This window comes from Aliivibrio fischeri ATCC 7744 = JCM 18803 = DSM 507, assembly GCF_023983475.1.
In the GTDB taxonomy this organism is placed as follows: domain Bacteria; phylum Pseudomonadota; class Gammaproteobacteria; order Enterobacterales; family Vibrionaceae; genus Aliivibrio; species Aliivibrio fischeri.
This window is the reverse complement of sequence record NZ_CP092713.1, coordinates 230685-288355: the sequence shown is the minus strand read 5'-3', so window position 1 is coordinate 288355 and position 57671 is coordinate 230685. Positions and strand designations below refer to the sequence as shown.

Here is a 57671-nt window from a genome sequence, read left to right as displayed (position 1 = left end):
CATCATCACTGCTTTCTGCTACAGGGAATAACCCATTTAATACCAGATGTTGTCCTTTTAGGCCCAAATCCGAAAGTTCAATATGCGTTTTAGCCGCTTCTTTGATAGTTGCTGATTGTGCTCGAGCAACAAGAATTAAGCGTGTTTTGCTCTCATCAGATAATACTGCAATCGCATTGGCATATTTCACTCGTTGCTTTTCAAGACCCGCTAAAGGACCTAAACAGGAAGCATCGCCCTGACCATGTTCTAGGAATTCATTCCATGCTCCTGGTAATTGCAACAGCCGAATCGTATGACCTGTTGGTGCCGTATCAAACACAATATGATCAAAATCACTTTGCAGAGACTCGTCAGTTAATAGACTTGTGAACTCATCAAACGCGGCAACTTCCGTGGTACACGCTCCAGACAGTTGTTCTTCGATGTTTTTTACGATTAGATCTGGAAGCTTACCTCGAATAGGTCCAACAATACGTTCACGGTAATTTTGGGCAGCAGCTTGCGGGTCAATCTCCATACCAAATAAATTCTCGACGTGATTGATTGCTGTAATATATTCACCTATTTCAGTATCAAATACTTGACCGACGTTTGATGCTGGATCTGTACTTACAATCAGTACTTTTTTCCCTGATTCAGCTAACGCAAGTGCCGAAGCACATGCGTGAGATGTTTTACCAACACCTCCTTTACCTGTAAAAAACAAGTAAGGTGGAACATTCTCAAGATAATTCATCATAATTTATCCTTAGCAGCATCCAGTAGATGCGCAGCAGCTTGTGGTTTTAGTAGCTTTAGGCTCTTGAATTGATATATCAGCCCACTTAACAAGCTCTTCACGGGTTGGATAGCGATGCGTTAACGCTACGTGACCGCCAATAAGAGTAATTGGCAACCCCTCTTCACCTACAACTTCAAGAAAGGCTGCTACAGCTTCACTTTCTACAAATGCCATTGGCTCTTGTGCTAAATTGAAGCGTTGGATCTCAGCTTTATTATCTCTAAGGTAGCTAAAGTCAGCCGAAAAGGTCACGAGGTTTTGGTTTAGATCCGTACCGCAAACACCGCTAGAACAACACATAGAAGGGTCGTATATTTTGATCGTTTTCATTTTTACTTCCTTAGCAATCGTTAATCGTCGAATTACGATACACATTGTTAGAATAATCTGCAAGAGCTTTTATTAGTTATTGGCCTCATCATTATGAACAGAAAACTATTGCTTGAACGAAATGCTCCACTGAATCGATAACGGAGTGATTTCTAGTAAATGTTGATTTTGTAACCATCCCTCCCCAAAATACAACAACGTAAGAAAGCTCAATAGTAAACAACCCGCAGATTGGCGGGTTGTTTATTTTTTAGTTGCTCGGTATCTGAGCTGAATCATTTTCAGTCCATTCGAGTAATAAAAGTTTGCTCGTCATCCACAAAAGCCACAAAGCCGCCATGATAGATAAATACTCGACCACGCCCCTCAACTAAGCAAGCAAGCTGTGGGAGCAAATCTTCTTCGTTATCCTGACTTTGAAATGTACCAGTATCAGTAATTACGCCACTGAGTACAGGCAGATACCCATAAGTACGCTTGGCTTGATCAATCAGGCTCAATTCGCTGGCGATAGAGAAGCAAGATGGAATCGCACCGGCTTCTTCGATAAACATAGTTTTCAGTTCTTCAAAAGCTGTAATCACCAGCCAGTCGATGTCGTTAACATGATGGATAAACATAGGATTTCTCGGTTATTCTGGTACGAAGATTTTATCACTATTAAGGGATAATCGAGTAGAGATTTAGTGGCTAAATTATTTCCGGACATTCATCAGGCCAACTTGAAACACGTTTTGTTCATTTCCTAAACCAATCACTTATTTTCAGCATCACTCCTTATATTCTCTACTCCCTCGCGCAAGCACTCTACTTTCAAAAAACATATTTACATGATTTATTTAGCTCACTCGCAATCCAATGCCTTTTCACACATTTCTTAAAATAAACCACTAATCTAATACCATCAAAGACAATGAGCACTCATTCATTGTTTAAATCTACATCAAAACTTGTGCACATCATAATTGTGCGATACTCTTTCACTTATTAGGTGCACAATAGTATTGTGCAATGAAAATGTCATTAAAATTTAAAGAACAATGGTTAGAACAATTTTATGAACAGGACAAACGACATCGTTTAATTCCTAAAAGTATTGAAAATGCTCTATATAGAAAGTTAGAAATCTTAGATGCCGCCCACTCTGAATCTGATTTACGTGTACCTCCGGGAAATCGTTTCGAGCACTTAACTGGTAACTTAAACGAATGGTGCTCTATCAGAGTAAATAAACAATATCGATTAATTTTTCGATGGGATAATGGTGTCGCTAAAGATACCTATTTAGATCCTCATAAATACTAAGGTAAGCAATATGCGTAAAACTAAACGTCGCCCAATAAGCGTTGGGGAGATGCTGAAAGTCGAGTTTCTTGAACCACTAAAAATTACATCTAAAACATTGGCTGAAGCTATGGGTGTTCACAGAAATACGGTAAGCAACCTAATTAACGGTGGGATCTTAACGGCACCTATTGCGATAAAACTGGCTGCAGCACTGGGTAACACGCCTGAGTTTTGGCTTAATATCCAGCATGCTGTTGATTTGTGGGACACTCGAAATCGCTATCAAGACGAAGCTAAATTCGTAAAACCACTAAATATTAATTTTGAACAACAAACACAAGATTAACGCCATAAGTTAACATTCTCCATATTCAACTTATGGCACTTACTTAAGTTCGGCTACACCTTACTCGTGACTAAAACGCTGTCTTGTCACTATGCCCCATTGCGGGTCATCTAATGTGTCTTCTTGGTAGCCTTGTTTAATATTATTCTCAGTAGTGTAAGTACCCACGACATCGCGCCAAAATTTAACCGCGTGATCAGCCCCTTCAACTTGCTTCATCTCCCACGAGCCACCTAATTGTTTAAATAACGTTGAGATAAAAGATTTACCTACTTGGTTCTTTCTAAAGAATGGTACGACATAAAAATCGCACACTTCAAAATGCTTATTCGCTTCATTTGCAATTGCTGTGTGCCCTGCAGGTACACCATCAACATAAAGTAAGTAGCCACTTACTTTTCCGCCAAGCTCGGTATCTAAAGGGAATACACCATTATCACCTGGCTTTTTCTGCATAATTTTTGAAAACTCAGCCTCATAAGCTTGAGCTAAGTTCATATAAACATGCTGATTGCTGCTGTCTACTTTAACTATCTTCATAGCACCTTCTCTTTAATGCAAAAACAAATTAGAAACGCGAAAATAATATCATAAAGATAGTACTCTACTTTTACTCTTCACTATTAAAAGCCCAATATCAGCAAAAATTCATTTACGGTAAAAACAACAAAGAAAAAGAACATTTATCTACATATTCACTCACTGCAGTTCAATATACCAGTAAGCCATCACATACAACTCATCAACCTAAGAAACAACTGGTTACATATATTTCTCATTTACGAGATAAATACGGTGCGTTGCTGATATTTCCAGTATAGAATCCCCGCTCAATGTCCAGTCTCTGTATTCGTAGAACCTTTTCTGACTAAGTAAGGGAATGCTGAACACAATAGATTTGTGATAAATGGACGCTGGCCAAATAGAGATAAAAATAAATCTCTATTTAGCGATAACAGCACTAATGTGGCATTGAGAAAATTAAAAATGAGTCGTACAACAATGAAACCAACAATTGTTATTGCCCTAGGTGGCAATGCACTATTGCGTCGTGGTCAGGTTCTTTCTTATGAAAATCAACTTGAAAACGTAAAGGTAGCGGCAGAATCTATTGCGAAATTAAGCAAAGAATACCGTATTGCTATTGTTCATGGAAATGGCCCACAAGTTGGTTTATTAAGTCAACAAAATGATGCCTTTGATGCTGTTCCTTCTTATCCTCTTAGTTGTTTAGTTGCCGAATCTCAAGGGATGATAGCAACCATGCTTGCGCAAGAATTACGTAACCGTGTTGATTGTAACGTAACGACAATTCTTACCCATGTCGATGTTGACAGAACCGACCCCGCTTTTAATGACCCTAGCAAATTCATTGGCCAAGTGTATTCTGAAAAAGAAGCGTACGATCTTGCTGAAGAGTTTGGCTGGTCTATTCGCCAAGATGGTGACTACTTTAGACGCGTCGTTGCTTCTCCTGCTCCTAAAAATATCCGTGAGAGTGAATTAATTTCATTGGCTTTGCAGCACGATAATATTGTTATATGCTGCGGTGGAGGCGGTATTCCTGTTTGTACTAACAACCACGGCATCACTTCAAATATCGATTGTGTTATTGATAAAGACTCAACGGCATCACTGCTTTCTCAGCAGATTTCAGCTGACTACTTCTTAATTTTGACCGATGGTGATGGGGTATTTTTCCATTACGGCAAGCCAAACCAAATCAAACTAGACATTGCGACTACCGAAGAATTAAAAGGCTACTCTTTTGATAAAGGCTCTATGCAGCCCAAAATTGATTCGATGATCAACTACGTTGAAAATGTCGATATCTCTATCGGTATCATTGCGGATTTGCACTTAGCTTTAGATGCGCTAAATGGCACGGCTGGTACAAAAATCGTAAAAAATAAGTTCTATGATGACTCTATTTCTCATCAACAAAATGATGGCGAATTAACACCAGCATAGCAGTTTTACCGCTTATAAAACAAAAAGCCCTAACGTGTTGTTAGGGCTTTTGTATCAAATCGTAAATAAGGAAAAACTTACAACACTTGCTCTTTAATCACAGTAAAGACCCCAGCATCTTTATTACTTGGAGCCATAAAGCGTGCTGTCTCTTTTACTTTTTGATGCGCATTTTCCATCGCATAAGAGTAATAACTCTCTTGCAGCATTTCTAAATCATTTAAGTAATCACCAAAGCTCATTGTCTCTTCAAAACTAAAGCCCAGTGTGTTTTGTAGGTGTTTGATCGCCGCTCCTTTAGAAGCAACTGCATTCATTACATCAAGCCAGATCTTAGCACTCACCACCACTTGATGACTCTCACCAAAGTTGGCATCAAAAGATGAGAAAACGAACTCTTCTGTTCCATCAAAATGACAAATAGCCACTTTAATAAACTCGTCATCTACCGCAAGTAAATCTTCGACATATTCACAACGCTGGTAGTATTTTGAAAATTCTGCCAATGCTTTTGGATCTTGTGTTTCAATGTATGCAGAACGCTTTCCACAAAGCACAATGTGTGTACCTTCAATCGCACGAGCAGTTTTGATGATATTGATTACCGATGGTGTATCCATTGAACAGCTATAAAGTTCTTCACCTTGATACATCACTAGCGTGCCATTTTCAGCAATAAACATCATACGATCTTTTACTGGCTCAAACGTTTCTAACAAGCTGTAGTATTGACGCCCAGAGGCAGCGGCAAAAATGATGTTTTTATCTTCTAATTGCTGATAAAGATCGAAAAAACTTGGATCTAATTGGCTGTGTTCATTAAGCAGTGTTCCATCCATATCAGCAGCAATAAATTTTACGTTATGTTTTTGCATTAATTGGTACTCAGAGATAATTTAAATTCAATAAACACCCAGAAGTATATACTGTTCAGGACGTTACACCGAACAACTCCACCGTAAAATGAGAGGCTACTGCCCCTTTTTTACTGGATATAAAGAGGCAAAATTTGGGATATGTTGCTCCCAAAGAGGAGGATAACCAATGTGCTTTTGCACGGCACTAATGAACTCTCTAACCAATGCAGTCTGTTTTCGATGCGGATAAAGTGCGTATATTGCTAAGCCTTGATTACATAATGGGTAATCCGTAAGTAACGTTGTTAATCCCATGCTTTCGATAGAACACTCAAGGTTTGATGAGGCAACCACAGCATAACCTAAACCGTCTTGAACGGCTGACAATAAGGTTCGAACATCATTTACCTTATAATTACCTTTCATTTTATAGCTTTTAAATTGAGATGAATCTGGGCTTTCACCTAATCGAACGGTATCTACCGTTAATGTGCCATTGCTGTAAATAACAGAGGGTAAATTTACCAATTCTTCTGGTGTACTTGGCTCTCCAAAGCGTTCGATAAATGAATGTGAAGCAAGGATCACCCCTCGAATGTCTGCCACTTTTTTCGCTATCAAACTTGAATCATCCAATCGGCCTAATCGAAAAGCGACATCAAAATGCTCTGAAATAATATCGGAGCGCTTATCATCCATCATCAGAACCACCTCAACATCTGGATAAGTGGCCATAAACTGACTGATAACAGGTTGTAAATACCCTTGCCCAATATGCAATGGAGCCGTAATTCTAATTCGCCCTTTTGGTACTGCTTGATATGAATCTGCAATGGATTTCACATTATCTAATGAGCCAACTAACTGATGCGCTTGCTCTAAAATCTCTTCGCCTGCTGGTGTTAATGAGAAAGTACGAGTCGAGCGGTTAAGTAACTGAACACCTAGCTCTGCTTCTAATTTTTTGATCTGTTTTGAAAGCGCAGAATTATCCATATCATGCAATGCAGCCGCTTTAGTGAAAGAGCCTTGCTGCACCACATCGATAAATAGAGAGAGTTGATTAACCAGAGACATACCTTTACCTAAAACATCCGTCGATTAGATTTAAAATGAAACCAATCCAAATACATTGTGATATTAAACCTTAATTTTAGTGCGAATACGAAAATTATTCAGGCTATTCGATTATGGTACGCATAAAAAAGGAGCCACATAGGCCCCTTCTAACAGTGGTGAACTAAAAATTAAATTAGCTTTTTACTTGTTCAACAACTTCTCTTGTTAATCGCGCAATGGTATCCCAATCTTTATTTTCGATTAGTTTTTTATCTACCATCCATGTGCCACCACAAGCTAAAACCTGAGGTACTGCTAAATAGTCTTTAATGTTTGATGCAGTAATTCCACCTGTTGGCATTAATCGAATATCACCATAAGGACCGACTAAAGATTTAACCATATTAAGGCCACCAGACGCTTCTGCTGGGAAAAACTTCAGCGTAGTTAACCCCATTTCTAATGCCGTTTCTACTGTACTTGGGTTATTTACACCAGGAACAATATCAATTCCAATTTCTTGGCATGCTTTAACTGTATTTGGATTGAAACCAGGAGACACAACGAAGCTTGCTCCTGCCTCTTTTGCGGCAAGTGCTTGTTCACCATTTAAAATCGTACCCGCCCCAATCAACATATGAGGCTGTGATTGCTTTAAAAGACGAATGGCTTCTACTGCTGCATCTGAGCGAAAAGTAATTTCAGCCGCAGGCAGTCCATTATCAGATAACACCTTACCTAATGGAATGATATCTTGAGCATTATCCAATGCGATAACTGGAATGACTTTTAGCGATTGAAGTTGTTCATTAATTGTCGACATTTTATATTCCTACTCTGGTATTAAAGTGTGTCTGTAATGTGTTTAGGGATAATTGCCCCATGATGTTGAATAACAAGGCCAGCTAATGCATTACCTCGACGACACGCTTCAACCACTGAGTCGCCAGCAAGGTAACAAGATAAGAATCCACCATTAAATGAATCACCTGCAGAAGTGGTATCTACAACCGTTTCGACTTGTTTCGTTGCGATTAATGTTGGCTGATGATCTGGGCTTTCGCTCATCAGGCAACCTTTAGCACCCAATTTTACAACAACGGTTTTCACTCCTAATTGATGAAGCCTTAGAATGGTTTGTGTTGGATCTTGGTCTGCCCATAAAAGCTGTTCATCTTCATATGTCACCAATGCGACATCTGTCGTTTGATACGCTTGCTGATAGGCCTCTTTTGTTTTTATTTCTGAATCCCATAATTTTGGTCGATAATTACTATCAAAAATAATCGTAATCCCTTGTTGATGTAAGTCATTTAACAAGGCTAATAACGTGCATCGATCTTCATCAGGCAAAATAGCCAAACTTATACCACTAATAAAAATGGCATCAACTCTCTCAAGGTTCTTACGAATTTTTCCAAAATCAGGGTGCTGAATCATATAACGTGCAGCGGAGTCATTACGCCAATACAAAAATGTTCGCTCACCTTGCTCATCCACTTGTATCAAATAAAGCCCCGGAAAACGATGAGAGTCTTGAAGAGTAAAATCTGTTGATATTCCTTCCTCTTGCCAGCGTTTCATTATCTCTTGACTAATAGCATCAGTTCCTAAAGAAGTAACATAACTGGTTTGAACTGCATGAGTTTTTTTCGATGATCTTGATAGGCTTCGATTCAAATATATCGCAGCATTTAAGGTATCCCCACCGTAACTCTGCTGCATTTGTCCAAAGGGGTCGCCATTTAATTCAATCATACATTCACCAATAATAGCGATGTGACTCATATATATTTCCTTTAATGTTACGACTTAAAAAATGAAAGTAAGCCATTATTTGCTAGCAATTAACGGCTCACTTATATGACTAACTAAAAGAGGTTATTTATCATCAAGTTTAACGAATAATAACGTTAGAATATAAGAGAGAACAAACACACCACACACGCCAAAAATCGCTTGAATAAAGTTTTGTGTTCCGCCTGATAGATACGCAGGTAAACTGAATACAGACGATAATATGTAGCTGTTTAAATGAGTATCAATGGTAACTGATATAGCACCAAATACGCCAGCAGCTAAACTTGCTGTCATTAACGCTTTCGTATACTTAGTCAGAACACCAAATAACGCTGGTTCTGTAATACCTAGAATTGCAGTAACCCCCGAACCTAATGTGATTGATGACTCTTCTTTAGATACATATTTGCGCTGTTTATGCCACACTGCCATGGTTGCACCAGCAATCGCTAAATTACCTAAACACATAATAGGCATTAATAAATCTTTTCCGTATAGCGCAAAGTTATTTAAACTGATTGGCGTCATACTGTGGTGAATACCAAATACAATAGTAATTGGGCGAGTTAGACCAAAGACAAAACCTGTTAACGTTGGAGATATCTCAAGTAACGAACCCACTACCCATCCCGCGCCATTACTCAACCAAATACCTGCCGGGCCTACAAACGATAGCGTAATAGTCGAGGTTACTGTAAAGGCTAAAAGTGGCGTAAATACAGGCTTTGCTGATGAAGGAACCAACTTATCAACCAAGGGCGTTACTTTCGACAGCACCCAAATAGCCAATATTGCAGGGACAATGGCACCGCCGTAATTTAATAGCTCAATAGGAACAACACCAAGTACCGTTAACTCAGGCACTGCACCAACATCTTTTAGCAGCGCTGCTTTCTCAATTAATTTAGGCGCAAGCATTGCTGATGAAACAGCCAGTGCAATATATTCATTAACTTTAAACACCTTCGCCGCTGAGAATGAAACCAACATAGGTAAAAAGAAAAATACAGCAACAGAGATAGAACGGAAAAAATACACCGTATCTGAGGACTCAGAAATCACATTGGTTGCAATAAGACCAGAAAGCAGCCCCATCAACATACCAGCACCAGCAATCGCAGGAACTACTGGGCCGAAGATGCCCGCAACAATTCGCATGACACCTTGAAATAACTTACCTTTTTCAAGGCTATCTGGTTCTGATGATTCCGTTATGTTAGTGGATGAATTTGAGATCGCGTTATACCATTTTTCAACCTCAACCCCGATAATGACTTGAGTTTGCCCTTGTTGTAAAACAACCCCTTTTACACCTGTAATTTTTTTTATTTCATCTTGATTAACAAGAGATTCATCTACTAATTTGAATCGCAACCGAGTCATACAATGAGTAATACTATTTATATTTTCTTTACTACCAAGAGCCTTAATTAATAGCTGTAATTTCTCATCAAAACTCAGTTCTTTAGATGTCGAGTCTATACCTTTTGGGATTTCGTTATTTGTGTCAATGCTTTGCATAACATACCTGTTTTGGAAATGACTAAGTTGGAGATATCATAACGACAACCCATATTAATCCAACTCTAGAAAAAGAGAGTTATCTCACATTTAAACTCAGTAAAATTATTTTTTAGGTCTTTTTTAAAGATTGGTCTGTTTTATTAATCAATTAAAAAACCTTTTCAGACCAATTATTTTCACCCCAAAATTAGGGCTTGAAATGTTACTTTTAACACGGTTATATAATAGAAGTTATTATTAATTTAGGTTGTTTAATTGTGAAAAAAACCATCATCACCAATATCGATTGTATAATTACAAAGCCAGACCGACATAACTTAATTACTGTTGTCGTTGAAACTGATCATGGAGTAACTGGTTTTGGTTGTGCGACTTTTCAGCAGCGACCATTAGCGGTAAAAACTATGGTTGACGAATATCTCAAACCACTTATTCTCGGTAAAGATGCGAATAATATTGAAGATATTTGGCAAATGATGATGGTTAACGCCTATTGGCGTAATGGACCTGTTATTAATAATGCCATTTCTGGTGTAGACATGGCGCTGTGGGATATTAAAGCAAAATTAGCAGGCATGCCTTTGCATCAATTATTTGGTGGAAAATCAAGAGATGCAATCCCTGTATACACCCACGCAACTAGCGATACAATGGAAGGTATTTATGACTTGGTCGACTCATTTCTAAATAAAGGTTACAAGCATATACGTTGTCAATTAGGCTTTTATGGTGGTGTTCCAAGCCAGTTAAACACAGCGCAAAACCCAACAGAAGGCTCATACTACGATCAAGATCAGTACATGGATAATACTTTAACCATGTTCCGACTTTTGAGAGAAAAATACGGTAATACATTCCACATTTTGCATGATGTTCATGAGCGCTTATTCCCTAATCAAGCCATTCAATTTGCAAAAGAGGTAGAGCAGTTTAAGCCATATTTCATTGAAGATATTTTGCCGCCCAATCAAACTGAATGGTTAGATAATATCAGAAGCCAATCCTCGGTTTCATTGGGATTAGGAGAGCTATTTAATAACCCTGAAGAGTGGAAAGCATTAATCATTAATCGACGAATTGATTTTATCCGTTGTCATGTTTCGCAAATTGGTGGGATCACTCCAGCTCTAAAACTTGCTCACTTATGCCAAACCTTTGGGGTTCGTCTGGCTTGGCATTGCCCACCAGATATGACTCCAATTGGTGCTGCTGTAAATACGCACTTAAACGTACATTTACATAATGCGGCGATTCAAGAGCATGTTGAATATAACGAAAATACCAAGCGTGTTTTCCCTAATGCTGCAGAGCCAGTTAATGGTTATCTTTACGCATCAGAAACTAATGGAATTGGCGTCGAAATCAATAGAGAAGCTGCGGCTGAATTCCCTGTAATGTATCGTCCCCATGAATGGACTCAAAGTAGGCTCCCTGATGGGGCCATTCATACCCCTTAAAAACGATAGCCGCTTATAACTAAGCGGCTATTTTTTATCTCGATAATCGATACTTTCACTGTTAAATGGAGTGTGGTAAGTACATTGATAGTTAATATCAATAATATTACTCACAATAAATAGTTCTCCGCTTTTTAAAAAGCCACGATTCGTAATATTCATTGCTGCAGTATTTTTTTTACAATCAAGAAGTTCAGAGTCTTCTTTTGAAACGCTGATTGCTTGGTAGCTAGTTAAATAACTGTCAATTTTTAAGCCAATGGATAACGCATGCTTTTGAAGTGAGCTTTCAATAATTTTCTCATTCATATCAGGAAATAATCTGACTGGAATTTTAGCATCTTCAATTTGAATAACTTTATTATGAATCAGCCTTAATCTTCTTATATTCCATATATAATCATCATCACTAATTGAAAATATTTGCTTATCCTGTTGGTCGGGTAATTTTTTATTAAGCTTTATTTTCTTATATGACATTTCATCAAAACTGTTTTCAGTAATGGAATTATAAATTAATGGCGTACCCATTACTGATGTATTAACAAAATACCCTGAGCCTAACTTAGCTTTTACAATGCCAATCGCTTCTAATTTAGCTAATGCCTTTCTTATCGTAAATCGAGAAAGTCCATATATTTCAGATAAATCTCTTTCAGGTGGTAATTTATGATTAATACTATGCTGACAAATCTTACTAATAATATCTTGTACTACTAATTCGTATTTTTTCATATCATTCCGTCATACATGGTCGCAATTCACGTAATAAGTATAACATCAATAATGACTATCACCGATATGAATCACTCTAAAATAAAAATATAAAAAAGGAGCCACATAGGCCCCTTTAAATTTATATTTAATCGCTTACTGCATTAGTTTCTTGCCAAATTACTCATCGTCTAGAGGAATAAGTTTGGTACTTCCGCCGTGCAGCTTTTCACGACGACGTTGTACCATTGCATAGAAGCCTGGGATAAGTAGCGTACCCACTAATAACACACACAGTAGGCCACCAATCAGTGACACACCCAATGAGTTTTGGCTGATGTAGCCAGCACCCGATGCAAACACAAGCGGTAAGATACCCAAGATAAACGACCATGATGTCATGTTTACCGCACGGAATCTTAAACGACCACCATTCACTGACGCATCATCTAAGCCTACCTCTTTCTCTTCACGCTCATTTTTCGCAAATTCAACAATCAAAATGGCATTTTTGGCGGCCAATGCGATTAAAAGAACCAAACCAATTTGTGCGTATAAATTCAACGGCATCCCCGTTAAATTAAGCGCAAGGAAGGATCCAAAGGTTGCCACTGGCACCACAAGAATAATCGCAAGAGGAATACTCCAACTCTCGTATTGTGCCACCATGAATAGATAGATAAAGATCAGCGCTAGCGCAAACGCATAAATCGCTTGGTTACCCGCTTTCACTTCTTGATACGCCATACCTGTCCATTCATATTGGTAACCATGTGGAAGCTCTTCAGCTGCAACACGTTCCATCGCTGCAATGGCATCACCACTTGAATACCCAGCCGCAGGCTGTCCTTGGATCACCGCTGAACGATACATGTTGTAACGCCACGCTACATCAGGTTCAAATACCGTGTCATAAGTAACTAATGTACTTAATGGTACCATTTGACCAGAGCTTGCACGAACGTGGAATTTATCCAAATCATCCATGCTACTACGATACTGTCCATCAGCTTGCATAGTGACTCGGAAGTTCTTACCAAACATAGTAAAGTCATTCACGTACATTGAACCTAAGTTGCCTTGCAGTGTTTGGAAAATAGAGCCTAATGAAACACCTAATTGTTTTGCTTTTTCACGGTCGATATCCACATAGTAGTGTGGAACATTGGCACGGAACGTACTGAAGGTATATTGAATTTCAGGTTGCTGATTTGCCGTTTGAATCACTTGATTCATAACATTAGCCAAATCAGTACGACTACGACCTAAGGTATCTTCAAGAACAAATTCAAAACCAGACGCCGCCCCCATTCCCGGAACCGCTGGCGCACCCATTGCAAAAATAACCGCTTCTGGTAACTCCATGGCAGCACGCCCGTTAATGCGGTTGGTAATTGCAAATGAAGAGTTATCTCCATCCATATCATTACGCTCACCCCAAGGCTTTAATTTTACAAACAATGACGCACCATTTGATGCTGCAGCACCGGTTAAGAACGCATAACCATTGGCTACGGTAACACCATCAACACCTTGCTCTTGCTCAATGATCTCAAGCACTTTGGCAGACACTTCTTCAGTACGAGAAAGTGACGCTGAGTCAGGTAGTTGAACGTTAACCAGTAAAATGCCTTTATCTTCTTGTGGTACGAACGCCGTTGACGTGGTCTTTGCAAAGAAAGTTACTGCGCCTAAAGCAATCACAAAAAATGTCATCAGGATCATGGTTTTTCGTACAAAGAAACCAGCAATCTCACCATATTTATCGGTTACTTTATCTAAACCACGGTTAAAGGCTTTAAACCAACGAGCCGTATTATCCCCTCCCTGTTTTAGAACCAGAGAACACAATGCAGGCGACAGTGTCAGTGCATTAATGGATGAAATAATTACCGCAATACAGATGGTTAATGCGAATTGACGATACATGATGCCAGTGATCCCCGGAAGCATGGCAACAGGAATAAATACCGCAAGCAATACCAGAGTAGAAGTAATGATTGGGCCTGTTACTTCTTTCATCGCAATTAACGTGGCTTTTCTTGGGCTTAATGAAGGATCACGCTTCATAATAGTATCGACGTTTTCGATAACCAAAATAGCATCATCCACCACGATACCAATGGCAAGAATAAGACCAAATAACGTCACGGTATTAATGGTAAACCCTGTCATAAGCATGACAGCAAAGGTACCAATTAAGGATACTGGAATGGCTACAACTGGAATTAACGTCGCACGAGCACTACCTAGGAACAAATACGTTACAGCAATAACCAGCAGAATCGCTTCAATTAACGTTTTTACTACCCCTTTAATGGATTCTGCAACAAACAACGTGGTGTCATAACTGGTTTCATACGCCAGACCTTCAGGGAAAGTCGCACTGAGCTTTTCAAGCATCTCCATTACCGCTTTTCCACTCTCCAATGCGTTCGCATCCGATTGCAAAGAAAGCGTTACGATAGAGGCGTCTTTTCCTCTAAATTGACCATTACCGTCATAGAATTTCTTACCTAACTCAACACGAGCAATGTCTTTTAAATAAACAGAAGATCCATCGTTATTTGCTCGAAGAACGACATTTTCAAACTCTTCAACCGACTCTAACCGTCCTTTCGTTACTAGGTTAAACTGCACATCTTGCGCACTCGCATAAGGTGCTGCACCAATTTTACCCGCTGCAACTTGTACGTTTTGTTCGGCTAACGCGGCATGAACATCGGGTGTGGTTAACCCTAAGTTGGTCATTTTGTCTGGATCAAGCCAAACACGCATCGCGTATTCGCCACCACCAAGCACTCCAACTTCACTAATGCCAGTAACACGAGCAAGTTGATCTTTGATATTTAGGTTTACGTAGTTAATTAAGAATTGATCGTCATATTTCCCATCAGGCGAGTAGAAGTTCAATACCATCAAAAGATCTGGAGAACGCTTCTTAACAGTCACCCCTACCATACGCACTTCTTGTGGCAATTTAGATTCAATCTGCGCCACACGGTTCTGAACGTTAACCTGTGCCATGTCAGGATCGGTGCCCACATCAAAGGTGACATTTAATGAATATGAACCGTCGTTGGCACTTTTTGAAGACATGTAAATCATGTTCTCTACGCCATTGACGGAGGTTTCTATGGGATCAGCAATCGCCTGTTCAACTACCTCAGCACTTGCCCCCGTGTAGTAAGCACTTACACTAACCGATGGCGGACTGATTTTTGGGTATTCAGCAACAGGTAATACTGCTAATGCAATGGCTCCGGCAAGAGTGAGGATAATAGAAATAACCAGAGCAAATTTAGGACGCTGTATAAAAAATCGACTTAACATATTAAGACTCCGTGTTCTCTAAACGAACCTGAACTCCGTTTCTTACACGTTGTAATCCTTTTACTAATACTTGTTCATTGGCATTAATTCCCGAACTGATGATCACGCCTTCAGGTAACTGTTTGCCTAGAGTGACATTACGACGCTCTGCAATATTACCTTCGGTTAATACCATGACAAAATCGCCTTCTAAATCACTTTGCACTGCACGTCTTGGAGCGACTAAGACTTCTGTTGGCTGCTTCTCTCTCAAATTTACATTGATATGTTGACCTGGAAGTAGCGTATGCTCAGGGTTATCAACCAAAGCACGCAGTGTTAATGTGCCGGTTGTTTTGTCGATACGGTTACCAATGAAATCGACTTTGCCAAGATGTTTATACTCTTTACCATTTTCAAGGTTCAATACCACCTCCACTTGGCTTGACGCCCCTTTTCCATCTCCTTCTATCGCATCAATTCCCATCATCAAACGCTCACGTTCACTGATGGTAAAACGAGTATGAATAGGATCTAAGCTAACTAAAGTGGTTAACACACCAGATGCAGGAGATACTAAATCACCAATACTGGCTTTACTGTCACTGATTCGACCTGTGAATGGCGCTGTAATGGTGGTGTAAGACAAGTTAACTTGTGCCAACTTCAATTGCGCTTGAGCAGCCTCAACTTGCGCTTCCGCACTCAATAATTGTGCGGTTAGACCATCAAATTCAGCTTGGCTAATATTGCCTTTTGGTAATAAATTTTTGCCACGATTAAAATCTAGCTGAGCTTTTTTAAGCGCTGCATTAGCTTGAGTAATTCCGGCTTTTGCGTTGGCAACTTGGGCTTCGAAAGAGGAAGGATCAATTTGGAAAAGCACATCACCCTTCTCAACCATTTGGCCTTCTTTAAACTGGCGAGACTGAATGTATCCTGAAACTTGAGCTGAGATTGAAGCATCTTCCATGGCTTCGATTCGACCAATGTAGGTTTTTCCTTGTTGGTACGAAATAGGTTCAACGGTGTAAGTTCCAACAAGTGGGGCTTGCGGAGCTCGTTGAGCAGTTGATTCATCACTACAGCCAACGAGTAAAGCTGCACTAATGATTGAAGCAAGAAGCGTTTTGGATTTCATAATATAACCATTTAACTGTTGAATTACCTATATTCTGACAGTTAAATGGTTAAAATTATTAATCTAAATAAAACGAGTATGTTACTGAATGTGTCTGTAATTTACGTTGACATTTATTGATAATAAAACAATTAATAAATTCTTTATTATCAACAAGTAACAATCAAACCTAAAAGCTTACAAATTTACATTCGCTTGGTAAGTCCAAGCCACAAAACGACTGATTTTTTGCCCTTGAGCCATTTCAATGGTTTTAATCGTTTTAACGCCGATCTTTTCTAATTCTTTATACAGCTCTGCTACGTTTTCTTTCTTAGAAATCAATGTAGTAAACCATTGTACTTGTAATGAAAACTCACGACTTTGCTGAGCCATTTTAAGGATAAAGGCTAATTCACCGCCTTCACACCACAATTCCGCTTTTTGACCACCAAAGTTCAATGCTTTTGCATTCTGCATCTCTTGGAAAGTGTGGCCTTTTTTCGCTTTATTTGCCGCTAGATTTTTTTGCTTACGCTCAGTTCCTGCTGTCGCTTCTGCTTCTGATGCATGGAAAGGAGGATTACACATAGTAAAGTCAAAAAACTCAGTTGGCTTAATAATGCCTTTAAAAATGTTCTCTTCATTCTTTTGCAGACGACACTCAATACCTTTTAGACTTGGGTTGTTATTAGCAATGAACGAGGCCATTTTAATCGATTGAGGATCAATGTCTGAGCCAACAAAACTCCACTGATATTCACGATTACCAATAATTGGATAAACACAGTTTGCTCCCACACCCACATCTAAGCCTTTTACTTTCTTACCTGTTGGGATTGTCCCTTCATTTGTAATCGCAAGTAAATCAGCAATATTGTGAATGTAATCAGCACGCCCCGGAATAGGTGGACACAGGTAACCCTGAGGAATATCCCAAAACGGTACATTGTAGAAATGCGCTAATAACGCTTTATTTAACGCTTTAACCGCTTGAGGGTCTGAAAAATTAATCGATTCATTACCGTATTGATTGGTCTCAACAAACGGTTTTAATTCTGCACACGCCTTAATCAGAGCGGGAAAATCATAGTTTCCAGTGTGTTTATTACGTGGGTGCAATGATTTCTTAGTAACGTTTGATTTAGTATTTGTCATATCAACTTACGAGTAATACCAATCACAATCTGTGATCAGAAATAGCGAAAAAAAGAAAAAGGCATCGAGTGAACTGACACCCGATGCCTTCTAAACTGAATACACTCTATAATTAGAATGCTTGTGGTGCATAACCTGTCATTTCTTTAATGCCAAGTTCTTTACCTAGTGCTGTCATTGGGTGAACAACAACTAAACCACGAACTGATTTTTTAAGTTTACCCATATCAGCTTGTTCAGCTTTAGTGATTGCACGCTTGAAAGGAAGGTTACGTACTTCAGTACCTTTGTTACCTGTTTCAAACTGTTGCTTACCTTTAAGCTTTGTTAGTTTCTTTTCAAGCGTTTGAATTTCATGCAAGAATTGCTTAACGACAGGTTGATCATCACGCTTTTGCGCAGCCGCTAAACGGTGCTTACAACGATCTAAACGGTTATGAATTTTTTGCAGTTCTTCTTTTACACTCATGAAATTACCTTTGTATTGAAAATGGTGCGCATTGACGCTAACTGGTAGTATACCCTCTATTAGAACAACGATCATAGGTTTATTACATGCTAACCATCTCAAACCAAGTCCAATTAGCCGATTGGGAAATTGAACTTACTGCAATTCGAGCACAAGGTGCTGGTGGTCAGAATGTAAATAAAGTCTCTAGTGCCATTCATCTTCGCTTTGATATTAGCCGTTCAGCGCTTCCTGCTTTCTATAAAGAGCGTCTACTGAAAATGCGTGATCACCGTATCACCAAGGAAGGTATTATCATCATTAAGGCACAACAATTTCGGACACAGGAGAAAAATCGAGAAGATGCCCTTGATCGTTTAAAGCAACTCATTCAATCTGCTACTGAAACTCAAAAAGCACGTAAAGAGACCAAACCAACACGAAGCTCACAGCATAAGCGTATGGATAAAAAATCGCAGCGCGGTCAAACAAAGAGCATGAGAAAGAAGGTAGATTACTAATGTATCAACAAACGTTAAAAGAAACATTTGGCTTTGATTCTCTAAGAGGCGGTCAACAGCAAGTGATTGAGAAAGTGTTAAATGGTCACTCATCTGCTGCTATTTTTCCGACAGGTTCGGGTAAATCTCTTTGTTACCAACTGCCTGCGCTTATTTTACCAAATCTTACCTTAGTCATTTCTCCACTTTTGGCTTTAATGAAAGACCAAATTGCTTTTTTAAAAAGTAAAGGTATTGCTGCTGCATCCATCGATTCAACGCAAACGAGAGAAGAAACTCAAGCCATTTTACAAGGCGTAAGAAACGGTGAAATTAAAATATTAATGATTTCAGTCGAACGCTTGAAGAATGAACGCTTTCGTCAATTTATCGCTCAAATTAATATTTCATTATTAGTGGTGGATGAAGCACACTGTATTTCGGAATGGGGTCATAATTTCAGACCCGATTACCTAAAACTACCACAGGATCGCGAAGCTCTGAATATTCCTCAGGTATTACTTCTAACGGCTACAGCAACACCTGCGGTTATTGAAGATATGAGTAAAAAATTCAATATTGCTCAAGATGATATTGTGATTACAGGCTTCTACCGTTCAAATCTAGATATCTCAATCATTCCGGTTGAAGAAGAGCAAAAACGCTCAGCGCTATTTGCAACATTAAAACAACGACCAGACCAACCAAGTATTGTATATGTCACACTACAGCAAACCGCTGAAAACGTTGCTCAGTGGCTACAAAGTAATGGTATTCAAGCTAAGGCTTACCACGCAGGTTTAAAAAATGACGTCCGTGAAACGATTCAACATCAATTTATGCACGGTGAAATAAATTGTATCGTAGCCACCATAGCATTTGGTATGGGAGTCGATAAATCGGATATTCGACAGGTTATTCATTTTGATTTACCTAAATCTATTGAAAACTATTCACAAGAAATTGGTCGTGCAGGGCGTGATGGTTTACCTTCTTTCTGTACAGTGTTAGCAAACACCTCTGGTTTAAATGTATTAGAGAACTTTGTGTATGGCGATACACCAGACAGAGAAGCAATCCAATATGTGCTAGATGATATTTACCAAGCAAATGAAACGTGGGAGACACAACTACTGCGTTTATCTAAAGACAGCAATGTTCGTCAATTACCCTTAAAAACATTACTCGTTTATTTAGAATTGAAAAAAATCATTCAAGCTAAATACAGCTACTATGCCGATTATCGTTTTAAAACACTTATTCCTATAAACGATATTATTGCTAAGTTTCAAACGGAACGTCAGCAATTCGTATCAACTATTTTTCAGTGTTCACCAAAAGCAAAAACCTGGCACACAGTCGATTTTGATGCCTTATGGATGGGATTCCGAGGTGAGCGAAAACGTGTGATCGCTGCATTAGACTATTTTAATGAACAAGGTTGGATAGAGCTTGAAAGTAAGCAAATGACTGAGGTTTATCAGGTTTTAAACAAAGTTGAAAGTACGCATGTTCTCTCTCAAGAGCAGCATCAACTATTCAAAAATAAAGAACAGAGTGAAATAAATCGAATTCATGCCATGTTGGATTTTTTTGAAACCAAAAGCTGCTTAAGCCATGCCCTTGCTCATTACTTTGCTGATTTTAATGCGCCAGAAAAATGTGGTCACTGCTCTGCTTGTCGATCTGAAGCTGCCGTTTTGCCTCGCAGTTCGTCTCACTTTATTGCTGATGATGAAAATGTAAAAGTATGGTGCCAAGAGCTTCAAAACAGCAGCAAAGAGCCATTAGCCAATGCCGTTTTTGCTCGTTTTTTATGTGGTATTCCAACCCCACTAACCAGCAAAATTAGAGCAAATAAAATGCAAGGATTTGGGAAGTTTGAGTCTCAACCTTTTTTTGAAGTGCTTGAATTAGTCGGAAAATTGAACGGATAATTTATAAAGTGTGAGCGTGTTTACATTTCATCAACACCATGTGAACCCCATACGCTATAAATGATAATATCATCCTATACTAATGAAAATTCATTACTTGGGAAAAAGGATGATTGAAAAGTTTTTAGCGTTTTCAGAAAAAAAATCTGCTGTACATTTTGTGATCCCAGAAGATACATCACTTACCTCTCCTATTGCTTACTCAGACATAGATAATGCGTTGAGTGCAATGGGAGTGGGTCATTATTACCAATATCAAAGTAATATTGATGAAATCACTGCTGCAATTAACAATGGCGAAATTACCGCACTTAATAATGTCATGATTGCTCAATGCTTAGATGCTCAACTCGTCGTTCATATGCAAGATGATGAAATGAAGGCATCAATGACAGTGACTGGAGCTTATGGCGGTCACCCTGTTCGTGGCCCTGAAATCATTCAAGCATTAACAGAAAATGGCATCACTAAAGGCGTAAAAAAGGAGGCTTTAAAAGTTCTCTTGCTCAAAGGAAAAGATCTTGCTCCGGGAGAAACCTACTCAGATGTTATTGCTGTTGGTCGAGAAGCCGTGGAAGGACAAGATACACAGTTTGAAGCCTTAGTACCCAACATTCATGAACGTGTACTTCAGCCACAAGAAACCGATGATGGCCATGTAGATATGCGCGATCTAGGTAATGTCATTAGCGTTAAACAAAATACGCCACTAATGAGGCGGATCCCTGCAACACAAGGCATAAATGGCAAAACCATTACTGGAAAAATCATTACTGCTACACCAGGAACGGACATTCCTTTCCAACTTTACCCTGGCTCTTCTCTTGCTCCTACCGATCCAAACTTACTGATTGCAGATATTGATGGTAGTCCATTAATCAATAAATCTGGTGTCGGTATTGATAACTTACTGACATTAAAAACCGTTAACGCTACATCCGGTCATGTCTCTTTTGAAGGCAGTATTTTCATTCAACAAGATATTGAATCAGGAATGAAAGTTACCGCTACAGGGAGCATTACTGTTGGTGGTTTTATCGAAAATGCAGAAGTAACGGCAAAACACGATATCACCGTCATGCACGGTATTATCGGTCGTCCTGTTCAAGATGGAGAGCCATTGACCTGCATAGTGAGTTCAGAAGGTACTATTACATCAAAACTAGCTCAAAATGCCCATTTAATGGCGCATCAGGATGTTCATATTACGCTCCATGCTAATCATTGCTTAATTGAGTCGTTAGGTTCGATTTTTGTGATTGATAAAGCCGAAAGAAATGGAACCATTAGCGGTGGTAACTTAGTTGCAAATGGGGCAATTAAAACCGCTAACCTTGGTATAGAAGGTGGCGCATATACCAAAGTTCAGGCTTTTCATGATTTTGAAACTCAAAAAGAGAACCTTCATTTACTTCAAAAGCAAATAAATGAAGTTAAAACTCAACTGATTAAAATTTCAAATATTCATATGGAGCAACAACCCAATGAATTAGCTGAAAAGATCCTGCGTTCAAAAGAAAAATCAGAGCAAGACTTGCAAGTTTTAGGTTCAAAGCTTCAACGAGAGCAAATCACATTTAATAATGGTTTAAAAGAAAATACAGTCTTTGTAACCAATAAGATTTTCCCTAGAGTAGATGTTCAATTTAACACGCATCACTTAGTTACAAAGAGAGAATATAGCCCTAGTAAAATTTCTTATTCTGGTTATGAAATCGATGTAGAACCCATCATGATCAAAAAGAAATAATCTCTTTTCTTCAGATAAAAAAATAGCATTGGCAATAATGCTCAATGCTATTTTTCTTCACCAATATATTGATTGGTTATTGAGTAACAAGTGTTGCTCTTTCTTCTTTATTTACTTTGAATACCATAACAGCACCAATAAATAAGAACACAAGTTGCAATAACATAATGCTACCCATAGAGATTGCACCTAGATAACTAATACTTGAAACCATCGCACTTGCTGCTACACAGAACAACATTTGTAAAAAGTTAAGTAGACCAGAAGCTACTGCACTGCCTTCTTTAAAATCAACTAATGCGTTATTTACTACGATTGGGTAAATTGCACCATTTGCTGCTGCTAAGAAACAGAATGGAATTAGCATTGGGATAATAGAAGATACATCCATTCTCCACGATACTAAGAACACCGTACCCACACTTGCAATAGACAGTTTTAAAATCCACGGCAGTACTTTTTGTGCATCAAAACGCTCTAATGCCCAACGACAACCGTATCCACCAACGATGAACGCAATAGTTTGTGGAACATAACTTAAACCGATATCAGCACCTGAATAACCCATTTGCGTCATTACGAACGGTGAACCGGTTAGCCACGCAAAGAAAATTGCTGAACTTGCTGCGTAAATTAGCATATTACCTGTGAATTTTTTTGACTTGATAACATCACGAAATGTGATGCTTTTTGTTGAAGTCGATTTTTCTTGTTTTGGTTCTTTATCTACAAAAGTTCGCAATGCTAGACCAACACCAATCACAGTTAGTGTTACAAAAATCATTGACCAACCGTAGAACTTTTCAATCGCAGCACCCAATAATGGCGCTAACGCAGGAGAAAGTGCAACAAGTGGCATGATGGTAGCGAAAACACGTTGTGATGTTTTTGCATCATAACGTTGAATTACCATTGCTTGCCAAATAACGTTTGCACTACACGCACCTAACGCTTGGAAAAAACGAGCAACTAATAACATTTCTACACTGGTTGAAAATGAAGCAGCTAAACTGCTGATAGCAAAAATACTTAGACCAATGATTAATGATTTTTTCGTACCTAATTTTTGAGTTAATCGACCGTAAAAAAGTTGACCAATCGCCATACCTAACAAGAAAATACTTAGGGTTAAACCAATCATATTTTCTGTTGTACCTAAATCACCGCGGATGATATCGAATGCAGGTAAATACATATCTGTTGCTAAGAAACCAAGCATACTTAAGCCAGCAAGCCAAATATAAGGAATCGATTGTTGTTTATTTTCCATGTTCTTCTCCAAAGCTGAACATTCTTAAAATTCGTTGCATTCTATGTGCTAGTTGCTACTCTTGTGAAACGATATAATTTGCACTTTGCATCAAATTATTTGATGTGAATAAATAACCATCAGGTATTTTATGTTTTCATATCATGAATTAATCACTATTGAGTCCGTAGCTCGACTGGGCAGCTTTAGCCAAGCAGCAGATGAATTACACAAAGTACCCAGTGCGATTAGCTATACGATTAAATCAGTAGAAGATCGCTTAACTGTTGTTTTATTTACTCGACTTCATCGGCGAGTAGAGCTCACAGCCGCTGGTACTTATTTTGTAGACCAAGCCAGAAAGTTATTAAAAGATATGGAAGAAATTCGCTTTAATACTCAGCGAGTTGCTAATGGTTGGCAACAAAGTGTTTCGGTTGCATTGGACAATGTGGTTCGAGAAAACAGTGTAAATCAACTCGTACGTGATTTTTACGCTACTTTTCCTGATATTGAACTCCAACTAACGATGGAAGTGTTTAATGGGGTGTGGGATGCATTAATGACGGGTAGAGCAGATATTGGTATTGGTGCAACAGCAACAATTCCTATTGGTGGTGACTTTTCTTATCGCCCTATGGGAGAGTTAGCATGGGATTTTATCGTCAGCATCAACCATCCTCTGGCTAATTTTGAACATGACATCCCTAATGAAGAATTAGTTAAATACCCTGCGATTTGCCTTGAGGATACCTCTCAAATCTTACCTAAGCGTTCAACATGGCTATTAGATAATCAACGTCGATTAATCGTTCCCAACTGGCACAGTGCTGAACAGTGTTTTATTGATGGCTTAGGAGTTGGGGTTATTCCTAATCACAGAGCTAAACGATTATTAGAAACCGGACAAGTAATCAGTAAGAAAATTGAACACCATATTGCTCCTAGCCCATGCTGTTTAGCTTGGAATAATAATAATCAGTCTATTGCGATTCAGTGGTTACTAGACTATTTAGGTGATAGCGACAAGCTTAATAGTGAATGGCTAAAAGAATTTTAGTTTATTAAAAAAGCGATGGTCATAAGATCATCGCTTTTTTAAGCTTTAATACAAAATGAATAACGACAAGATCATGGCGCTAAACGATCGATCTGCCAATCATTTTGATCTTTACTGTATAAGAACCGGTCATGAAGTCGATGATCTCCTCCCTGCCAAAACTCTATAGAATCGAGCTTAATTCTAAATCCGCCCCAAAACTTAGGAACAGGGATCTCTCCTTTTGCAAACTTTTGTTTTAACTCGAGGTACTTACCTTCAAGAGCGGCTCTTGCCGTTAAACGACTACTCTGTTTACTTGCCCATGCGGCTATCTGACTTTCTTTTGGTCTTGATGTGAAATATTTCATGTTCTCAAGAGCCGTTAATTTCTCAGCAGTGCCTGTAATATGAACCTGACGCTCAAGTGGGTGCCATGGGAAATGCAGTGATATTTTACTGTGATGTTCTAACTGTTGCGCTTTACGAGAGCTCAAATTGGTATAAAAAACAAAACCTGTTTTATCAAAATGCTTTAACAGCACTATGCGCTGAAATGGCTGCCCATTCTCATCCACCGTAGCTACTGTCATCGCTGTAGGGTCGGTCAATTTGGCTTCCACTGCTTGTTTTAACCATAATTCAAACAACTCTACAGGCTCTTGAGGTAAATCAGCTCTTCGTAAACCACCAAGGCTATAATCACGACGAATATCTTCTAATTCCATGTAAATCTCGACTTCTTTAATTCCACGCTGACTAAATTGTGCTCTTTTGAAACGAGCTAAACAAGAGGTGATATAAAAAAAGGTTCATCGCGGCTTTCCGGGGAAAGCCGCTTTTATCTTCATAAAGAAATAGTCCGTATCTCTGTAGCCATACCCCATTCTTTTGATTAACTTAATTTTGTTATTTATTCCTTCCAGTGTACATGTATTTAATCGATATAAAGACGAACTAACAATTCCGTGAAGGTATGGTTTTAACTTTCGTGCAAAACTGATTAGTGGTTTGATCCCACTCTCATTTACCTGTTGCCACCATACATCCCATAGTTCTATTGCCTGCGTTTCTGAGTCACAATACCAGAGCTCTTTTAATTGCTCTCCTAGCAAATGAGTCACCATTAAATCGTGGTTTACCGAAAGTATTTCATCTAAATAACTCTGTTGATTTACGTCTAGATTGTCTCTATTTTTCAAAAGGATCCAGCGTGAACGCTTAATCCAACGACGAGCTTTTTTGTCTTCTTTGAGTTGATTCGCTTGATCTACCCTAACCCTATCCATTACCTCTCGTCCATATTTGGCTACCACATGAAAAAGATCGTATACAATACGTGCATTAGGGCAATGAGCTTTCACTTCGAGATCGAAAGCTGTATTCATATCCATAGCCACTGCTTCGATATTTTCGGCATGCTTACCAAGCTCTTCAAAGAAAGGCCTGATATCAGTTCGGCTTCTACCTAAACCAATCCAAAGCACTTGATGTGTCTGCGCATCGGCAATCACTGTTGCATATCGATGTCCTTTAAATATGGCAAACTCATCCATCACTAGTTGGCGTAATTTATCCCATGGTATGTCAGGGATAACTCGTTTAAGTCGTTGTTTATCAATATTCTTTATCGTGTGCCAATGTACTCCAGTCAGTTCTGAAATATGTTTAATCGGCAGCAAAGGCAGCAGTTGTTCAATATATTCTATCAATCGATTAGTCAGGCGTGAGTATGGTTTAAGCCAAGATATTGCTTCCGTTTTTGTACCGCATAGCAAACATGTAATGCGCCTAGTCTGAATCAAAAGTTCAACTGGAGTTCCTAATATCATAGCGTCTTTAATAGTTCGCCACTGAGTATCGTGAGTAAATTCAGAGAGTCGCCCGCAAGAGCAGAATGCTGGGGAGTCAGGTTTTAAGGTTATAGAGATTAATGAATCAGTTTTATGAGACTTTACGATCTGAAAACCTTTCCAGAAGGATGATAAAAAAGTATTATTTGGCATGAAAACGGCAGTTTGTGAAAAGTTGTGTTTGGCGATGTAACTTTACCACTAACTGCCGTTTTTGTTTTCAATTCCCGCTAATCTGCGATGAACCTAAAAAAAGGGCCTAATTAGACCCTAAATTTTGTATTAACAATAAGTTAGATAGTGTCATCTAATTTAAAAAGCTGCTCATCAAGTAGTTTAGTAAGGATCTCCGCTTGATTTGAGAAATTAGCATTGTCCAACCCAAATGAACCAACACCTCCCTCAACAACAATCGTATGATCTTTACCTTCATCATCTGTAATCGAGAGCGTTAAATCATCACCATCTTCAGAGATGGTTATATGTTCAAGTAAATCATTAAGATCATTTTGATGAATATCATCATTTAATATTTCAGTAATATCAATTAAGTCTTCACCTTTAGTGAAATCTTTAATGGTATCAATTCCTGAATCAGCACCTTGATCAACCCATTTAAAGATGTCATCACCAATACCCCCAACTAAGATATCATCTCCAAGACCACCTATTAGAATATCGTTACCTTGATGAGCAAAGATAACGTCATCTTCATCGCGACCAATAACCACATCATTACCGGTTGAACCACTTAATGAATGATTGATCTGTATATTCGTTTCATCAGAAGGACTAACATTAAGCGTTGCTTGCTGTAAATACTCAACACCTTCGCCATCAATGACAGTATAGGCAAGTTCATATGTAACCGATTTACCACTATCAATGAGAGTCGGGTTATCGATAGGTTGGAATAAGTAACTTCCATCTTTACTAATCAATAAATTACCGTAATCAGTTACAAGCTGAAGCTTCTCTTCATAAAGATTAATGTCCACATTTTCTGAGGATGCATTTCCATCTTGATCTATAACTTTTAATACATTGATTTTAGATGCCTCAATAACAAGCTCTGAGTTAGCAATTCCAGTTAAAGAACCAGTAAGTGCTCCTTGCTGCCCAATAGTAGGTTTAAGCTGAGGGAGTACCGTATATAACTCTTTATCTTCGATATAAATAACATTATCACTAATATCAGTTAACCCACCTAAATATGGATTATTTGTACCATCATTTATAACGCCTACCGCTTTGACTTCTTTATCTTCAATGAACTCATTCCATTGAACTAAAAGATCTACAGGTATTACTTCGTTATTGTGGCCATCACTAATAAAGTAAATCACATCATTTGTATTTGATAAATCAACGTCATTCGGAATCTTATCATTCGAATACCCATCAAGTATCGCATAGATAGCTTCACTATAATCTGTTCCTCCCCCTATATGGTAAGGGTCAGAAATCATCTCAATCTCGATAGCACCTTGTAGATGAGTAATTGCATCAGCAACAGAATACCACCCTAAAGAGGTGGCTGTGTCATTTTCATCATCATAATAACGATTATCAAAATCAATCAGTTGAACTTGCACTGTTCCTGAATTTGGTTGATTTTGAATATCTTCTAATAGCTTAATAGATGATTCTAAGACTAATTGCATTCTTTCTTTATCATCGACTTCCACATCTCCCATGCTTCCTGATGAATCAAGAGCAAGAGTAATTAATGTTGTCGGTAATGAACCACCCTGATCAACTAAAATATCTTGCGGTAAGGTTGCTTCAGCCTCCCCAGAAGAAGTATCAGAATTTGATGCTTCAATCGCTGTTGCTGTCGCCTTTAATGTAAAGTCAGATTCAGACTTAGGAACTTGAATACTCAGGTTACTGAAATCAACAGTCTGATTTCCCGTACCAACAGGAAGAATCCAACTACCCGTAGCCTCATCATAAGTACCAATCGGCTGCTTATTCTCATCTAAAATTACTGCATTTTCACTTAGTCCAGACAACACTAACGATTCCAGCGACTCACTGCCATCAAGGTCTGTAACACTTGCCGATAGATCTAATGGGATCTCAACATTTTGTATGATCGTATAACTACCGTCAGGATTTAGCTCAACGATCGCATCAGAAAACACAAGTCGTTCAATTTGATATAACTGATCTCCATTATCTTCTGGTGCTGTATGATCGTAGCCCGTATCACGCCCCAATGTATCTGTAACTACCCAGTGATCAACGCCTCCACCATGTGATCCACCTTGGTTCGTAATTAAATATTCATCGATGCTTCCGCTATAAATAACGGCATCAATACCAGAATCAAGAGGACCTGTACCACCATAAATAGAGTCATTTAACCCGCCACCAACAAAAACATCATTGCCTGTTCCGTGAATAGAATCACCAATTAAGTTATCACCTAATGGAGTACCTATGATTAAGTTATTTCCATCATCAGCAACAACCATCGCAGCGTTGTAAGTTACATTGCCAACCCCAGGAATAGTGCCGCCATTTTCAAAATATTCTTTAATCGCTTCAACATCACTAGTATCAAAACTAGGTGCTGAATTAGTAATAACTGGCTCGCCTAAAACTAAAGAAACCGTTGGTTTATCTGCTTGAGCATTAACAACCATTTCTGCAGTTCCTGTTGAGGTTTTATGCCCATCGCTCACCGTAATCGTAAATTCAACAGGTGAGTTACTATCGAAATGTTTATTTTCAACTGGAGTAAATATAGCCCCAATGACTTCATCGCCATTGAAAATAAGTTCTAAAGAACCAAATGCTGGATCAACGGTAATATTAGTTAGAGTAACATCATCACCATCCAAATCACTTATCAGTAACTCACTTAAATTTAGTGGAATAGCTACATCTTCATACGTTTCACTAAATACTGAGTTATCAACAATTGGAGCATTATTCGTGGCTTTATCAGTACTATCGGTAGAAATAGTAATAACACCAGTATCAATCGCATCATCACTGTCTATCGCTTGATAGTGAATATCTTCACTTACCATGGCATCAACAACTTCAACACCTTGTAGAGTCAAATTAGAATTTGATGATGTCGAACCTTCACCATGAATGGTATAAACTCTAATTTGGTCAAAACCGCTATCAAGTTGAATATTGGCAGTAAACTCGCCACTACCATCATAAATACCGTTATTTTCATCATCAAAGGTATAAGGACTTTCACCAACTAAAACCCCATCTTTGAAAAGTAATACTTGAACTTTGGCATCAGCACTGCTGTTTTCTGAATAATTTCCCCAAACACTACCAAAGTCTATATTAACTTCAGTTATTACTACCTCTGTTGTATTTGGTGACCCAACATTGCTGAAATCAATTTCAACATAATCTTTTGTTTTTACATCGATTTCACTGTTACCAACACCTAAACCTGTTTCTTGAGCAACGTTATCATAATAAAGCGTTTCAGGGGTTAGCGTGCTGGTATTATCAGGACTATCTCCGGTAAATTGTCCACCAGAAATAATAACACCACTTGCTAATGTAAATGAGTTAACACTTCCGTTTGAGTAATTTGGAGCAAAGTCTTCTTGAGCATTAAAACTTAAATCATCATTGATCGATCCATCCAGAACATATTCAATTTGATCTGACTCCGTTAATATTGTCGAAGATGTAATTTCAGTTTTAGTATCTCCATCAACAACATAAAGCGTACCAAACTCTGGCGAATCCGTTATCGTAATGTCTACAAACTTGTTATCTGTATCGTTTTCGTCATCTTCAAGATCACTGACATATGCGTCGAAACTAAATTGAGTGCTAATATCATCAACCAGCTGAATGTCAAAATCATTAGCAATAGGATCTGCATTGATAGTGACATCTTGTATTACTTCAGTCTTATTACCTGCAATATCTATTGCTGTTACGGTTAATGCATTTGCTCCTTCATTTAACTGATAAGGAAGAGATATGGTGTATTCACCATTCTGATTTGCTGTTACTTCATCGGTGGTATGAATAACACCATCTTTATCGGTATAAGTAATAGTAACCTTAGCACCAGCTTCAGTTACACCGGTGATATCTGGCGTTGTATTATTCGTTACGGTATCAGAGTTTGAACCTGTATTAGTATTATCTGTAATATCAGAAATAATACCTAAATCACCATCCCCAACCGTTTCCGTCAGCACTTTAGTATCAACCGTTACATCTTGTGTAGTTGATACGGTATTTCCTGCTGAATCAACGGCAACAATATCAATAAGGTTAGAACCTTCCGCCAAAGCGTGCAAAATTGCGATGGTATAAACACCGTTAGCACTTGCTGTACTCGTAGCTGTGCGTAACGTGTCTGATGCGTCCCTATAGGTAATGGTTACCTTAGCACCTGCTTCTGTTACGCCCGTGATATCAGGCGTTGCATCATTAGTTATTGTGTCATCATTAGAGCCACTATTTGTAGCATCAGTGATATCTGAAGTGATACCAGTATTTCCATCGCCATCGGTTTCCGTCAGAACGTCAGTATCAACAGTATGTGTTGATGTCACCTTACTTTCTACGGTATTACCTGCATCGTCACTTGATTTCACAACAACTTCAAACTCGGTATCCTCAGCCAAGTCACTACCCGCAACCTCAACACTCCAAGTACCATCCTGATTAACTACCGTTTCGTAAGATTGACCATTGATAATCATAGTAACAACATCATCTTTACTGATGTCACCACCAATTGCGGTACCCGTAACTATTATGGTCTCACCACTTTCGCTAGCATTAATAACATCATCTTCTGTGATATTAGCAACCGTAACAGCGCCAGCTTCTACTAAGGTATCAATTACCGCAACGTCTTCGCCAGTCTCTGATTCATTTCCATATTGATCCGTTAGCGTTGCAGTAACTTTAATCTCATTACCTTCACCAGGACTTGGGAACGTTGTTGTTATAGTACCAGCGATTAAATGAGCACCTGTTAAAGTGCTCTCTTTTGTTGTGGTACCATCACTTACGGTAATGATCTCACCTTCTAAAGCTCCTGTCGGCAAACCAATGCTCACATTAATATCACCCACCAACTCAGAAGCACTAATTAAACCATCATTAGGACTACTATCTTCTGTGATCACTACGGTTGGTGCAGCGCCGTCAGTACCAGTCTGAGTATCAACAGTGTGAAGCGATGTAACTTTACTCTCGACTATATTGCCCGCATCATCACTTGAGCTGACAGATACTTCAAATTCGGTATCTGCCGCTAAATCACTACCTTCAACAGCCACACTCCAACTACCATCTTGATTAACCGTAGTTTCATAAGATTGCCCATTGATAATCATGGTGACAACATCATCTTTACTTATATCACCACCTATTGCTGTACCTGAAACCATGATGGTCTCGCCACTTTCGCTAGCATTAATTACATCATCTTCAGTGATATTATCTACAATCACAGTACCTGCATTTGCAGAAGTATCTAAAACAAAATCAAGTGTATTTGAGCCAGAGACATTACCCGCAGCATCGGTCTCACGAACCGTAATTGAATTAGCACCTTCGGTAGCGGTTGGCGCATCAGTCGTCCACGCACCATTCACGAAGTACTCAACCGTATTACCATCTTCACTTGGCGTGACCGTAAATGAACCGTCATTCGTTAATAAATCACCATCACTAATACCCGAATCAACATCCAATGTGATCGTCGGAGCATTTGGCGCTTGCGTATCCAAAACAAAATCAAGTGTATTTGAGTCAGAAACATTGCCTGCCGCATCAGTTTCACGAACTGTAATTGAGTTATTACCTTCAACCACAGCAGGAGGTGTTGTTGACCAACTGCCATCTGCAGCCTGATATTCAACTGTATTACCAACTTCGCTTGGGGTTACTGTGAATGAGCCATCGTTAGTTAGGAAATCATTACCTAGTTTGCCACTGTCTGTATCTAAAGTGATGGTTGGAGCGTTCGGTGCTTGCGTATCCAAAACAAAATCTAGTGTACTCGAGCCAGAGACATTGCCTGCAGCATCAGTCTCACGAACCGTAATTGAGTTATCACCTTCAACCACTGCAGGAGCATCAGTTGTCCACTCACCATTAACGAAATACTCAACCGCATTGCCATCTTCGCTTGGCGTGACGGTGAATGAACCGTCATTCGTTAATAAATCACCATCACTAATACCCGAATCAACATCCAATGTGATCGTCGGAGCGTTCGGCGCTTGCGTATCAAGCACAAAATCAAGTGTATTTGAACCAGACACATTACCTGCCGCATCTGTCTCTCGCACCGTAATGGAGTTGTCGCCTTCAACCACAGCAGGAGCATCAGTCGTCCACGCACCATTCACGAAGTACTCAACCGTATTACCATCTTCACTTGGCGTGACCGTAAATGAACCGTCATTCGTAAGTAGATCACCATTACTAATACCTGAATCAACATCCAATGTGATGCTTGGAGCATTTGGCGCTTGCGTATCTAAAACAAAATCAAGTGTATTTGAACCAGACACATTACCCGCCGCATCAGTTTCTCGGACCGTAATTGAGTTGTCGCCTTCAACCACAGCAGGAGCATCAGTCGTCCACGCACCATTCACGAAGTACTCAACCGTATTACCATCTTCACTTGGCGTGACCGTAAATGAACCGTCATTCGTAAGTAGATCACCATGACTAATACCTGAATCAACATCCAATGTGATCGTCGGAGCATTCGGTGCTTGCGTATCCAAAACAAAATCTAGTGTACTCGAGCCAGAGACATTGCCTGCAGCATCAGTCTCTCGAACCGTAATTGAGTTAGCACCTTCGGTAGCGATTGGCGCATCAGTCGTCCACTCACCATTCACGAAATACTCAACCGTATTACCATCTTCGCTTGGGGTTACTGTGAATGAACCATCGTTAGTTAGGAAGTCATCACCCAACTTACCACTGTCCGTATCAAGAGTAATTGCTGGTGCATTCGGGGCTTGCGTATCAAGCACAAAATCAAGTGTACTCGAGCCAGACACATTACCTGCCGCATCTGTCTCTCGCACCGTAATGGAGTTGTCGCCTTCAACCACAGCAGGAGGTGTTGTTGACCAACTGCCATCTGCTGCCTGATATTCAACCGTATTACCAACTTCGCTTGGCGTGACGGTGAATGAACCGTCATTCGTTAATAAATCACCATCACTAATGCCTGAATCAGCATCCAATGTGATCGTCGGAGCGTTCGGTGCTTGCGTATCAAGCACAAAATCTAGGGTATTTGAGCCAGACACATTACCTGCTGCATCTATCTCTCGCACCGTAATTGAGTTGTCGCCTTCAACCACTGCAGGAGGTGTTGTTGACCAACTACCATCTGCAGCCTGATATTCAACTGTATTACCAACTTCACTTGGGGTTACGGTGAATGAACCATCGTTCGTAAGTAGATCACCATTACTAATACCCGAGTCAGTATCTAGTGTGATCGTCGGAGCATTCGGCGCTTGCGTATCTAAAACAAAATCTAATGTACTCGATCCAGAGACATTGCCTGCAGCATCAGTTTCACGAACTGTAATTGAGTTAGCACCTTCGGTAGCGGTTGGCGCATCAGTCGTCCACTCACCATTAACGAAGTATTCAACAGTATTGCCGTCTTCACTTGGCGTGACCGTAAATGAGCCATCGTTAGTTAAGAAATCATTACCTAGTTTGCCACTGTCTGTATCTAAAGTGATGGTTGGAGCATTTGGCGCTTGCGTATCCAAAACAAAATCTAGGGTATTTGAACCAGACACATTACCCGCAGCATCAGTTTCTCGAACTGTAATTGAGTTATCACCTTCAGCCACAACAGGAGCATCAGTCGTCCATGCACCATTCACGAAGTACTCAACCGTATTACCATCTTCACTTGGCGTGACCGTAAATGAACCGTCATTCGTTAATAAATCACCATCACTAATACCCGAATCAACATCCAATGTGATGGTCGGAGCATTCGGTGCTTGCGTATCAAGCACAAAATCTAATGTACTCGAACCAGACACATTACCTGCCGCATCTGTCTCTCGGACCGTAATTGAGTTGTCGCCTTCAACCACAGCAGGAGGTGTTGTTGACCAACTGCCATCCGCCGCTTGATATTCAACTGTATTACCAACTTCGCTTGAGGTTACTGTGAATGAGCCATCGTTAGTTAGGAAATCATTACCCAACTTACCGCTGTCGATATCTAAAGTAATCGTCGGTGGATTCGGTGGAATTTCATCTATATCTGTTACTGTAATATCAAAACTTTCTTGGCTTGTTGAGCCATAAGTAGACGTCGCAATGATGGTAATGGAATGAGAATCTGCTACTTCATGATCAAGATTACCAATTAACGTCACCACACCTGTGGTTGCATCGATAGCAAACAGACCTTTTGCAATATCTGCATCTGAGAGTTTATAGCTAACCTCATCTCCATCAGGATCAACGGCTAGGCCCGTAATATTTACAACCGACCCAATTTCAGCATTCTCTGATAAGGTATTATCCGCTGCATTCGAGTCCGTTACCGGACCTACATCGTTATCGGTATCGCCACCGCCCGGTGTCGAACCATCAGCATCCGTCACCGTAATATCAAAACTTTCTTGGCTTGTTGAGCCATCGGTCGATGTCGCAATGATGGTAATGGAATGAGAATCAGCCACTTCGTGATCTAAATTACCAATTAACGTCACCACACCTGTGGTTGCATCGATGTCAAATAACCCTGCATCAATGTCTGCTTGTGATAATGCATAAGTCACCTCATCACCATCTGGATCTGTCGCAAGGCCAGTGATATTTACGACCGAGCCCACTTCAGCATTCTCTGAAATCGTATTATCCGCTGCATTACTGTCAGTAACAGGACCTAAATCATTATCGGTATCGCCACCGCCCGGTCTCGAACCATCAGCATCGGTCACTGTAATATCAAAACTTTCTTGGCTTGTTGAGCCATCAGTAGACGTTGCAATAATGGTGATAGAGTGAGAATCGGCGACTTCGTGATCTAAATTACCAATCAGCGTCACCACGCCTGTAGTGGCATCGATAGCAAACAAACCTTTCGCAATATCTGCATCTGAGAGTTTATAACTAACATCATCCCCATCGGGATCTGTCGCAAGACCTGTAATATTTACAACCGTGCCTACTTCTGCATTTTCAGAAATCGTATTATCCACTGCATTACTGTCAGTAACAGGACTCACATCGTTATCGGTATCACCGCCACCCGGTGTCGAACCATCTGCATCCGTTACTGTAATATCAAAACTTTCTTGGCTTGTTGAGCCATCGGTCGATGTCGCAATGATGGTGATAGAATGAGAATCTGCTACTTCATGATCTAAATTACCAATCAGCGTCACCACACCTGTGATTGCGTCGATTTCAAATAACCCAGTATCAATGTCTGCTTGTGATAATGCATAAGTTACATCATCGCCATCTGGATCTGTCGCAAGACCTGTAATGTTTACAACCGACCCAATTTCAGCATTCTCTGATAAGGTATTTTCAGCAGTATTCGAATCCGTTACTGGACCTACATCGTTATCCGTGTCGCCACCGCCCGGTGTCGAACCATCTGCATCCGTTACTGTAATATCAAAACTTTCTTGGCTCGTTGAGCCATCGGTCGATGTCGCAATGATGGTGATAGAATGAGAATCTGCTACTTCATGATCTAAATTACCAATTAACGTCACCACACCTGTGGTTGCATCGATAGCAAACAAACCTTTCGCAATATCTGCATCTGAGAGTTTATAACTAACATCATCCCCATCGGGATCTGTCGCAAGACCTGTAATATTTACAACCGTGCCTACTTCTGCATTTTCAGAAATCGTATTATCCACTGCATTACTGTCAGTAACAGGACTCACATCGTTATCGGTATCACCGCCACCCGGTGTCGAACCATCTGCATCCGTTACTGTAATATCAAAACTTTCTTGGCTTGTTGAGCCATCGGTCGATGTCGCAATGATGGTGATAGAATGAGAATCTGCTACTTCATGATCTAAATTACCAATCAGCGTCACCACACCTGTGATTGCGTCGATTTCAAATAACCCAGTATCAATGTCTGCTTGTGATAATGCATAAGTTACATCATCGCCATCTGGATCTGTCGCAAGACCTGTAATATTTACAACCGTGCCTACTTCTGCATTTTCAGAAATCGTATTATCCACTGCATTACTGTCAGTAACAGGACTCACATCGTTATCGGTATCACCGCCACCCGGTGTCGAACCATCTGCATCCGTTACTGTAATATCAAAACTTTCTTGGCTTGTTGAGCCATCGGTCGATGTCGCAATGATGGTGATAGAATGAGAATCTGCTACTTCATGATCTAAATTACCAATCAGCGTCACCACACCTGTGATTGCGTCGATTTCAAATAACCCAGTATCAATGTCTGCTTGTGATAATGCATAAGTTACATCATCGCCATCTGGATCTGTCGCAAGACCTGTAATGTTTACAACCGACCCAATTTCAGCATTCTCTGATAAGGTATTTTCAGCAGTATTCGAATCCGTTACCGGACCTACATCGTTATCCGTGTCGCCACCGCCCGGTGTCGAACCATCTGCATCCGTTACTGTAATATCAAAACTTTCTTGGCTCGTTGAGCCATCGGTCGATGTCGCAATGATGGTGATAGAATGAGAATCTGCTACTTCATGATCTAAATTACCAATTAACGTCACCACACCTGTGGTTGCATCGATAGCAAACAAACCTTTTGCAATATCTGCATCAGAGAGCTTATAACTAACCTCATCACCATCTGGATCTGTCGCAAGGCCAGTGATATTTACAACCGACCCAATTTCAGCATTCTCTGAAATCGTATTATCCGCTGCATTACTGTCAGTAACAGGACCCACATCGTTATCCGTGTCGCCACCGCCCGGTGTCGAACCATCTGCATCGGTTACTGTAATATCAAAACTTTCTTGGCTTGTTGAGCCATCAGTCGATGTCGCAATGATGGTGATAGAGTGAGAATCGGCTACTTCGTGATCTAAATTACCAATTAACGTCACTACACCTGTAGTGGCATCGATTTCAAATAACCCTGCATCAATGTCTGCTTGTGATAATGCATAAGTTACATCATCGCCATCTGGATCTGTCGCTAGGCCCGTAATGTTTACAACCGCCCCAATTTCAGCATTCTCTGACAAAGTATTTTCAGCTGCATTTGAATCTGTAACAGGACCTACATCGTTATCGGTATCGCCACCGCCCGGTCTCGAACCATCAGCATCGGTCACTGTAATATCAAAACTTTCTTGGCTTGTTGAGCCATCAGTAGACGTTGCAATAATGGTGATAGAGTGAGAATCGGCGACTTCGTGATCTAAATTACCAATCAGCGTCACCACGCCTGTAGTGGCATCGATAGCAAACAGACCTTTCACAATATCTGCATCTGAGAGCTTATAACTAACCTCGTCACCATCTGGATCTGTCGCAAGGCCCGTAATATTTACAACCGACCCAATTTCAGCATTCTCTGATAAGGTATTTTCAGCAGTATTCGAATCAGTTACCGGACCTACATCGTTATCGGTGTCACCGCCACCCGGTGTCGAACCATCTGCATCGGTTACCGTAATATCAAATGATGCTTGGCTTGTTGAGCCATCGGTAGAAGTGGCAATGATGGTGATAGAATGAGAATCAGCGACTTCATGATCAAGATTACCAATCAGCGTCACCACGCCTGTGGTTGCATCGATAGCAAACAGACCTTTCGCAATATCTGCATCAGAGAGTTTATAACTAACCTCATCTCCATCAGGATCAACGGCGAGGCCCGTGATATTTACAACCGACCCAATTTCAGCATTCTCTGACAAAGTATTTTCAACAGTATTCGAATCCGTTACTGGACCCACATCGTTATCGGTGTCGCCACCGCCCGGTGTCGAACCGTCTGCATCCGTTACTGTAATATCAAAACTTTCTTGGCTTGTTGAGCCATCGGTCGATGTCGCAATGATGGTGATGGAATGAGAATCGGCTACTTCATGATCTAAATTACCAATCAGCGTCACCACACCTGTGATTGCGTCGATTTCAAATAACCCAGTATCAATGTCTGCTTGTGATAATGCATAAGTTACATCATCGCCATCTGGATCTGTCGCAAGACCTGTAATGTTTACAACCGACCCAATTTCAGCATTCTCTGATAAGGTATTTTCAGCAGTATTCGAATCCGTTACCGGACCTACATCGTTATCCGTGTCGCCACCGCCCGGTGTCGAACCATCTGCATCCGTCACCGTAATATCAAAACTTTCTTGGCTTGTTGAGCCATCAGTAGACGTCGCAATGATGGTAATAGAGTGAGAATCGGCTACTTCATGATCTAAATTACCAATCAGCGTCACCACGCCTGTAGTGGCATCGATAGCAAACAAACCTTTCGCAATATCTGCATCAGAGAGTTTATAGCTAACCTCATCTCCATCAGGATCAACGGCTAGGCCCGTAATATTTACAACCGACCCAATCTCAGCATTCTCTGACAAGGTATTTTCAGCAGTATTTGAATCTGTTACCGGCCCCACATCGTTATCGGTATCGCCACCGCCCGGTGTCGAACCATCCGCATTTGTTACCGTAATATCAAAACTTTCTTGGCTTGTTGAGCCATCAGTCGATGTCGCAATGATGGTGATAGAATGAGAATCCGCAGTGTCGTGATCAAGATTACCAATCAGCGTCACCACACCTGTGGTTGCATCGATAGCAAACAAACCTTTTGCAATATCTGCATCAGAGAGTTTATAACTAACCTCGTCTCCATCAGGATCAACGGCGAGACCCGTAATATTTACAACCGAGCCCACTTCTGCATTCTCTGACAAGGTATTTTCTGCTGCATTTGAATCTGTAACAGGACCGACATCGTTATCCGTGTCGCCACCGCCCGGTGTCGAACCATCTGCATCCGTTATTGTAATATCAAAACTTTCTTGGCTTGTTGAGCCATCAGTCGATGTCGCAATGATGGTAATGGAATGAGAATCTGCTACTTCATGATCAAGATTACCAATCAGCGTCACCACACCTGTAGTGGCATCGATAGCAAACAAACCTTTTGCAATATCTGCATCAGAGAGTTTATAACTAACCTCATCGCCATCAGGATCAACGGCGAGACCCGTAATATTTACAACCGACCCAATTTCAGCATTCTCTGACAAGGTATTTTCAGCAGTATTCGAATCCGTTACTGGACCCACATCGTTATCCGTGTCGCCACCGCCCGATGTCGAACCATCTGCATCGGTTACTGTAATATCAAAACTTTCTTGGCTTGTTGAGCCATCAGTAGACGTCGCAATTATGGTGATAGAGTGAGAATCCGCAGTGTCGTGATCAAGATTACCAATCAGCGTCACCACGCCTGTAGTGGCATCGATAGCAAACAGACCTTTTGCAATATCTGCATCTGAGAGTTTATAACTAACATCATCCCCATCGGGATCTGTCGCAAGACCTGTAATATTTACAACCGTGCCTACTTCTGCATTTTCAGAAATCGTATTATCCGCTGCATTACTGTCAGTAACAGGACTCACATCGTTATCGGTATCACCGCCACCCGGTGTCGAACCGTCTGCATCCATCACCGTAATATCAAAACTTTCTAGACTTGTTGAGCCATCGGTCGATGTCGCAATGATGGTAATAGAGTGAGAATCAGCGACTTCATGATCAAGATTACCAATCAGTGTCACCACACCTGTGATTGCGTCGATTTCAAATAACCCAGCATCAATGTCTGCTTGTGATAATGCATAAGTCACATTATCGCCATCTGGATCTATCGCAAGACCTGTAATATTTACAACCGTGCCAATCTCAGCATTCTCTGACAGGGTATTTTCTGCTGCATTTGAATCTCTAACAGGACCCACATCGTTATCGGTGTCGCCACCGCCCGGTGTCGAACCGTCTGCATCGGTTACCGTAATATCAAAACTAGCTTCACTTGTTGAGCCATCCGTTGACGTCGCAATGATGGTGATAGAATGAGAATCCGCAGTGTCGTGATCAAGATTACCAATCAGCGTCACCACGCCTGTGATTGCGTCGATTTCAAATAACCCAGCATCAATGTCTGTTTGTGATAATGCATAAGTCACCTCATCACCATCTGGATCTGTCGCAAAGCCAGTGATATTTACAACCGTGCCAATCTCAGCATTTTCTGAAATCGTATTATCCGCTGCATTACTGTCAGTAACAGGACTTACATCGTTATCCGTGTCGCCGCCACCCGGTGTCGAACCGTCTGCATCCATCACCGTAATATCAAAACTTTCTAGACTTGTTGAGCCATCGGTCGATGTCGCAATGATGGTAATAGAGTGAGAATCAGCGACTTCATGATCAAGATTACCAATCAGTGTCACCACACCTGTGATTGCGTCGATTTCAAATAACCCAGCATCAATGTCTGCTTGTGATAATGCATAAGTCACATTATCGCCATCTGGATCTATCGCAAGACCTGTAATATTTACAACCGTGCCAATCTCAGCATTCTCTGACAGGGTATTTTCTGCTGCATTTGAATCTCTAACAGGACCCACATCGTTATCGGTGTCGCCACCGCCCGGTGTCGAACCATCTGCATCCGTTACCGTAATATCAAAACTAGCTTCACTTGTTGAGCCGTCAGTAGACGTCGCAATAATGGTAATGGAATGAGAATCCGCAGTGTCGTGATCAAGATTACCAATCAGCGTCACCACGCCTGTGATTGCGTCGATTTCAAATAACCCAGCATCAATGTCTGTTTGTGATAATGCATAAGTCACCTCATCACCATCTGGATCTGTCGCAAAGCCAGTGATATTTACAACCGTACCAATCTCAGCATTCTCTGACAGGGTATTTTCTGCTGCATTTGAATCTGTAACAGGACCCACATCGTTATCGGTGTCGCCACCGCCCGGTGTCGAACCATCTGCATCCGTTACCGTAATATCAAAACTAGCTTCACTTGTTGAGCCATCGGTAGACGTCGCAATAATGGTAATTGAATGAGAATCGGCTACTTCATGATCAAGATTACCAATTAACGTCACCACGCCTGTGGTTGCATCGATAGCAAACAGACCTTTCGCAATATCTGCATCTGAGAGTTTATAGCTAACCTCATCTCCATCAGGATCAACGGCGAGACCTGTAATATTTACAACCGACCCAATCTCAGCATTCTCTGACAGGGTATTATCCGCTGCATTTGAATCTGTAACAGGACCCACATCGTTATCGGTGTCGCCACCGCCCGGTGTCGAACCGTCTGCATCCGTTACCGTAATATCAAATGATGCTTGGCTTGTTGAGCCATCCGTTGACGTCGCAATGATGGTGATAGAATGAGAATCCGCAGTGTCGTGATCAAGATTACCAATCAGCGTCACCACGCCTGTGATTGCGTCGATTTCAAATAACCCAGCATCAATGTCTGTTTGTGATAATGCATAAGTCACCTCATCACCATCTGGATCAACGGCGAGGCCCGTGATATTTACAACCGTGCCAATCTCAGCATTCTCTGGCAGGGTATTTTCTGCTGCATTTGAATCTGTAACAGGACCCACATCGTTATCGGTGTCGCCACCGCCCGGTGTCGAACCGTCTGCATCCGTTACTGTAATATCAAAACTTTCTTGGCTTGTTGAGCCATCAGTAGACGTCGCAATGATGGTGATAGAATGAGAATCGGCTACTTCATGATCTAAATTACCAATCAGCGTCACCACACCTGTAGTGGCATCGATAGCAAACAAACCTTTCGCAATATCTGCATCTGAGAGTTTATAGCTAACCTCATCTCCATCAGGATCAACGGCGAGACCTGTAATATTTACAACCGACCCAATCTCAGCATTCTCTGATAAGGTATTATCCGCTGCATTCGAGTCCGTTACCGGGCCCACATCGTTATCGGTGTCACCGCCACCCGGTGTCGAACCATCTGCATCCGTTACCGTAATATCAAAACTTTCTTGGCTTGTTGAGCCATCAGTAGACGTCGCAATGATAGTGATAGAATGAGAATCAGCGACTTCATGATCAAGATTACCAATCAGCGTCACCACACCTGTGATTGCATCGATAGCAAACAGACCTTTTGCAATATCTGCATCTGAGAGTTTATAGCTAACCTCATCTCCATCAGGATCAACGGCTAGGCCAGTGATATTTACGACCGAGCCCACTTCAGCATTCTCTGAAATCGTATTATCCGCTGCATTACTGTCAGTAACAGGACCTAAATCATTATCGGTATCGCCACCGCCCGGTCTCGAACCATCAGCATCGGTCACTGTAATATCAAAACTTTCTTGGCTTGTTGAGCCATCAGTAGACGTTGCAATAATGGTGATAGAGTGAGAATCGGCGACTTCGTGATCTAAATTACCAATCAGCGTCACCACGCCTGTAGTGGCATCGATAGCAAACAGACCTTTCACAATATCTGCATCTGAGAGTTTATAGCTAACCTCGTCACCATCTGGATCTGTCGCAAGGCCCGTAATATTTACAACCGACCCAATCTCAGCATTCTCTGACAGAGTATTATCCGCTGCATTTGAATCTGTAACAGGACCCACATCGTTATCCGTGTCGCCACCGCCCGGTGTCGAACCATCTGCATCCGTCACCGTAATATCAAAACTTTCTTGGCTTGTTGAGCCATCAGTAGACGTCGCAATGATGGTAATAGAGTGAGAATCGGCTACTTCATGATCTAAATTACCAATCAGCGTCACCACGCCTGTAGTGGCATCGATAGCAAACAAACCTTTCGCAATATCTGCATCTGAGAGTTTATAGCTAACCTCATCTCCATCAGGATCAACGGCGAGGCCCGTAATATTTACAACCGACCCAATTTCAGCATTCTCTGACAAAGTATTTTCAACAGTATTCGAATCCGTTACTGGACCTACATCGTTATCCGTGTCGCCGCCGCCCGGCGTCATTCCATCTGCATCGGTTACTGTAATATCAAAACTTTCTTGGCTTATTGAGCCATCGGTAGACGTGGCAATGATGGTGATAGAATGAGAATCAGCGACTTCATGATCAAGATTACCAATCAGCGTCACCACGCCTGTGGTTGCATCGATAGCAAACAGACCTTTCGCAATATCTGCATCAGAGAGTTTATAACTAACCTCATCTCCATCAGGATCTGTCGCAAGACCTGTAATGTTTACAACCGTGCCAATCTCAGCATTCTCTGACAGGGTATTTTCTGCTGCATTTGAATCTGTAACAGGACCCACATCGTTATCCGTGTCGCCACCGCCCGGTGTCGAACCACCTGCATCCGTCACTGTAATATCAAAACTTTCTTGGCTTGTTGAGCCATCAGTAGACGTCGCAATGATGGTAATGGAATGAGAATCGGCTACTTCATGATCTAAATTTCCAATCAGCGTCACCACGCCTGTGGTTGCATCGATGTCAAATAACCCAGCATCAATGTCTGCTTGTGATAATGCATAAGTCACCTCATCGCCATCTGGATCTGTCGCAAGACCTGTAATGTTTACAACCGTGCCAATCTCAGCATTCTCTGACAGGGTATTTTCTGCTGCATTTGAATCTGTAACAGGACCCACATCGTTATCGGTGTCGCCACCGCCCGGTGTCGAACCATCTGCATCCGTTACTGTAATATCAAAACTTTCTTGGCTTGTTGAGCCATCAGTAGACGCCGCAATGATGGTAATGGAATGAGAATCAGCGACTTCATGATCAAGATTACCAATCAGCGTCACCACGCCTGTGATTGCGTCGATTTCAAATAACCCAGCATCAATGTCTGCTTGTGATAATGCATAAGTCACATTATCGCCATCTGGATCAACGGCCAAACCAGTAATATTGACTTTATTACCTATCGTTATATTTTCTGAAACTGCATTTATTTTTTCATCACCATCAACAATATTACTGATAGCGCTATTTTTAGTATCTTTAGTTATTCCATTATCAAAGCTACCTGTATCTCGATATGCTTTATATTGTTCTAACAATGTTAAACTTTGAGTTTTAGATAAACCAATAGCCTCTAAAGAAGAAGTATCAAAATCTGTTTCGGCAATTATACTTTCGCCTGTTCTTTCAATTTCAATCGATGTAGTTAAACTAGAACCAGAATCTTCACCTGCTGCGGGGGCTTCAGTTATTAAAGAAGGATCCTCACCATCAAGAATTGCATTTAGAATCTCTTCAATATTTTTATCATCTTCCGGAATATCATTAACATCTAAAGATATATTTCCATTATCACTTTCAAGTAAAATTTCTCCGGGTAATACTTTATCGCCTGCATTGATTAATTTTAAATTACCATTTTTATCAATGACAATAAGTTGTTCTTTGCTTGCTGAGATATTTAAGTCCATGAAGAGATTCCCAAATCCATTTATTCACACCAACTATCACAACTCAATACAATAGCCATTCACAAAATAAATTTATCACAAATTTAACATCTCTTCCACAAACCGACCGCAACTAAAACCAGATAAGTAACGTATGTTATCGGTCTTTTTTTCATGATTTCTTAATTTTACGCCTGAGCTCACAAATGTGATATTTATTCCAAAATAAACGTAACATTATTTAACAGAGGTAAATTATTTTTATCTTTTTTAAGAAAAACAAGCTAACAGTCTCAATTATGAGCCTGATAAAGTTTGCTTTTTTATTCCGCTTTTACCGAAACCTTCAACTTTATTTTATTTTATTTGTGCCAAAATGTTACTAATTATATTTCAACAAGTTATTTTTTGCTTTTCAAGTCAACATAACGTAGCATTTCTAACAAATAGTACACATAATAAGTACAGAGTAATGACATTATGTTATTATTAACTCATTGATAAAATTGTTAATATCTTCTTCATTTATGGTTTAAAGATACGATTATTAGGAGAAACACTTTGAAATGGATAAAACTCGCAACATGCAGCAGTTTGCTTGTTTTGAGCGTATCTTCACAAGCTCAAACTTTAGAGCAAGCAATATCTCAAACCTTAACGACGAATCCTGAGGTAAAGAAAGCTTATAACTCTTATATGAGCTTTGTTGAGGATAGTAATAGTGTTGATGGTAATTATTTACCTTCTATAGATCTTGATGCTGGTATTGGATATGAACAAATCAACCCAGCAAGCGGAAACGACACAAGCTTAACCCGAAAAGATGCAACGCTATCTCTAACCCAATTAATCTGGGACGGCTCAAACACGATCAATGATATGGATCGAACGGAAGCTGAAGCTGAATCTGCAAGATTACAACTATTATCTTTAGCTGAAAACAAAGCTCTTGATGTGTCACAAGTTTATTTAGATGCGGTTAAAGCAACTGAAATTCTCGCGTTATCTGAAAGCAATCTAGCTATTCATAAGAAAATCTATAAAGACATAAAAAAACGTGCTGCATCAGGAATTGGCTCTACGGCTGATGTATCTCAAGTTGAAGCTCGTATCGCTAGAGCTCATGGTAATTTACTTGCTGCTCAAAATAACCTTTTTGATACTCATACGGTATTTACACAAATTGTAGGATCACCTCCTCAAGCTCTTATATATCCAAGAGCAGATGCGAATACCTTACCTTTAAGTTTACAAGAAGGTATTGATAGAGCATTTAAACATCATCCAGTAATTTTAACTGCTCAATCAGATATTCAAGCAGCTAAATTTCAATATGCGCAATCAAAAAGTAATAACTACCCAACATTTTCTTTAGAAGCAGCTCAAACATGGCGTGATGACGCGGGAGGCATTGAAGGCAATAGTGACGAGTTTTCTGCAATGGTTCGCATGCGCTATAACCTATACAATGGCGGCACGGATAGCTCTCTATCTGAAAAAAGCGCATATCAATTAAATATGGCGAAAGATTTGCGAGATAGTGCTTATAGAAATGTAGAACAAGGCCTTCGCTTATCTTGGAGTGCGCTAGATTTAACCTTACAGCAAAAAGAATTTTTAGCCGATCACGTTGATGCAGCAACAGATACCGTTATTGCTTATGAAAAACAATATCGTATAGGTAAACGTACACTACTTGATTTACTCAATACTGAAAATGAACTTTTTGAAGCAAGAAAATCATATCTTGATGCTCACTATGCAGAACAATTTGCAAAATACAGAGTATTACACGCAACTGGAACATTATTACCATCATTGCTAATCGATACTCCACAAGAGTGGGACAATAAAAATGAAAAAGAAGAGGAGAAATAATTATGAAGCAATCAATTTACCCTCTAATTATTGCTAGCCTTTTCTTAACTGGCTGTGTTTCAGGTGATAAAGATTACATTGAAACACCTACATCAGATCAAATCGCAGATTTAAGAGATGATGACAATGACGGCGTAATTAACGCAAGAGACATTTGTCCTGGGACCCCTAGAGGCGCTCAAATTGACAATGATGGTTGTGCTGAATATGTCGAACATTCAGATAAAAAAGATCTGAAGATCTTGTTTGCAAATGACTCATCAGAAATATCTCCAATATTCAAAACCGAAATACGCACCATGGCGGAATTTTTAGAAGAGTACCCTGAAACATCGATTCAACTACAAGGATTTGCAAGCCAACAAGGTAATGCTGAATATAATATTCGCTTATCAGAATTACGAGCTGCTGCTGTACGTGTCGCTTTAATCGAATATGGCGTTGATCCTCAACGTATTGAAACCATAGGCTTTGGTGACACATTATTAACAGCTAAAGGCGACTCAGCCGTTAGCCATGCCCTAAACCGTCGTGTAGTAGCGACAGTCGTTGGATTTAAGGGTGATGTTGTCAATGAATGGAATATTTTTACATCCCGTAAAAAGAGATAGCATTATCTAACCAAAAAAAGCCCCTCAGTGAAATTCATTGAGGGGCTTTTTATTACAAAATAGAAGGAGCTTAACTTACCGCTCTTACCTTTCCGGTTTTCAATTCATTTAATACTTGTTCTTTTGGCCCATCAGCAATGATATGACCCTTCTCCATTACAATAATTCGATCGACTACATCCAACATTGATGTTTTATGCGTGATAAGGATTAACGTTTCAGCGGACTTTAAATGAGAAAGCTGATTTTTAAATAACATCTCAGTACGATTATCCATACAACTTGTTGGTTCATCTAACAACAAAACAGGTGGTCGACCAATTAATGCACGGGCAATAGCAACAGATTGACGTTGTCCACCAGATAATAACAATCCACCCTCACCGACTTGACGCTCTAATCCAGCAGGATCCTGCTGTGTAAAAGCGGTGACGCCAGCGCGATTAGCCGCATCCATTATCTCAGCATCGTCAGATAACTCACGTCCAAGAGAGATATTCTCACGTATGGAACCATAAAATAGAGTTATATCCTGAGGAACGCAGCCTATATTGCGTCTAACATCAACATGGTGTAATTGTGATATATCGGTATCATCAATACGAACAGAACCCGATGTAGGCTTATACAGGCCCATAATGAGACGTTCTAATGTTGTTTTCCCTGAGCCAATTCGACCAATAATAGCGACCTTCTCTCCAGGATTAATCGTAAGACTAATATCACGAACAGCGGACACTTCAGCTCCAGGGTAATTAAAGCTCACCTTATCAAGCTCTATTTTACCTTGCAGTATTGGACGGTGAATATATCGCTTATCTTCCTCTTGCTCATCAGGCATTGCCATTAATTCTTCGATAATCGTCATTGATGATTTAGCTTGATTATAACGACTTGATAGTAAAGAAATTTGAACCAAAGGACCGATAGCTTTGCCACTTAACATTGTTGATGCAATTAACCCTCCCATCGTTAGATCGCCATTAGAGATAAGATAAACACCAACAATAATCATCCCTATATTTACGGCCTGTTGAACAAAACCTGCCATATTTTGAATCGAATCAGTGATTCTTCGACTTTTAATACTCCAATTAGAGATATGTGTAACAGCTTCTTCCCAGCGGTATTGATACTGACTTTGTGCATTGAATATCTTCAACGTTTCTAAACCCACTAAACTTTCAATCAAGTTAGCGTATTTTTGTGATGATAAGCGAGAGCCTTCCTCAATTGTTTTCTTTAATGGTCCTTGGATTATGGCGGCATGAATCAACAGTAATGTAATACCAACAACTGGTACTAATACAATTGGACCAGCAACAAGATAAATAATAAATAAGAATAAAAGTGCAAAAGGTAAATCAATAAGTGATGCTATCGTTGCTGAGGTAAAGAAATCACGAATAGACTCAAACTCTTGTAAATGCCTTGCAAAGGCTCCAACAGAAGCTGGCTTGGCCTCCATTCGAATTCCTAATACTTTTTGAAATAACTTTGAAGAAATCAATACATCAGATTTTTTACCTGCTACATCAATAAAATAGCCTCTTAAGTATTTCAAAATAAAATCAAATACAAAGACAACAAAAATACCAGAAGCTAATACCCATAGAGATTCGAACGCTAAATTAGGTACAACTTTATCGTACACCAGACGGGTAAACATTGGTGTAGCGATTGCAAATATATTAATCAAAATAGAAGCAATAAATACATCTCGATAAATATGCTTCGATTCAAACAAAGTGCTCCAAAACCAATGACCTTCACGCTTTTTTAAAATCTCAGGTGAGCGATCATCATATCTGAACTGTTTTTTTAATAAGATATACCTACCAATATATTGAGCTTCTAAGTCTTCAACGGAAATAGATATAGGTAACATATCCGAGCTTAATGTAATAATTTCAGCTTCTTTTCGCTCAGCATCAAACCCGATTAAAACACACGACTCTCCCCCTTTTAGCAATAAAACAACAGGTAAAATAAGTTGAGGAATAGAAAGTAACTCGCCTTGGTTTTCTTTTGCTACTAAACCTGCTCTTTCTGCTGCACGAGAGAATAAAAATGGCGTTAACTTACCATCTTGTAATGGCAATCCATTAATCAAAGCTTCTGGTGAATTTATTTGTCCGTAATAACGACTTACATAGCAAAGTGAATGTAATAATGAATCCTTCATATTAAATGCCTTCCACTTTTTCATTAATAAAGAAACCTTGGAATACATCAACATTATGTTCTGCTAATAAATCCAATTGTTCTTTGTTTTCAACGCGCGATGCGATTGTTGTAATACCAAGGTTTTGTGCCGTTCTTGATATAGAAGCTAAAATATAGCGCTGTTTTTCATCATCTAACTGATGGGTAAATAGGTAGTCGAGTTTTACATAATTAGGACGGAATAATTTAATGTACTCTAAAGATTCAAAATTACGTCCAAAATTATCAACGCCAAATTCAGCACCAGAAGAACGGATCACATTACACAATAATGCCGTGTGGTCTTCACTTTCAATAAATGCACTCTCTTGAATTTCAAAATGAAATAATGACGCAATAGATTTATGCTTTTTCAGTGTTGCAGTTAGCCAACGAACGAAACTTGGATTATCCACACTTCGATTTGATAAGTTAATCGCAACAGGTTGTATTATTTCCCCAGATGAAACTCTTTCTATCATGGTTCTAATTACAAATTGATCAAAGTAAGTCGTTTCATTCAGTTGTTCTAATGCAAATAAATACTGATTAGCAGAGTAACGTTGGTCATCTTTTTCTATCGCAGAAAAAACCTCTTGATGGAAAACAGTTCCGCTAGGAGTTGTGGCAAGTTGTAACGTAAATTGAAATAAGTGTTCATTAATCGCTTCATCAACAAATGCCTTCCATTGTTGCTTACCCATCAATTCATGCTCGCTTTCATCAGCAATAAAACCAAAAGGTAATTGTGGATTTGAATGAGCTAACGTTAATGCGTTATCGGCAAGCGATAATATTTCAGTTGTCGTTTTCCTTGTTTCATTAAATACAACGCCAAGCTCAGCATCAATAGGTGCTGTTGCTGTTGGATCACCTTTAATGTCTTGGGTATAAATCACAATATTTTCAGCGGCTAGTTTTAACTCATCTTCTTCAATGTTTGGAAAAATAAAACCAAATTCAGAAGAGTTAATACGAGTCAGAATTACATTGGATGCAGGAAGCGTTGCTTTTAATAAATCAGACAATTCACGAACTAAAGCATCACCAGCCTCGTAGCCATCTTGCTCATATACTTTATTAATAAAATTTACTTTAAATAAAGCAACACCACCTTTAGAAGACTCAGCTAACCAATTTGTTAACTGCCCCATAAAAAAGGTTCTATTTCCTAGACCAGAGATAGGATCTAAATACACTTTATCACGCAATTTTTCAGCCTCTTTGGCTTGTGACTGAAAGCTTTGCGCTATCTGTGCTGACATCGAATTGATCCCGTCAATCACAGCTTCAAGATCTTTTGTCTTTGGTTTTGGTAAATTGTTTTCAAAATTATTATTAGCGACTTCTTTCATCTTAATAATAATTTGTTGAAGAGGAGATAGCGCACGCTTAACAACAAGGGCAATAGTTACTGTACCAAGACAAATAACAACAAAGAAAGTTATCGCTAACTGTATCAAAGCATTCCAGAGTTGCTGATAAGCATAACCAGGATGCGTAACAATTTCGACTTCTGCTAACTGCAACCAACCACTTGTTATAATACGATTCTCAGAAATAGTTCTAAAAAGGTGTAATTGAGTAAACCACTCTGGAACAGTATCGATTTTAACAGGGTAAACTCGAACAATTTCCTCATTCGTTGTGAACAATGTTAAACGTACCGCAGAGTAATAACTTCCATCAAATAAAGCATTAATAACAGATTCAGCGGCTACTTTATCTTCATCTTCCAAATAAGGAGCTAATGCTAAACCAACCGTATTAATGGTGTTATTCACTTCTGAGCGCTGTTGATTCTCTAAGAAGGCTTGCGTATTTCGAAATTCAATGGCAAAAACAGAAATCATCAATATTAAAAAGACAGCTGTCATCCATGCTACTAGTTGTTTATATAATGTCATTTCTCACTACTCATCATAATTCAAAATTGGGTGATTTAATCTCAAGCCATCGTTCCGTTTTCGTAAATCATTCCATAGACTTAAACGAGATGACTTTCCAGCTTGCTGACCATTACCTTTTCCTTTCATCAGCCATAGATGTTGACCGTTAAAACTGTATATAGGTAAAAGATCTGTTCGTTCTGTTGCTGGTTTTATTTCTTTATCTATATTATCTAAAATTAAAGGGACTGATGCTGGTGTTGGATAATAGGCCAGTACCATGTGAAACTGATTTAACTCTATTGCTTTAAGGTAAATAAGCCTTAATTTTTTATCTGATACGCCTAACTCAATCAGAGAAAAATATTTAGCAATGGTAAAGTCTTCACAATCACCAGCATTTGCTCCAAGAAACTCTAAAGGGGTTGCCCAGTAGTCTTTTTTCCCCCACAGTTTTATATCATCAACAAAATAGAGTTGATTAAAAAACTGATTCACATTATTTAGTTGTTCTCTCTCATTATTCAAATCAGCTTTGGCTAGCATATCTCGCCAAGCTAACACTCTTTTTCCGGCTCTTTCGCCATATTCATCTTGTACTGCTTTGATCCAAATATTTTCTTGTTGTGTTAAAGCAATAGAAGCGATAGAGAATATGGCAAATGGTATTCCTAACAACCATCGACTTCTCATTGTGAGATGTGCTCCTTTTACTTTTATTCTCTTAGTGCTGATCCTTTTGCTTGAACGATAGGTTTCACTAAGTAATCTAAAATAGAACGTTTTCCTGTAATAATATCAACCGTGGTTGTCATACCTGGAATAATATTAAATTGTGTTTTTTCTTCTAAATCTTCTTGGGAAGTCCTAACTCTTACAAGATAAAAACTGTTTCCTTCTTCATCTTGAATAGTATCGGCACTGATATGCTCTAGCGTACCTTTCAAACCACCATAACGAGTAAAGTCATAGGCACTAAATTTAACAATGGCAGAAAGCCCTGGACGTAGAAAGGCGATATCTTGTGGTGCAATCTTAGCTTCAATTAATAGCGTATCCTCGGTGGGTACAATTTCAATTAAGTCCATTCCTGGTTGAATAACACCACCGACTGTATTTATGTATATTTTTTTTATGGTTCCAGTAACTGGCGATAACACGACTGTACGATTTACTCTATCTTTCAATCCGACCTGTGATTCAGTTAAGGCTGATAATTTATCTTGAGTAGTATTTAATTTTTCTTGCTGTTCAGAACGAAACTTTAGAGCTGCGTCGATTCTGTTTAAAACAGTCTCTTGAATTGCAGAAGTTAAGACAGGAATTTTTAATTCAGTGGATGTAAGTTCACGCTTAGTATCGTTAACTTGACGCTGTAATTTTAATAGTTCGATGCGAGGAACAACACCTTCATCTGCTAGAGGTTTTGTTATATCTAACTCTTTTCTTGCAAGGTTATAGCTTGCCTTTAAATTTCGAACCCGCGCTTTTATTTCTACAAGGTCTTGTTGCTTTTGACTTACCTGTTGGTCAAAAACAAAGATTCTGTTTTTCAGGTTATTCATATCAGCTTTATATTCTGCAAGCTGGCGACGAGTAACAATTGGATTTTCTTTCGCAAACTCTTCATCAAATTTTAATTTATCAGTATAAATGATGACAGATTCTTTCCAGCGCTTACGATTATTTATATCCTGAATAAGAATACTATCCATCGAAGCCGCCAATTGTTGAGCGCTTGCAGTTAAATTGATCAGTTGTTTTTTACGTTCTCTAAAATCAGAGCGAAAGCGAGTATCGTCAATTAAAAGAAGTTGCTGTCCTTTTTCAACTTGGTCACCTTCTTTAACCAACATCTCTTTGACTAAACCCCCTTCTAAGTTTTGTACAACTTGTAATTGCGAAGAGGGAATGACTTTTCCTTGACCTACAGTAACTTTATCAATTTCAGCCCAAGAGGCCCAACCAATAGCAATACAAAAGAAAACGACAATCACCCATAAAAGAATTTTTGCATTAGTTGGTGTATTTAAAAGTAGAGCCGCCGTTTTGTCATCAACAAAATCCAGCTCATGTTTATCAAGCTTGTTGAATCCTTTCTTACTCATTTATATATCCCTAATTGTTGTTATTCAGATAACAATCCTATTACATTAAGAATATAGTATTTATACGTTAGGAACTACAACAAATCATTGAATATTAGAAGGCTGAATCAAATTTAGGATAACTCTTTATGTGGGATTTACAGTGTAAATTCAATGAATATGAAAATCTTAATTTACACTGTAAATTGATAGCTATAATGATTTGACTAGGATTTACAGTGTAAATTACATAATAAGATTCTAATTGCTGAGCGCATTTCAGCTTCGGCTTCTCTTCTTCCTGAAACCTTTGAAAGAGAAATGGTAGTTTTCCAATCTTGTAATTGAATGATTTTAGACACCACTAACACTTGATGCGTTATATTTAGAGGTAGCAGAGATGATATAGATGACAATACAAAGTGTCTGAGTTCATACTGAATCATCTCAACGCCTAACCCACCATTAGAATACATTTCAATTCTTTTAATCATTAAATCGGATAACGGCTGTTTCGTATCAATCCCTTTTAATAAACTTAATACTTCAGAAACATCAAGTTCATTAAAAACACTTAGTAGTTGTTCAGGTAAAGCCATAGAAAAATAATCTTTACCAACAGGTTGCCATTCGACCGCATTTTTAGATAAAGGCAATACCGCAAGTAACGAGTGGCTTCCACTCGCTTTATCTTTAGAAATACCTAATCGTATAAAACTAAAATCTAAGCTCAACCAAAATTCATTCAATCCAGGAGTCGAGCCAAAGCTTGTGCTTAGGTAATCAACACCTAAATCACAATAGAATGCTTTAATACACTCAATTAATTTAGAACCAAGATGCATACGTTGATAATGCTGCTCAACCGCAATCCTCATAATACGAATACAAGATTGTTGAGCCGGTTCGTTAATACATAACGTTTGTGTTAACGAAACAGGAACTAAATGTCCTTTAGGTCTTCTCTTTCCAAGTTGAATATCAGCAATAAGCTGATTGTCGAGTTCACCTTCCGAAGAAACTAATGCGCATGTAAGTACGCTTCTAGACGATTTATCTATGCCAGCCCAACAAAAGAGACTAGGATCAGATAATAGAGCCAACCAATCATTAGGTGATGTTTGATAGTGAGCAGACACTAATAAAGAAAAAATGGATTGTGCTAATTCAGGATACGTTAATAAATCACTTACATTCAAGCGCACAAACTCGACATCCTCTCGGCTAACATCCTGCGGCTTATCACTCGATACTTTATGATCTAATAAAAAAACAGAAGATAACCAATTTTCTAATGGATCGAATTCAGACCAACGAATAGGTTGTATCATTTCCACAGAATGAAAGTTTGGGCGTAGCAGAGCAAGTTGCTTTTTGAACTTAATTTCAAACCCTCTACCAGTACCTTCGTAACCATTAATTGTGGTAGAAAAAACCAGACGAGAATAACGCTCAGTTAATGCCAATAACATCGGAGCAGGAATAGCTGCCGCTTCATCGATACATAGCAAATCTAATGAATAAGAATCACGTATTAATTCATCTGGGGCAAAATACGAAACCGTTGAACCATTTATAGTTAGAGTGTTTTTTTCTTGTTTAAATGACATTCCAAGTTTCTTTGCCACACTTACAGCATGATCAAAAACTTCGTTGATATTCACTCGTAATGGTGCCGTAATACCAATAATCAATTTTTTATCACGAACAAGTTCAGCAATAGCGATACCTATTGCTGAAGATTTCCCACGTCCACGATCAGCGGTGATAATTAATGGTCGCTTAGCATGACCAGTAAGCACTTTTTTTATACTTAACACGGCATGCTTTTGATCGATAGAACGATACAGTTCATCTAATTTACCTGTCTGAGTAAAAGACGACATTAACTTTTTTTCTGTCGGAACCTGCGGTAGTGACGGTACAGGAGCATTTTCTGAAATAACGAGCATCTGCTTTTTAAAGTGTGTTAACCAACATTCAATATTACGATGCAAAGATGAGTCTTCAGAACGAACAAAAAAAACTAATCCCCCGCCAACAAGTGTTCCACAAACTGAATTTATTGCATTCGCGTTAAACTCATGAGAAATATCGATCACCAAACAATGTGTTTCTTGCCCTAATTTTTTTAGAGCTGCTTTCATTTCTAAGCTAGGTAATTCACCAATAGAAAGGTTACCGTAAACCTCAATATCAGAATCCAGATATCCAGAATGAGCAATATACTCTTTAATGACTTCTTCGCTCCAACCGATAGAACCTTCTAAAAGAATTGGGTATCGAATAAAACCACTCGCTGCATAAGCAGAAACTGTTTTCAAAAAAGATAAAACTTGAAGCATGGGAAAATCCATTAATACGAGAGATAAAAACCATTGAATTGTAGCATGAGATACAAAGTTTCCTTCAATTAAGAAAAGAAAGTATGACGAGAGTTTATTTGAAAAGGTATAATAACTAACTCATTTATGACTTCATCATTTAGGAAATAAACATGCATTTAAGTCAATTAACTCCAGCGGTTTACCAAAAGCTTTATCAAGATATCGAACAATTCAGAAGTACCTTTGACTTAGCTGTTGATTCACCTGAATCACTAGATGAAAAAAATGACCTACTACATACATCTCTAGCTATTGAAGAACTAACAGAATTAGCAGAAGCAGACAACAAGATTGAACAAGCTGATGCTATTGTTGATACGGTTTATGTATTAATGGGAAGAGCAGTTCATCTTGGCACAAAGAATTTAGAAGATAATTTAAGTATTTCGTATCTTGTAGATTTACTTCTAAACGTTGCTAAAAATCTGAATATTGAATTTATTCCGTGCTGGGATGAAGTTCATTCAAGCAACATGAGTAAAGTATGTAAAACAGAAGATGAATACCAAGCAACAAAAGCATTCTATGCAGAGCAAGGCATTGAACTGATGTCGACAGAAAAAGGCGGTTTTATTATCGCGAAATGTGCAAAAAATGTAGAACTAGAAAATAAAGTAATTAAACAGGGTAAAGTTCTTAAATCAGTAAATTACCGACCAGCTGATTTAGCACCATTGGTTTAATGCTTTCTTAGATAAAAAAAGAGCCTGATTTAATGATTAAATCAGGCTCTTTTTTATTATTTAATAAATACTAGTTACGATACTTTTTGACTAATGTACTCAAGAATATCTTCCATCAAAGCATCATCAACTTTTTTCAAACTTAACGTTAAGCCAGAGCCTTTACGTTTATAAGAAGCACGTCCTTTTACTAATTCAGTAGTTAACGATTTTGCTGGTTCTTTTTTCGGTAATAGATCTTCAATCCATACTTCAATCAGCTCTGTTACTTCTTTAGTCATTCGACTAACACCAAGAGCCGTAGAACGCGTCCAGGCAGCTCCTTGCTCACCAGCACATTGCTTTAATAAGGTTTTCTGCTCTTCTTCTGAGAGTGCGTTATAGAGCTTATGAAGCTTAACTACAGTTGGACGACCTATTTCACTTACGCTTGGGTAAGCTTGTAGTAATTCCAATGGTAAAGTCGCTGCTTTTAGAGCTCCACTGACTAAAGCTTCACTGCACTGGCATACTTTTGCTAATTCTTTTTGATCGGCAACATCACCACGAGAAAGCATTGCCTGCATTTCTTTACCACGCTCATATAATGAAAGTGGTTTATGAGCATTAGCAACGTCAGATAGGAATTTTGCATGTTTTGTATTAATACCTTCAGCAACATAGATTAAGAAATCTTGTTCAGCCAAAATACATGACATACGACGACGGCTACCATCAAGAACTTCAATCTTACCGCCTTCAACCACACGACCAACAGCAGGATATTGCTGACCACGATCACGTAATGTAGATAAGATGTCTGATAATGCATGCTCAGTTAAAAAAGACTGTTCACGAGCATTTTCAGCAAATACTACCGTTGACGAACTCACATCTTTAGCTGGAATTTTACGTAACTCAAACGTCACTAAATCTTCACCAGCAACAGCTAATTCAATA

Annotated in this window: 35 protein-coding genes (2 of these 35 cut by a window edge); 11 read left to right on the top strand and 24 right to left on the bottom strand. The window is 39.4% G+C overall.

Translation table 11 applies throughout. The features are described from left to right. The 3 genes from arsA to AVFI_RS14870 form a co-directional block, all read right to left on the bottom strand. A protein-coding gene (arsA, locus tag AVFI_RS14880; RefSeq protein ID WP_347341245.1) for an arsenical pump-driving ATPase crosses the window boundary here: on the bottom strand, positions 1–742 show its 5' end (the start). The gene continues 1007 nt to the left of window position 1, outside the view; the window shows 742 of its 1749 coding nt (coding positions 1–742); it begins with the start codon at positions 740–742; its stop codon lies beyond the left edge, outside the window. 9 nt (positions 743–751) lie between these two features. Beyond that, a complete protein-coding gene (gene arsD / locus AVFI_RS14875; RefSeq protein WP_012535113.1) occupies positions 752–1114 on the bottom strand; it encodes an arsenite efflux transporter metallochaperone ArsD in 363 nt (120 codons plus the stop codon). A 281-nt stretch (positions 1115–1395) separates the two neighbouring features. Further along, positions 1396–1734 (bottom strand): cytosolic protein, encoded by a 339-nt coding sequence (locus AVFI_RS14870; protein WP_155661877.1) that lies wholly within the window; start codon positions 1732–1734, stop codon positions 1396–1398. 397 nt (positions 1735–2131) lie between these two features. Between AVFI_RS14870 and AVFI_RS14865 the strand changes: the two genes are divergently transcribed. Both AVFI_RS14865 and AVFI_RS14860 read left to right on the top strand, forming a co-directional pair. Then, positions 2132–2419 (top strand): type II toxin-antitoxin system RelE/ParE family toxin, encoded by a 288-nt coding sequence (locus AVFI_RS14865; protein ID WP_026029276.1) that lies wholly within the window; start codon positions 2132–2134, stop codon positions 2417–2419. A 10-nt stretch (positions 2420–2429) separates the two neighbouring features. Beyond that, positions 2430–2747 (top strand): HigA family addiction module antitoxin, encoded by a 318-nt coding sequence (locus AVFI_RS14860; RefSeq protein WP_017018926.1) that lies wholly within the window; start codon positions 2430–2432, stop codon positions 2745–2747. A gap of 60 nt (positions 2748–2807) precedes the next feature. On the opposite strand, the gene AVFI_RS14855 is transcribed toward AVFI_RS14860, so the two are convergent. After that, positions 2808–3287, bottom strand: coding sequence for a GNAT family N-acetyltransferase (locus AVFI_RS14855; protein WP_017018925.1), 480 nt, complete (start codon positions 3285–3287; stop codon positions 2808–2810). Positions 3288–3734: 447 nt separating this feature from the next. Between AVFI_RS14855 and AVFI_RS14850 the strand changes: the two genes are divergently transcribed. Then, a complete protein-coding gene (locus AVFI_RS14850) occupies positions 3735–4718 on the top strand; it encodes a carbamate kinase (protein ID WP_054775136.1) in 984 nt (327 codons plus the stop codon). Between the two features lie 77 nt (positions 4719–4795). Here AVFI_RS14850 and AVFI_RS14845 read toward each other — a convergent pair whose 3' ends face one another. The 5 genes from AVFI_RS14845 to AVFI_RS14825 all read right to left on the bottom strand — a co-directional run bounded on the left by AVFI_RS14845 (position 4796) and on the right by AVFI_RS14825 (position 9955). Beyond that, positions 4796–5593, bottom strand: a complete 798-nt coding sequence (locus tag AVFI_RS14845) for a Cof-type HAD-IIB family hydrolase (protein WP_155661879.1) — start codon at positions 5591–5593, stop codon at positions 4796–4798. Positions 5594–5689: 96 nt separating this feature from the next. Continuing rightward, complete coding sequence (locus tag AVFI_RS14840; RefSeq protein WP_155661880.1) at positions 5690–6652, bottom strand: LysR family transcriptional regulator; 963 nt, start codon at positions 6650–6652, stop codon at positions 5690–5692. A 175-nt stretch (positions 6653–6827) separates the two neighbouring features. Continuing rightward, the gene (locus tag AVFI_RS14835; RefSeq protein WP_054775135.1) at positions 6828–7457 is read right to left on the bottom strand and encodes a bifunctional 4-hydroxy-2-oxoglutarate aldolase/2-dehydro-3-deoxy-phosphogluconate aldolase; all 630 of its coding nucleotides are present in this window, start codon (positions 7455–7457) and stop codon (positions 6828–6830) included. Between the two features lie 20 nt (positions 7458–7477). Beyond that, on the bottom strand, positions 7478–8422 hold the full coding sequence (locus AVFI_RS14830; protein WP_054775134.1) for a sugar kinase: 945 nt from the start codon (positions 8420–8422) through the stop codon (positions 7478–7480). 93 nt (positions 8423–8515) lie between these two features. Next, positions 8516–9955, bottom strand: coding sequence for a PTS transporter subunit EIIC (locus AVFI_RS14825; RefSeq protein WP_054775133.1), 1440 nt, complete (start codon positions 9953–9955; stop codon positions 8516–8518). 260 nt (positions 9956–10215) lie between these two features. Here AVFI_RS14825 and AVFI_RS14820 point away from each other — a divergent pair, with 260 nt between their 5' ends. Next, complete coding sequence (locus tag AVFI_RS14820; protein ID WP_065621556.1) at positions 10216–11415, top strand: enolase C-terminal domain-like protein; 1200 nt, start codon at positions 10216–10218, stop codon at positions 11413–11415. Between the two features lie 27 nt (positions 11416–11442). Here AVFI_RS14820 and AVFI_RS14815 read toward each other — a convergent pair whose 3' ends face one another. The 5 genes from AVFI_RS14815 to AVFI_RS14795 all read right to left on the bottom strand — a co-directional run bounded on the left by AVFI_RS14815 (position 11443) and on the right by AVFI_RS14795 (position 18188). Beyond that, entirely contained in the window at positions 11443–12150 is a 708-nt protein-coding gene (locus AVFI_RS14815) for a GntR family transcriptional regulator (RefSeq protein WP_065621557.1), read from the bottom strand. Between the two features lie 159 nt (positions 12151–12309). Beyond that, positions 12310–15462 carry an efflux RND transporter permease subunit gene (locus AVFI_RS14810; RefSeq protein WP_155661884.1) on the bottom strand — a complete coding sequence of 1051 codons (3153 nt, stop codon included), beginning with the start codon at positions 15460–15462 and terminating at the stop codon, positions 12310–12312. A 1-nt stretch (position 15463) separates the two neighbouring features. Continuing rightward, complete coding sequence (locus tag AVFI_RS14805) at positions 15464–16582, bottom strand: efflux RND transporter periplasmic adaptor subunit (RefSeq protein ID WP_065597853.1); 1119 nt, start codon at positions 16580–16582, stop codon at positions 15464–15466. A 177-nt stretch (positions 16583–16759) separates the two neighbouring features. Further along, positions 16760–17719: a 23S rRNA (adenine(1618)-N(6))-methyltransferase RlmF gene (gene rlmF, locus AVFI_RS14800; protein ID WP_065604820.1), complete on the bottom strand. Its 960-nt coding sequence runs from the start codon at positions 17717–17719 to the stop codon at positions 16760–16762. A gap of 112 nt (positions 17720–17831) precedes the next feature. After that, a complete protein-coding gene (locus AVFI_RS14795) occupies positions 17832–18188 on the bottom strand; it encodes a YibL family ribosome-associated protein (RefSeq protein ID WP_005423881.1) in 357 nt (118 codons plus the stop codon). A gap of 86 nt (positions 18189–18274) precedes the next feature. Here AVFI_RS14795 and arfB point away from each other — a divergent pair, with 86 nt between their 5' ends. From arfB to AVFI_RS14780, 3 genes are all read left to right on the top strand, one after another. Then, complete coding sequence (gene arfB / locus AVFI_RS14790) at positions 18275–18688, top strand: alternative ribosome rescue aminoacyl-tRNA hydrolase ArfB (RefSeq protein WP_065597854.1); 414 nt, start codon at positions 18275–18277, stop codon at positions 18686–18688. Further along, positions 18688–20604, top strand: coding sequence for a RecQ family ATP-dependent DNA helicase (locus AVFI_RS14785; protein WP_065640342.1), 1917 nt, complete (start codon positions 18688–18690; stop codon positions 20602–20604). Before arfB ends, AVFI_RS14785 begins: the two co-directional genes overlap by 1 nt. 109 nt (positions 20605–20713) lie before the next feature. Next, positions 20714–22354, top strand: coding sequence for a DUF342 domain-containing protein (locus AVFI_RS14780; protein WP_054775132.1), 1641 nt, complete (start codon positions 20714–20716; stop codon positions 22352–22354). 76 nt (positions 22355–22430) lie between these two features. Here AVFI_RS14780 and punC read toward each other — a convergent pair whose 3' ends face one another. Further along, complete coding sequence (gene punC / locus AVFI_RS14775) at positions 22431–23624, bottom strand: purine nucleoside transporter PunC (RefSeq protein WP_155661886.1); 1194 nt, start codon at positions 23622–23624, stop codon at positions 22431–22433. 130 nt (positions 23625–23754) lie between these two features. Between punC and punR the strand changes: the two genes are divergently transcribed. Further along, positions 23755–24663 carry a DNA-binding transcriptional activator PunR gene (gene punR / locus AVFI_RS14770; RefSeq protein ID WP_054775131.1) on the top strand — a complete coding sequence of 303 codons (909 nt, stop codon included), beginning with the start codon at positions 23755–23757 and terminating at the stop codon, positions 24661–24663. A 71-nt stretch (positions 24664–24734) separates the two neighbouring features. On the opposite strand, the gene pdxH is transcribed toward punR, so the two are convergent. The 3 genes from pdxH to AVFI_RS14755 form a co-directional block, all read right to left on the bottom strand. After that, positions 24735–25370: a pyridoxamine 5'-phosphate oxidase gene (gene pdxH / locus AVFI_RS14765; RefSeq protein ID WP_054775207.1), complete on the bottom strand. Its 636-nt coding sequence runs from the start codon at positions 25368–25370 to the stop codon at positions 24735–24737. Between the two features lie 84 nt (positions 25371–25454). After that, positions 25455–26648, bottom strand: a complete 1194-nt coding sequence (locus AVFI_RS14760) for an ISL3 family transposase (RefSeq protein WP_199414938.1) — start codon at positions 26646–26648, stop codon at positions 25455–25457. A 140-nt stretch (positions 26649–26788) separates the two neighbouring features. Beyond that, positions 26789–45013 (bottom strand): cadherin domain-containing protein, encoded by an 18225-nt coding sequence (locus tag AVFI_RS14755; RefSeq protein ID WP_252653963.1) that lies wholly within the window; start codon positions 45011–45013, stop codon positions 26789–26791. 540 nt (positions 45014–45553) lie between these two features. Here AVFI_RS14755 and AVFI_RS14750 point away from each other — a divergent pair. Together AVFI_RS14750 and AVFI_RS14745 are read left to right on the top strand one after the other, a co-directional pair. After that, entirely contained in the window at positions 45554–46870 is a 1317-nt protein-coding gene (locus AVFI_RS14750; RefSeq protein WP_005423893.1) for a TolC family outer membrane protein, read from the top strand. 2 nt (positions 46871–46872) lie between these two features. After that, positions 46873–47481 carry an OmpA family protein gene (locus AVFI_RS14745; protein WP_005423894.1) on the top strand — a complete coding sequence of 203 codons (609 nt, stop codon included), beginning with the start codon at positions 46873–46875 and terminating at the stop codon, positions 47479–47481. 70 nt (positions 47482–47551) lie between these two features. Here AVFI_RS14745 and AVFI_RS14740 read toward each other — a convergent pair whose 3' ends face one another. The 5 genes from AVFI_RS14740 to AVFI_RS14720 form a co-directional block, all read right to left on the bottom strand. Further along, on the bottom strand, positions 47552–49666 hold the full coding sequence (locus AVFI_RS14740; RefSeq protein ID WP_188863781.1) for a type I secretion system permease/ATPase: 2115 nt from the start codon (positions 49664–49666) through the stop codon (positions 47552–47554). Between the two features lies 1 nt (position 49667). Continuing rightward, on the bottom strand, positions 49668–51593 hold the full coding sequence (locus AVFI_RS14735) for a bifunctional diguanylate cyclase/phosphodiesterase (RefSeq protein ID WP_065624555.1): 1926 nt from the start codon (positions 51591–51593) through the stop codon (positions 49668–49670). A gap of 6 nt (positions 51594–51599) precedes the next feature. After that, complete coding sequence (locus tag AVFI_RS14730; RefSeq protein ID WP_065624554.1) at positions 51600–52268, bottom strand: transglutaminase-like cysteine peptidase; 669 nt, start codon at positions 52266–52268, stop codon at positions 51600–51602. A gap of 23 nt (positions 52269–52291) precedes the next feature. After that, a complete protein-coding gene (locus AVFI_RS14725; RefSeq protein ID WP_005423898.1) occupies positions 52292–53683 on the bottom strand; it encodes an HlyD family type I secretion periplasmic adaptor subunit in 1392 nt (463 codons plus the stop codon). 206 nt (positions 53684–53889) lie between these two features. Next, positions 53890–56007, bottom strand: a complete 2118-nt coding sequence (locus AVFI_RS14720) for a GNAT family N-acetyltransferase (protein ID WP_069582133.1) — start codon at positions 56005–56007, stop codon at positions 53890–53892. 152 nt (positions 56008–56159) lie between these two features. On the opposite strand from AVFI_RS14720, the gene AVFI_RS14715 reads away from it, so the two are divergent. Further along, on the top strand, positions 56160–56732 hold the full coding sequence (locus AVFI_RS14715; RefSeq protein WP_188863778.1) for a nucleoside triphosphate pyrophosphohydrolase family protein: 573 nt from the start codon (positions 56160–56162) through the stop codon (positions 56730–56732). Positions 56733–56806: 74 nt separating this feature from the next. Here AVFI_RS14715 and AVFI_RS14710 read toward each other — a convergent pair whose 3' ends face one another. Beyond that, a protein-coding gene (locus AVFI_RS14710) for a ParB/RepB/Spo0J family partition protein (protein WP_005423904.1) crosses the window boundary here: on the bottom strand, positions 56807–57671 show its 3' portion. 110 nt of this gene lie beyond the right edge of the window; only the last 865 of its 975 coding nucleotides appear in the window; its start codon lies beyond the right edge, outside the window — the gene reads right to left on this strand; its stop codon occupies positions 56807–56809.

Bases quoted from the DNA above. Each gene is read 5' to 3' on its own strand.
- AVFI_RS14715 (WP_188863778.1), top strand. From the start codon at position 56,160: ATGCATTTAAGTCAATTAACTCCAGCGGTTTACCAAAAGCTTTATCAA.
- punC (WP_155661886.1), bottom strand. From the start codon at position 23,624: ATGGAAAATAAACAACAATCGATTCCTTATATTTGGCTTGCTGGCTTA.
- AVFI_RS14845 (WP_155661879.1), bottom strand. From the start codon at position 5,593: ATGCAAAAACATAACGTAAAATTTATTGCTGCTGATATGGATGGAACA.
- punR (WP_054775131.1), top strand. From the start codon at position 23,755: ATGTTTTCATATCATGAATTAATCACTATTGAGTCCGTAGCTCGACTG.
- AVFI_RS14865 (WP_026029276.1), top strand. From the start codon at position 2,132: ATGTCATTAAAATTTAAAGAACAATGGTTAGAACAATTTTATGAACAG.
- AVFI_RS14755 (WP_252653963.1), bottom strand. From the start codon at position 45,013: ATGGACTTAAATATCTCAGCAAGCAAAGAACAACTTATTGTCATTGAT.
- arfB (WP_065597854.1), top strand. From the start codon at position 18,275: ATGCTAACCATCTCAAACCAAGTCCAATTAGCCGATTGGGAAATTGAA.
- AVFI_RS14725 (WP_005423898.1), bottom strand. From the start codon at position 53,683: ATGAGTAAGAAAGGATTCAACAAGCTTGATAAACATGAGCTGGATTTT.
- pdxH (WP_054775207.1), bottom strand. From the start codon at position 25,370: ATGGAATTAGAAGATATTCGTCGTGATTATAGCCTTGGTGGTTTACGA.
- AVFI_RS14745 (WP_005423894.1), top strand. From the start codon at position 46,873: ATGAAGCAATCAATTTACCCTCTAATTATTGCTAGCCTTTTCTTAACT.
- AVFI_RS14780 (WP_054775132.1), top strand. From the start codon at position 20,714: ATGATTGAAAAGTTTTTAGCGTTTTCAGAAAAAAAATCTGCTGTACAT.
- AVFI_RS14825 (WP_054775133.1), bottom strand. From the start codon at position 9,955: ATGCAAAGCATTGACACAAATAACGAAATCCCAAAAGGTATAGACTCG.
- AVFI_RS14815 (WP_065621557.1), bottom strand. From the start codon at position 12,150: ATGAAAAAATACGAATTAGTAGTACAAGATATTATTAGTAAGATTTGT.
- AVFI_RS14740 (WP_188863781.1), bottom strand. From the start codon at position 49,666: ATGAAGGATTCATTATTACATTCACTTTGCTATGTAAGTCGTTATTAC.
- AVFI_RS14795 (WP_005423881.1), bottom strand. From the start codon at position 18,188: ATGAGTGTAAAAGAAGAACTGCAAAAAATTCATAACCGTTTAGATCGT.
- AVFI_RS14720 (WP_069582133.1), bottom strand. From the start codon at position 56,007: ATGCTTCAAGTTTTATCTTTTTTGAAAACAGTTTCTGCTTATGCAGCG.
- AVFI_RS14855 (WP_017018925.1), bottom strand. From the start codon at position 3,287: ATGAAGATAGTTAAAGTAGACAGCAGCAATCAGCATGTTTATATGAAC.
- AVFI_RS14860 (WP_017018926.1), top strand. From the start codon at position 2,430: ATGCGTAAAACTAAACGTCGCCCAATAAGCGTTGGGGAGATGCTGAAA.
- AVFI_RS14785 (WP_065640342.1), top strand. From the start codon at position 18,688: ATGTATCAACAAACGTTAAAAGAAACATTTGGCTTTGATTCTCTAAGA.
- AVFI_RS14850 (WP_054775136.1), top strand. From the start codon at position 3,735: ATGAGTCGTACAACAATGAAACCAACAATTGTTATTGCCCTAGGTGGC.
- AVFI_RS14730 (WP_065624554.1), bottom strand. From the start codon at position 52,268: ATGAGAAGTCGATGGTTGTTAGGAATACCATTTGCCATATTCTCTATC.
- AVFI_RS14835 (WP_054775135.1), bottom strand. From the start codon at position 7,457: ATGTCGACAATTAATGAACAACTTCAATCGCTAAAAGTCATTCCAGTT.
- AVFI_RS14805 (WP_065597853.1), bottom strand. From the start codon at position 16,582: ATGAAATCCAAAACGCTTCTTGCTTCAATCATTAGTGCAGCTTTACTC.
- AVFI_RS14810 (WP_155661884.1), bottom strand. From the start codon at position 15,462: ATGTTAAGTCGATTTTTTATACAGCGTCCTAAATTTGCTCTGGTTATT.
- AVFI_RS14735 (WP_065624555.1), bottom strand. From the start codon at position 51,593: ATGACATTATATAAACAACTAGTAGCATGGATGACAGCTGTCTTTTTA.
- arsD (WP_012535113.1), bottom strand. From the start codon at position 1,114: ATGAAAACGATCAAAATATACGACCCTTCTATGTGTTGTTCTAGCGGT.
- AVFI_RS14760 (WP_199414938.1), bottom strand. From the start codon at position 26,648: ATGCCAAATAATACTTTTTTATCATCCTTCTGGAAAGGTTTTCAGATC.
- rlmF (WP_065604820.1), bottom strand. From the start codon at position 17,719: ATGACAAATACTAAATCAAACGTTACTAAGAAATCATTGCACCCACGT.
- AVFI_RS14840 (WP_155661880.1), bottom strand. From the start codon at position 6,652: ATGTCTCTGGTTAATCAACTCTCTCTATTTATCGATGTGGTGCAGCAA.
- AVFI_RS14830 (WP_054775134.1), bottom strand. From the start codon at position 8,422: ATGAGTCACATCGCTATTATTGGTGAATGTATGATTGAATTAAATGGC.
- AVFI_RS14870 (WP_155661877.1), bottom strand. From the start codon at position 1,734: ATGTTTATCCATCATGTTAACGACATCGACTGGCTGGTGATTACAGCT.